Source organism: Streptomyces sp. NPDC020490, assembly GCF_044335305.1.
In the GTDB taxonomy this organism is placed as follows: Bacteria; Actinomycetota; Actinomycetes; order Streptomycetales; family Streptomycetaceae; genus Streptomyces.
Genome location: NZ_JBIRUY010000008.1, coordinates 114,126 through 171,796, shown reverse-complemented (window position 1 = coordinate 171,796; position 57,671 = coordinate 114,126). Strand labels below are relative to the sequence as shown.

Genomic DNA, 57,671 nt, shown 5'->3' with positions numbered 1-57,671 from the left:
CGATGGGGACCGCGAAGTCCTGCCCGGTGTGCCGGTTCGCCCAGCGCGTGCCCCCGCTGCCGAAGCCCGCGGACAGGACGTAGTCCGCCACGGGCGCGACCCACGCGCTCGCCGGCCGCGCCGGTGGCTGGTCGAGGCGGACCGCGCCCCGGCAGGCGCCCGCGGCGGCCGCCGCGTCCGCCCGGCCCTGCAACTGCCACCGCGCCTCCTCGAGCAGGCGCTGGAGGGCGCCCTTCATGGCGGCGAGTTCGGTGCTGCGCTTCCTCAGCGACCGCCACGCCGACGCCGCCCTGGCCTCGTCCGCGGTGAGCCGGGCCTCGGCCCGGCGGCTCCTGTCCAGCGCATTGTCGAGCACCAGGCTCTCCTGGGAGAAGAGGTGCTGACCGCGCATCAGCTCGTCCGGGCTCCTCGCGAGAACGATCTGCGCCGTCAGCGGCAGCCCGCCGCCGCTGCGGTACTGGGCGCGGGCGATGCGCCCGAGGCCGTCGCGCAGGACGCCGAGTTCCCGCCGTTCGCGCTCCAGCAGCGCCTCCAGCCGCCGGGTCCGCGCGCGCTGCGCCTCGGCCTCCTGCCGGCCCTTCTCGTAGCGCTGTGTCGCCACCGCCGCGTCCTGGTACAGGCGGGCCACTCGCGCGCTGATCGCCGTGTCGCCGGCCCCGTCGTCCTCCGCCGCGCCGGCCGGCCGCGCCGAGGGCGCCGTCAGCGCGCACAGCAGCGCCACAACGAGCAGAGGCCGGCGATGAGGTGAGCACATGTCAGCGATCGTGCCCGCGACGGTCCCACGGCGCCTGTTCACGTCGTGCACCCGGGGGACCGCCGGACCGAACGGCCCAGTCCCGCCCGGTCCGGCCCCGCCGCTACCGCACTGCCGCCGGCAGCTCCGACTGCTCCTCGCGTTCCAGCATGTCGCTCAACGGCCCGCCCGCGGAGGCCAGTTCCGCGTACGCTCCGCGCTGCACGACCCGCCCCGCGTCCAGCACCACGACCTCGTCGACGGCCCGCAGGCCGGCCAGCCGGTGGGTGATCAGCAGCGTCGTGCGGCCCTCGGTGGCCGCCAGCAGGTCGGCGGTGAGCGCGTCGGCGGTCGGCAGGTCGAGGTGTTCTGCGGGCTCGTCGAGGACCAGGACCGGGAAGTCGGCGAGCAGCGCACGGGCCAGCGCCAGCCGCTGCCGCTGCCCGCCCGACAGCCGGGCCCCGTGCTCCCCGACGAGCGTGTCGAGCCCCTCGGGCAGACTGTCGGCCCACTCCAGCAGCCGGGCGCGCCTCAGGGCGGCGCGCAGCTCGTCCTCGGTGGCGTCCTTCTTGGCGAGCAGCAGGTTCTCGCGCACGGAGCTGTCGAAGAGGTGCGCGTCCTGGGCGCACAGTCCGACGAACCGCCGTACGTCGTCGCCGTCGAGCGCATACGCGTCCACACCGGCCAGCGTGTACGAACCGGCGCCCGCGTCCAGGAAGCGCAGCAGTACCTGGGCCAGCGTCGTCTTGCCGGAGCCGGAGGGGCCGACGACGGCGATCCGGCGCCCCTGCTCCAGCGTCAGGTCGAGGCCGGCGAGCGCGTCCCGGTCCTGTCCGGCGTGCCGGGCGGCCAGGCCGCGGACGACGAGCGGGAACGGCGAGGCGGGCGCCTGCCGCGGCTGCTCGGGTTCCCGTACGGGCTCGGGGGCGTCGAGCACCTCGTACACGCGCTCCGCGCTCTTGCGCACCCGCTGCCGGTACTGCACGGCCAGCGGCAGCCCGAGCACGGCCTCGAAGGCGGCCAGCGGGGTGAGGACGACGACGGCCATGGCCACGCCGTTCAGCCGCCCGTCGGCGACCGCCTGGGCGCCCACGAGGGCGGCGACGGTGACCGTCAGGCCGGACAGCAGGGCGGTGAGCCCGTCGCCGAGCGCGGTCGCGGTGGCGGCGCGCGAGGCGATCCGGGTGAGCGTTCCGTCGGCCCGCCGCGCCTCGGCGGTGCGCGCGGGCAGCGCGCCGGCGACGGTCAGCTCCGCGGTGCCGGTGAGCAGGTCGGTCACCCGCGTCGCCAGCACCCCGCGGGCGGGGGCGAGCCTGCGCTCCGCGCGCCGGGCCACGGCGCCGGTCACCAGCGGGACGCCGGCCCCGGCCGCGAGCAGGCCCACGGCGAGCGCGGCGCCGGCCTCGGGCAGCAGCCAGGCGGTGAAGGCGACGGCCACGGCGGACACGACGGCCGCGGCGCCCGCGGGCAGCAGCCAGCGCAGCCAGTAGTCCTGCAGGGCGTCCACGTCGGCGACCAGCCGCGAGAGCAGATCGCCCCGGCGGGTCCGCCGCAGTCCGGCGGGCGCCAGCCGCTCCAGCCTGCGGTAGACGGCGACCCGGGTGTCGGCCAGCATCCGCAGCACGGTGTCGTGCGACACGAGCCGCTCGCCGTAGCGGAACACGGCGCGCCCGATGCCGAAGGTACGCGTGGCCGTGACGGCCACCATCAGGTACAGCACCGGCGGCTGCTGCGAGGCCCGGGAGATGAGCCATCCGGAGGTGGCCATGAGCCCGACGGCACTGCCGAGTGCGAGGCTGCCGAGCAGCAGGGCGAGGGAGAGGCGTCCGCGGCGCGCCGCGGACATGGCCCGCACACGGGCGAGGACGTTCCGGCTGCCCGCGGGCGTCTGCGCCGTCTCGGGTTCGAGCGGGGCGGTGGGGGCGGAGGACGTCGTCCCTCCGGTGCCGCGCACCTCGGCCGTCGTGTGCTCCGCCTGAGCGGCGGGGGCCGGCTCCTGAAGCCGCACGATCCGGTCGGCCACGCCGAGCAGCGCCGGCCGGTGCACCACCAGCAGCACCGTCCGCCCCACGGCCAGACGCCGCACGGCCTCGACGATCCCGGCCTCGGTGGCTCCGTCCAGGGCCGCCGTCGGCTCGTCGAGCAGCAGCACGGGCCGGTCCGCGAGGAACGCCCGGGCCAGCGCGAGGCGCTGCCGCTGCCCGGCGGACAGTCCGGCGCCGTCCTCGCCGAGCACCGTGGCCGCGCCGTCGGGCAACGCGTCCACGAACTCCAGCGCCCCGGCGTCCTCCAGCGCGCGCCGCACGGCAGCGTCGTCGGCGTCGGGGCGGGCCAGCCGTACGTTCTCCGCGATGGTGCCCGCGAACAGGTGCGGGCGCTGGGGCACCCACGCGATCCGTGACCGCCACTGCTCCAGGTCGAGGCCGGCGAGGTCGGCTCCGCCGACCGAGACCCGCCCCTCGGCCGGCCGTACGAAGCCGAGCAGGACGTTCAGCAGCGTCGACTTGCCCGCGCCGCTCGGCCCCACGAGCGCGACCGTCTCTCCGGGCGCGACGGCGAAGGACACGTCCGAGACGGCGTCGTCGACGCGGCCCGGATAGCGGACGGTCACCCCCTCGAAGGCGAGGGCACCCTCCGGCACCGCACCGTTCCCCGAGGCGGGCTCCGGCGTCTCCAGGACCGCGAAGATCTCCTCGGCAGCGGCCAGTCCCTCGGCGGCCGCGTGGTAGCGCACGCCGACCTGCCGCAGCGGGAGATACGCCTCCGGGGCGAGGACCAGGATGACCAGGCCGATGTAGAGGTCCATCTCACCGTGGACCAGGCGCATGCCGATCGTCACGGCGACCAGCGCCACCGACAGCGTCGACAGCAGTTCCAGAGCGAAGGAGGAGAGGAAGGCGATCCGCAGGGTGCGCATGGTGGCCTGCCGGTACTCGCCGGTGATGCGCCGGATCGACTCGGCCTGCGCCTTGGCCCGCCCGAACACCTTCAGCGTGGGCAGGCCGGCGACGACGTCCAGGAAGTGCCCGGACAGCCGGGACAGCAGCCGCCACTGACGGTCCATCCGGGACTGGGTGGCCCATCCGATGAGGGCCATGAAGACGGGGATGAGGGGCAGCGTCGCGACGATGGTGGCCGCCGAGACCCAGTCCTCGGTGACGATCCGCGCCAGCACCGCCACCGGCACGACCACCGCCAGCCCCAGTTGCGGCAGGTAGCGCGAGAAGTAGTCGTCGAGGGCGTCGACACCGCGGGTGGCCAGGGCGACGAGCGATCCGGTCCGCTGCCCGCCGAGCCAGCCGGGGCCCAACTCGGCACTGCGCTCCAGCAGCCGCCCGCGCAGTTCCGACTTCACCGCCGCGCTCGCGCGGTGCGCGGCGAGTTCGGTGAGCCAGGACATCAGCGCCCGCCCGCACGCCACGGCCGCCAGCAACAGCAGGGGAGTACGGAGTTCGGCGACGGACATGCCGTGCTGGAAGGCGCCCACCACCGTCTCGGCGATGAGCATCGCCTGCGCGATGACCAGCCCGGCACCGACGGCGCCCAGGCCGACGACCGCCATCAGGAAGAAGCGGGTGGCGCGGGCGTACTGAAGGAGTCGGGGATCGATCGGTTTCACGTGAAACATGCCCTTCGGTTCAGGGAGGGTGTTTCACGTGAAACGTGACGGATCATCGTGAAACACCCTCCCCGGCAGATTCAGTGCACAGCTCCGGCGGCAGTGTCGGCGGCGATGTGCTGCGTACCGATCCGCTTGCGGAACACCCAGTAGGTCCAGCCCTGGTAGAGCAGCACGATCGGCGTGGCGATCCCCGCGCACCAGGTCATGATCTTCAGGGTGTACGGGCTCGACGAGGCGTTGGTGACCGTGAGGCTCCAGTCGCTGTTGAGCGAGGACGGCATGACGTTCGGGAAGAGCGTCAGGAAGAGCATCGCCACCGCCGCCACGATGGTGACTCCGGAGAGGGCGAACGACCATCCTTCACGCCCGGCCTGGTTCGCCACGAGGGCGGCGACCAGCGCGGCGACCGCCACGACCAGCGCGACCAGGCTCTTGCCGTCCCCGCCGTCGATCTGCGTCCACAGCAGGAAGACCAGTGCCGACACGGCGGTGGCGAGACCGACCCGCAGGGCCAGCTTGCGCGCCCGCTCCCGGATGTCCCCGAGCGTCTTGAGCGCCGTGAACACCGCTCCGTGGAAGGTGAACAGCGTGAGCGTCACCACTCCGCCGAGCAGGGCGTACGGGTTGAGCAGATCCCAGAAGGTGCCGACGTATTCGCCGCTCTGGTCGATCTTGACGCCCCGCACGATGTTGCCGAAGGCCACGCCCCACAGCAGCGCGGGTATCAGCGAGGTCCAGAAGATCGCGTTCTCCCAGTTACGCTGCCAGTTCTCCTCGGGCCGCTTCGCCCGGTACTCGAAGGCGACGCCCCGCACGATCAGGCAGACCAGGATGATCAGCAGGGGCAGGTAGAAGCCGGAGAACAGCGTGGCGTACCACTCGGGGAAGGCGGCGAAGGTCGCGCCGCCCGCCGTGAGCAGCCAGACCTCGTTGCCGTCCCAGACGGGGCCGATGGTGTTGATGAGCACCCGCCGCTCGGGCCGGTCGCGGGCGAGCAGCTTGGTGAGGATGCCGACCCCGAAGTCGAAGCCCTCGAGGAAGAAGTAGCCGATCCACAGGACGGCGATGAGGATGAACCAGACGTCGTGAAGGTGCATGACTTCAGCTCCTCGGCCTAGTACGAGAAGGCCATCGGCTTGTCGGCGTCACGGGTGTCGCCGCCGATCTTCGTGGGCGGATTGAGGTCGGCCTCGGTGAGCTCGGGCGGGCCGGCCTTGACGTACTTCGCCAGGAGCTTGACCTCGACGACGGCGAGGACGGCGTAGAGCACGGTGAAGACGATCATCGAGGTGAGGACCTCGCCCTGCGAGACGCCGGGGGAGACGGCGCTGCTGGTCTGCAGGACACCGAAGACGGCCCACGGCTGGCGGCCCATCTCGGTGAAGATCCAGCCCCAGGAGTTGGCGAGCAGCGGGAAGCCCAGGGTCCAGATCGCCGCGAGCCAGTACAGCTTGCCGATCCTGGGGTCGAGCGCCTTGTTCTTGAACAGGACCAGATGCGGCACCTCGTCCTCACCGACGCGCAGGTGCTGCGGCAGCATCAACTTCTTGCGGGTCAGCCACAGGCCGGCCAGGCCGATGGCGAAGGACGCCATGCCGAAACCGATCATCCAGCGGAAGCCCCAGTAGGTGACGGGGATGACCGGACGGTAGTCACCCGGCCCGTACTTCTGCTGCTCGGCCTTGTTGACGTCGTTGATGCCGGGGACGTGCGAGGTGAAATTGCTGTCGGCGAGGTAGGACAGGAGTCCCGGCACCTCGATGGCCACCTTGTTGTGGCCCTTGTCCACGTCACCGACGGCGAAGACCGAGAACGGCGCCGAGTCCTGCCCGTCCCACAGTGCCTCGGCGGCGGCCATCTTCATCGGCTGCTGCTTGAACATGACCTTGCCGAGGAAGTCGCCGCTGACCGCGGTGAGCAGACCCGCGATGACGACGGTGACCAGGCCCAGCCGCAGCGAGGTCTTCATCACGGCCACGTGATTCTTGCGGAACAGGTGCCAGGCGGCGATGCCGACCATGAAGGCGCCACCGGTCAGGAAGGCCGCGGACAGCGTGTGGAAGACCTGGGTGAGTGCGGTGTTCTGGGTCAGGACGTGCCAGAAGTCGGTGAGTTCGGCACGGCCCTTGGCCTGGTTGATCTTGTAGCCGACGGGGTGCTGCATCCACGAGTTGGCCGCGAGGATGAAGTACGCCGACAGGATCGTGCCGATCGCGGTCATCCAGATGGTGGCCAGGTGCAGCTTCTTCGGCAGCTTGTCCCAGCCGAAGATCCACAGACCGATGAAGGTGGACTCGAAGAAGAAGGCGATGAGCGCCTCGAAGGCGAGAGGGGCGCCGAAGATGTCGCCGACGAAGCGTGAGTAGTCGGACCAGTTCATGCCGAACTGGAACTCCTGCACGATGCCGGTGACCACGCCCATCGCGATGTTGATCAAAAAGAGCTTGCCCCAGAACTTCGTCGCCCTGAGGTACTTCTCCTTGTCCGTGCGCACCCAGGCGGTCTGCAGGCCGGCGGTGAGGGCGGCGAGCGAGATCGTCAGGGGGACGAAGAGGAAGTGGTAGACGGTGGTGATACCGAACTGCCAGCGCGCCAGTGTCTCCGGCGCCAAAGCCATTTCCACGTCGTGGTCTCCTTACGTGGCCGTGGTCACAAGCGGCAGTTTGCTCCAGGGCAAAGGCGCAGAAACGGAGCAACCGGGACACGTTTGTGAACGCGTTCACATTCACAAGGAATTATGACGCATACCCGTTCGGACGTGGATGGGCGGGGGGTCCCTGGGTCCGACCGACCGGCCCCCCATGGACAGGGCCGCCCAGCCCATGGCGGCGAAAGGGCTGCTCACGGAGGGTCGACGCGGGGTCGGCGGCGAGCCGCGGGCGGGCCGCGCCGCCCGCCTGTGAGGTTCCTCTCGGCCCGTGCGGCCGGCGCAACCAGGGCCTGTCCGGCGGATCTGCCGGACAGGCCCTGGTTGCCGCACGGGCCCGCGTCAAGACGGGGGCTACAGCTCCTTGCGGAACCCTTCCGTCACCTTCAGGAAGATGTCGTTCGCCTCGGTCTCCCCGATCGTCACCCGCACACCCTCGCCCGGGAACGGCCGCACGACGACGCCCGCCCGCTCGCACGCCGCCGCGAAGGCGGCCGTGCGCTCCCCCAGCCGCAGCCACACGAAGTTGGCCTGGGTCTCGGGCACCGTCCAGCCCTGGGCGCGCAGCGCGTCGACCACGCGCGTGCGCTCGCACACCAGCGAGCCGACCCGGCCGATCAGTTCGTCCTCGGCGCGCAGCGAGGCGATGGCCGCCTCCTGCGCGATCTGGCTCACCCCGAAGGGCACCGCGGTCTTGCGCAGCGCCGCCGCCACCGGCTCGTGCGCGATCGCGAAACCGACGCGCAGGCCCGCGAGGCCGTAGGCCTTGGAGAAGGTCCGCAGGACGCAGACGTTCGGCCGGTCCCGGTAGAGCGCCACGCCGTCGGGCACCTCGGGGTCGCGGATGAACTCGCGGTAGGCCTCGTCCAGCACGACCAGCACGTCGGAGGGCACCCGGTCGAGGAACCGCTCCAGCTCGGCCCGCCGCACGACCGTGCCGGTGGGGTTGTTGGGGTTGCAGACGAAGATCAGACGGGTCCGGTCGGTGACCGCGTCCGCCATCGCGTCCAGGTCGTGCACGTCACCGGGCGTCAGCGGCACGCGCACGGACGTCGCGCCGCTGATCTGCGTGATGATCGGGTACGCCTCGAAGGACCGCCAGGCGTAGACGACCTCGTCGCCGGGCCCGGAGGTCGCCTGGACCAGCTGCTGGGCGACGCCGACCGAGCCGGTGCCGGTGGCCAGGTGGGAGGGCGGGACGGCGAAGCGCTCGGCGAGCTCGTCCATCAGGCCCGTGCAGGCCATGTCGGGGTAGCGGTTGAAGGAGGCGGCGGCGGCCGCCACGGTCTCCATCACACCCGGCAGCGGGGGGTAGGGGTTCTCGTTGGAGGACAGCTTGTAGGCCACCGGTCCCCCGGCCGCGGCGGGCTTGCCCGGCTTGTAGGTGGGGATACCCTCCAGCTCGGCGCGCAGCTTGGGGCTCGTCTCGCTCACCGCAGTCCTCCTCATGACCACCGGCATCCAATACTTCTCACTATGAGGATTCGGGGCCGTTGCGTACAGGTGCGCGCTGACCTCGTGCTTTCCGACGACATCACGGGCATTGCCGTACGAATCCCCATGAAAGCAGGGGCGCTGTCACATATATCTACGCGCCGGTGGCTCGCGCCGTGGCGCGCATCGCTCGTGAAGGTGAGTTGAGACCTCTTCGAAACATCGGTGACTTGGCAGGCTCATGCGTGCCGACAAGTCACGTAATGCCATCGAATCGCTCAACTGGCTTCGTTTCACAGGACGTTAGTAGCAAATGACCATGCAGAAACGTGCCTGTCAACGCGTGCATATGCGTCCGCCCTACCCCACCGCATGAGCCCTACTATCGGCTCGCCATGACAGCAGCAGGGAAGCACCAGGTGAGCCGCGCGGAAACCTCACGGCGAGGCAGCCGACCGGGCCGGGCGGGCATCAGAGACGTGGCCGCCGCCGCCGGAGTCTCCATCACGACCGTCTCCGACGCCCTCAACGGCAAGGGCAGGCTCCCGGACGCCACCCGGCGCCATGTGCGCGAGGTCGCCGACCGGCTGGGCTACCGCCCCTCGGCCGCCGCCCGGACCCTCCGTACCGGCAAGTCCGGCCTGATCGGTCTGACCGTGACGACGTACGGGGATGAACCTTTCACCTTCACCGAGTTCGCCTACTTCGCCGAGATGGCCCGCGCCGCCACCTCCGCCGCGCTCGCCCGCGGCTACGCGCTCGTCATCCTGCCCGCGACCTCGCGGCACGACGTGTGGTCGAACGTCGCCCTGGACGGCACGGTCGTCATCGACCCCTCCGACCAGGACCCGGTCGTCAGCGAGCTGGTCCGGCAGGGCTTACCGGTCGTCTCCGACGGCCGCCCGGCCGGCGCGCTCCCGGTCACCGCCTGGGTCGACAACGACCACGAGGCCGCCGTCCTCGGCATCCTCGACCACCTGGCCGACGCCGGCGCCCGCCGCATCGGCCTGCTGACGGGCACTACCACGGACACCTACACCCACCTGTCGACCACGGCGTACCTGCGCTGGTGCGAGCGCGTCGGCCAGGACCCGGTGTACGAGGCCTACCCGGCGCACGACCCGTGCGCGGGCGCGGTCGCCGCCGACCGGCTGCTCGCCCGCCCCGACCGGCCCGACGCCGTCTACGGCCTGTTCGACCCCAACGGCACCGATCTGCTCGCCGCCGCCCGTCGTTACGGGCTGCGGGTACCGGACGACCTGCTTCTCGTCTGCTGCAGCGAGTCCACCGTGTACGCCAACACCGAGCCCCCCATCACCACGCTGTCGCTGAAACCGCGCCGGATCGGCACGGCCGTGGTGCAGCTTCTCATCGACGCGATCGAGGGGGTCGAATCGGACCAACCGGTCGAGCAGGTGATACCGACCGAGTTGATCGTGCGCACCTCCTCGCAGCGACGCCCGCAGCGGACGACGGTCAGCCCGCCGCGGTCGCCCGAGGAGGAGTAGAAGAGGTACGGTCGGCAGACGGTCGAAGCCCTGCCCAACCGGGGCGAAAGCCACAGTGAGCAGGACTCTTGTTCCGATTGAGCACCCCTGGGTCATCACATGGCGCGATCCGCGTTCCTATGATGGGCCCACGACACCGCGGGCCGCTGCGACCAGGCAGTCCGAAGCGGTGCAGATGCGGCGCGATGGTGGAGGGGTCTGATGACTCAGGGGGCCGGTCAGGGACCCGAGGTGGAGCGGACGGCGACGCTGCGCGACTTCCGGGTACCGGCGTACGTCCACGAGACCGGTCCGTACGGCCACAGCGCGCACCCCGGCGATGTCGTCCCGCCCCACGAGGCCGCCCACCCGGAGGGCTACACGCCCACCGAGCGCGACCTGCCCGTCATCAAGCGCGGTGACACGCTCCAGGTGATCATCGCCCCGACTCCCGCGCCCGCCCCGCCGCACACCGACGGGCCGGGACCGCTGTACGTCGTCGGAGACGTGCACGGCTACCTCGACGAACTGGTGGCCGCCCTGCGGGAGAAGGGCCTCATCGACGCGGCGAGCCACTGGAGCGCGGGCACCGCCCGACTGTGGTTCCTCGGCGACTTCACCGACCGCGGCCCCGACGGCATCGGCGTCATCGACCTCGTGATGCGGCTGTCCGCCGAGGCCGCCGCGGCCGGCGGCTACTGCAAGGCCCTCATGGGCAACCACGAGCTGCTGCTGCTGGGCGCCAAGCGGTTCGGCGACACCCCCGTCAACTCCGGCGCGGGCACGGCCACCTTCCAGGCGGCCTGGCTGCTCAACGGCGGCCAGAAGACCGACATGGACCGCCTCCAGGACCACCACCTGCAGTGGATGGCCCGCCTCGACGCCGTCGAGGAGGTCGACGGCTATCTGCTCGTCCACTCCGACACCACCGCCTACCTCGACTACGGCGACTCGATCGAAGCGGTCAACGACACCGTCCGCGAGACGCTCACGCGCAACGACGCCGACGAGTGCTGGGACCTCTTCCGCAAGTTCACCAAGCGCTTCTCCTTCCGCGACGAGGGCGGCGCCGACCATGTCCGCTCCCTGCTGGATACGTACGGCGGCACCCGTATCGTTCACGGCCACAGCCCCATCCCTTATCTGCTCGGCCAGGTCGGCTCCGAGGACGGCGGGGACGACAGCGGTCCGGTGGTCGAGGGACCGCACGTCTACGCCGACGGACTGGCCATCGCCATGGACGGCGGAGTGACCATGGCCGGAAAACTGCTGGTCCAGCAGCTTCCGCTGGAGGCCTGAGCGTTCACCGGGCAGGCGCCCCCGCTCGCCGGGAGCGCTCCCAACAGCGCAGGCCAGGGCCCAATTTCCGGAAACCCCCTGTCACCGCGCGCCCCCACCGCTCTACCATCGGCTTATCCGTAGCAGGCTCCCCTCCGTTTCTGCCCGACGGCTCGTTGGCATGCGAGCCCCAAGCCCTACGGAGCATCGGGGGATGCACATGAACAGCATTCCGCAGCACCTGCTGAGCGAGGACCGCCAGGAATACGAGCGGATCCTCGATGAGGCGCTGCGCCTGGCACCACACCGCCCGGAACTCGCCGCTGTGGGACAGCGGCTCAACTCCGAACAGCTGCGCACCATGGCGCTGAACGCCACCGCGCTCATCACGGCCGCCGCGGCGGCCGAGTACCAGCACTACGTGAAGGTCCGCGAGGAACTGCGCCGGCCGGCGCCGCCCACCCCGTCGTCCGCCCACGCATCCGGCCCGGACGAGCCGGGCACGGGCGGGCTGGGGCTCGCCACCACGCTCGGCGGGACAGCCGAGACCGACGAGGCGGCCGGCGCGGGCGCCGTCGCCGTCGCCGCCGTCCTGACCCCCGTCCTCGCCGGAACAGCAGCGGCGATCTTCCTGCTCGTCGGCTACGTCATCAAGTCGTTCGCCCCCCACAAGGCGTTCGGCAGGACCCTGCTCACCGCCGGGTGGGTGTTCGGTGCCATGACCGCGGTCGCCATCCTCGTCGCCGCCGTCGGGCTCCTGCTCACCGCCCTGCGCAACAGGCCGTCGTTCGACGCCGGGTCCTACGGGGAGTCGGGCGCGGAGGTGTTCCGGGCCAGGGAAGCCTGGCGCGAGGCCCTGCTGGAACGCGGCATCCTCCCGTTCCTGCGGGAGGCGCTCGAGGATCCCTCCACCGCTGCCGTACTCCGGCGGACGGCACAGCCCACGCCGAGCGGCCGCATGCCACAACTCGGCTACGACCGCCCGGGGTTCAGCAGCCCGGGCGACGGCCCGGCCGCCGGCCCGCGCCCGAGCTTCACGAGCCCGGACTACACCAGCCCGGACTTCGGAGGCCCGGAACACCGGCCGGAGTGACCAGGGCTGACGCACGCAGCCTGCGCCCTCCGGACCCCGGGGGCGCGCATGCCGCGCCTACAGACGCCTGATGATCTGCGCCTCGGCCCGTTCCACCGGCGTACGGCCGTAGGCATGCACGAGAGAGAGGTGGAACAGCGCCGGTGCCAAGGGCGCCCACCGGTGGACGCGGTCGTCCCGCATCAGGTACTTGATCACCGTTGCCGGGTTGAAGGGCACGTAGTCGATGGTCTGGTGCTCCCAGCGGTCCGCGACGCCCCTGCTCATGCGGGCCTGGAGGTCCGCGCTCCTGAGCTGCGTCAGCCTGGCGTGGAAGTGAGCGCTCCAGTGGCGTTTGTCGACGTCGAGCACGAACGCCAGGAGGTCGAGCGTGTACTCGTGCGGCTCCAGGGACAGCTCTTCCCGCATCCCCCGCCGGGCCACGGAGTGCAGGTCCGGCGCGTTCCTGCCCGACGAGTCGATGTGGCGGGAGAGGCCCTCGTTGACGGAGGAGTTCCAGACGCCCGGCGCCATGCGCACCCGGTCGCTGCGCCGGCTCACCACCAGCATGTCGTCGGCGGTGACGACGGCGATGTTGACGGCGAAGCTGCACTGGAGGAAGTCAGGCGCCTCGAGCGGCCGGTCCGGGTCCAGGTAGCGGGAGCGGGGTGTCGTGCCGTCCGGCAGCCGGCGGTCGAGTTGCTGGGCGGCCAGGAACGTGTAGTAGTCGGTCGGCCTGAGCCGCAGGTGGACTTCGGGCGTCTCGTCCAGAGCGGTACGCGACAGGTCGAACGATTCGACCGCGTAACGGGGTCCGTTCCACAGAGGTGCGCGTCCCTCCGCTCGCAGGCTCTCGCTCTGCTCCGCGATCTCCGCTCGCCAGGGGACCATGTCCGGCGGCAGCTCCACCTCGCCGTCGAGCACGTGGATGTGGATCGTCTCGGACGGTATCGGAGACGTTCCGTCCCCCTCGACGATCAGGGCTGAGGTGTGCAGGGGCCCGAGTGAGAACGCGCGCCAGGCGGGTCCCGACTCGTTCCCACGCGCCAGGGCGCGGATCGCGCCGGCCGAGCGTCTGCGCAGGCGGTACCAGGCGTCCTGCAACGGCTGCTGGAACAGCACGGCGAACACCATGCCGATGACGGCGCCCGCGACTCCGTTGGCTACATCGATCCCATCCACACGGAAGACAGTAAGGATCTTGACGACGCCGAGCGGCTTCGTGTTCCTACCGTTACCCGGTGCGGGGTCTCTGCCTCACGCAGGGGCGTCGGTGCGGCCCGCGCTCGGTGCGGCCCGCGCTCACACACGCGGGCCGCACGACCACAACGATCACGACGACCACAACGAACGGTCGCGCGGCGGCTGCGGGCGCCCGCGGGTCAGTCGGCGATCGGCAGGTACACCCGGTTCCCGTTCGCCGCGAACTCCTTCGACTTCTGCAGCATCCCCTCGGCGACCTCCTCGGGCGACGCCCCCTCGGCCACGTCACCGCCGAACCGCTCCGCGATGCTCTGACTGATCTTCATCGAGCAGAACTTCGGCCCGCACATCGAGCAGAAGTGGGCGGTCTTGGCGGGCTCCGCCGGCAGGGTCTCGTCGTGGAACTCCCGTGCCGTGTCCGGGTCGAGGGCGAGGTTGAACTGGTCCTCCCACCGGAACTCGAAGCGGGCGTCGGACAGCGCGTCGTCCCACTCCTGCGCACCCGGGTGCCCCTTGGCGAGGTCGGCCGCGTGGGCGGCGATCTTGTAGGTGATGACGCCGGTCTTGACGTCGTCGCGGTTGGGCAGGCCCAGGTGTTCCTTGGGGGTGACGTAGCAGAGCATGGCCGTGCCCCACCAGGCGATCATCGCGGCGCCGATGCCGGAGGTGATGTGGTCGTAGGCCGGCGCGATGTCCGTCGTCAGCGGGCCGAGCGTGTAGAACGGGGCTTCGTCGCAGATCTCCTGCTGGAGGTCGATGTTCTCCTTGATCTTGTGCATCGGGACGTGTCCCGGGCCCTCGATCATGGTCTGGACGTGGAAGCGCTTCGCGATCCGGTTGAGTTCCCCGAGCGTGCGCAACTCCGCGAACTGCGCCTCGTCGTTGGCGTCCGCGATCGAACCCGGCCGGAGGCCGTCACCCAGCGAGTACGTGACGTCGTAGGCGGCGAGGATCTCGCAGAGTTCCTCGAAGTTCTCGTACAGGAAGCTCTCCTTGTGGTGCGCGAGGCACCACGCGGCCATGATCGAGCCGCCGCGCGAGACGATGCCGGTCTTGCGGTTCGCCGTGAGCGGCACGTACGGCAGGCGCACACCCGCGTGGACCGTCATGTAGTCGACGCCCTGCTCGGCCTGCTCGATGACGGTGTCCTTGTAGATCTCCCAGGTCAGTTCCTCGGCCTTGCCGTCGACCTTCTCCAGGGCCTGGTACAGCGGCACGGTGCCGATGGGGACGGGGGAGTTGCGCAGCACCCACTCGCGGGTGGTGTGGATGTTGCGGCCGGTGGAGAGGTCCATGACCGTGTCGGCGCCCCAGCGGGTCGCCCAGGTCATCTTCTCGACCTCCTCCTCGATGGAGGAGGTGACCGCGGAGTTGCCGATGTTGGCGTTGACCTTCACCAGGAACCGCTTGCCGATGATCATCGGCTCGATCTCCGGGTGGTTGACGTTCGCGGGCAGCACCGCGCGCCCCGCGGCGATCTCCTCACGGACCACCTCGGCGGAGACGTTCTCCCGGATCGCCACGTACTCCATCTCCGGCGTGATCTCACCCCGGCGCGCGTACGCGAGCTGGGTGACCGCCCTGCCGTCCCGGCCGCGGCGCGGCTGGCGCGGCCGCCCCGGGAAGACGGCGTCGAGATTGCGCAGTCCGCCGCGCGGCGAGGTGTGCTTGATCCCGTCGTCCTCGGGGCGTACGGGGCGGCCCGTGTACTCCTCCGTGTCGCCGCGGGCGACGATCCAGTTCTCCCGCAGCGGCGGCAGGCCCCTGCGGACATCGGTGTCGACGAGCGGATCGGTGTACGGGCCCGATGTGTCGTACAGCGTGACCGACTGCCCGTTGGTGAGATGCACCTGACGGACCGGCACCCGCAGATCGGGGCGTGAGCCCTCGACGTACGCCTTGTGCCAGCCGATGGATGACCCGGCCTCCCCGTCGATCTGATCGGAGGCAGGCGTGCGTGCGTCCTTGCTGGTCATGAGACCTACTCCCTACGCCGGCATTACCCGGTAACAGGTTCGGCGGTCGACGCAGCGGTTTCCGTCGGTCGACGTTCCGTGTGCAACATCACTCGACTCCGGTGACGTTCCACGTGAAACATCGCTGGGACGGAGGTCAGCGCCCTCTCAGCCCGGTGCTCCGAGCTCCCGCGTGTACAAAAGGTACCTCCACGCTAGCGTCAACTCGGGCGCGGTGAACAGAGGCCCCCTGCCGTCCTTGCGATGATCGGGCGGTGACCACGACACCGCAGTACCCGTTTCCGCCACCCGATCCGCCACCTGGTCCGCCATCGCCGTCACCCGGGCCGTCACCCGGGCCGCCGCACCGACACGACGGCGATCACGGCCGTGGAGACGGCCCCGATCATGGCCACGGGCATGGGCATGGGCACGATCAGGGGCAGGGGCAGGGGCAGGGGCACGGCCACGGGTCAGGGGTCGGAGGCGGACACGGTCACTCGCACAGCCACGGCCCCGCCGCGCCCGTCTCCCGGCACCTGCGCAAGGTCATCGCCGCGGTCCTGATTCCCTTCGCCGCGGCCGTGCTGGTCGGGCTCGCGGTGCTGTGGCCCGGCGGCGCACCGTCGCACGAGCGCACCGGCGTCGGCTTCGACCGGCAGACCCAGCAGGCGACGGTCGTCCAGGTGATGAACGTGAGCTGCAAGTCGGTGAACGCCCCGGGCAGCACGCCGACCGGCGACACGTCGACCGCCGAGGGCTCCTCGGCCCAGCAGCAAGCGGACGGCACCTGCCACAAGGCCACCATCCGCGTCGACACCGGCAAGGACAAGGGCCGGACGTTCACCGAGATCGTGCAGCCGGACCAGTCGCGGCAACTGCACCAGGGGCAGAAGGTCGTGGTCGCCTACGAGCCCTCGGCGCCCAGGGAACTGCAGTACGCGGTCACCGACGTCGACCGCAGGTTCCCCATGGCCCTGCTGGCCGGCGTCTTCGCGCTGGCCGTCGTGGTGGTGGGCCGGATGCGGGGCGTCATGGCGCTGATCGCGCTGGCCGTGAGCTTCCTGGTGCTGACCCTCTTCATCCTTCCGGCGATCCTGGAAGGCTCGAATCCGCTGGTCGTGGCGGTGGTCGGGTCCAGTGCCATCATGCTGATCGCCCTGTACATGTGTCACGGCCTGTCGGCCCGTACGTCCGTGGCGGTCCTGGGCACACTGCTCTCGCTGCTGCTGATCGGCGTCCTGGGCTCGGTGTTCATCGGATGGGCCGCGCTCACCGGCAACACGGACGACAACACCGGTCTGATCCACGGCCTGTATCCGTCGATCGACATGAGCGGTCTGCTGCTGGCCGGCGTCATCATCGGCTCCCTCGGTGTCCTCGACGACGTGACGGTCACGCAGACCTCGGCCGTGTGGGAACTGCACGAGGCCAACCCCTCGATGGGCTGGCGCGGGCTGTACCGCGCGGGCATCCGCATCGGCCGCGATCACATCGCGTCGGTCGTCAACACGCTCGTCCTCGCCTACGCGGGCGCCGCGCTGCCGTTGCTGCTGCTCTTCTCCATCGCGCAGAGCAGCGTGGGCACCGTCGCCAACAGCGAGCTGGTCACGGAGGAGATCGTGCGCACACTGGTGGGCTCGATCGGGCTGGTCGCCTCGGTCCCGGTCACCACGGCTCTCGCCGCCCTGGTCGTCTCCGCGGACCGTCGGGGACCGGAGGGGGCGACGGCCGGCGCGGCTCCGGCCCAGGCACGCTCCGGCACGGGGAGGGGCAGGCGCCGCAAGCGCTGAGAACGGGCTCGGGGCCGGACTCGTGGGGCTCCCGGGCCGGCGGTGGCCGCCGAGAGCTGTGAGGTCCACGAGCCGGCGGGACGGGCGACTGTCGCTTCCCCGACACTCGGTCAGGAGAAGCGTTCCTGCACAGTGTCCTGGCCCATGTCGGAGCGTTCCGCCGACTCGGTGCGCCGTGCCTCCGCCGTAGCGCCTCAGCCCGCGCTCTGTTCTGCCAGGATGCGGTCCAGCGCCTCGTCGAGGTGGGCGTCGAAGTCGGCGAGCGAACCTTCCTGGCCGAGCGGCACCAGTTTGTCGGTGCGGTCGAGGAAGGCGATGAGCGGCGCCGTCGACGAGCGGAACAGCGCCTGGTCCCGGCCGACCTGAAGCCGGATCAGGACATCGCTCAGCGACTCCGGGTCGGCGGGCGAGATGCGCACATCGCCGTCACCGCAGGGCCTCCCCACCCCGTCGATCATCAGTTCCCGGCCGAACGCCCAGGTCACCGGGGCATCACCCGGCAGATGGAAGGTCAGCCGCACGGCGTAGGGATCGTACGTCTCGTAACGCAGCTCCACCGGGATGCGGAAGGAGAGCTCCTCGGACACGAGAAAGCTCATCATGACCTCTGCCTGTACGGACTCGCGCATCGCCTACCCCGTCTTGTGACGCCGACTGGCCGGGAATGATCCCCTGACCCTGCAGGCATCTTGCTCAACGTGTACACCAGATCACAAGGAGTGAGTTTTCAGATACTGATAGACCGGCCCAGAGACCTCAGCAACCGGCCCACTTCGCTCTGCAGTTGCTGCGCGGCCGACTCCAGCCGATCGGCCTGATCGCACGGCATCGAGATGGCCATCGTCGCGACGGTCGTGCCCACGGTGAGCGGAACAGCCGCGCAGACCGTGCCGAGGGCGTACTCCTGCCGTTCCGTCACCGGCTGCCTGCGACCGATGCGTTCCAGTCTGCGGAGCAGGGTCTGGTTGTCGCGCACCGTGTACGGGGTGATGGGCTGCACGGGGTAACGCTCGAGGTGGTCGCGACGGGCGTCCTCGTCCAACTGGGCGAGCAGGCACTGGCCGATCGCGTGCGCGTGCCCGGTCTCGCGGAAGTCGGCCCACTCCTCCACCGCCGGATTTTCCGGGCTGTCCGAGACGCCCAGGATCTCGATCTCACCGTCCTGGTAGACGGCGTAGTACACGGGGACGCCGATGGCGTCGTGACAGCGGGCCAGCGCCTCGGCGACCGTGCTGCGACGTTTCTGCTCGGCTCTGCTGCCGCCCAGCCGCTCGGCCGCCTCCCCGAGGAAGAACAGGCCTCTGTCACGGCGCAGATAGCCCTCGTGCACCAGGGTGCGCAGCAGGTGGTAGGCCGTGGGCAGCGCCAGACCGGTCTCGCGGGCCAGTTGCTTGGCGGGGGCTCCCTGCTCGTGCTCGGCGACGCGTTCCAGCAGGCGCAGCGCGCGCTGGACGGACCCGATGAGGGTGCCCGACTGCGACGGCGCGTCGGACGCCGCGGGGTGCGGCGCGACGGGCACCGGGGAGGAGTTCGGTGAGGGGGTCTGTGGGTGAGCCTGTGAGGGGGGCGAGGGAGTCCGTGGGGGCCGAGACGTGGTCCGTGGGGGCTGCGTCGGTGTCCGTGGGGGCTGTGAGGGGGGCCGTCGAGGCTGCGTCGGCGTCCGTGGCAGCTGCGAGGGCGTTCGCGGCGGCGGATGTGCCGTCGAGCGATCCTGCCCGGCGGGGCCCGGCTGTTCCGGGGGCCGGACGCGGTGCGCGGAGGAAGGCACGGCCGGCCGGTCCGCAGCCGGTGATGCGTGGGGGTCATTGAGTGCGGTGTCTGCCGTGGCCAAGGGTCACTCCCGAAGCGCGAGGGGGAGCCCGTGCGGGGGAACACGGGGAGGGGGTGTGCGCCGTTCGCGGGGTGGCCCCGCGTCGAGTTCCGGACTCTAACCGCCCGCCACCGCTTGCGGACCGCCTGCCGGGGAAACTTCCCTCGCGCGAGGGAACCGGTGATTCCTGTTACCGCTCACCGGCTCCCGATGCCCTCACCAGTCGCCGCGCGACGAGGAACTCGACGTGAACTTGCGCACCACGTAGACCAGTCCGCCCACCAGCGCCACGAAGACCAGCACCTTGAACAACAGCCCGATGACGAAGCCCACGACGCTGGCTATCAGCCCACCGAACACGACCAGGGCGATGACCGGCACCGCTACCCACTTCACCCACCACGGCAGTCCCGCGAAGATCTCTCCCATCGCCCCTGTCCTTGCCTCTCCGCCCACTGCCTCGAGCAGGGGGCGATCCGATGTCCTGCTCTCGATGCTAGGACGGACGGGGGTCCCGGCGGGGGGCTCGCGCCCCTTGTCCTCCCCTGACTGATCCCCTAGGGAACCCCGAGACGACGGGTCGGCCTGCCGGAGGGTCAGCTCTCCGGAGGACCGGCTTTCCGACGGGTCAGGTCTCCGGCGGGCCGGCTTTCCGGCCGGTCAGCTCTCCGGCGGGGAGAACACCACGAGCACCCGCAGGTCCTCGCTGATGTGGTGGAACTTGTGGGCGACTCCGGCCGGCACGTACACCACGCTGCCGCGCGCCACCTCCGTGGTCTCCAGGCCGACGGTGATCGAGGCGCGGCCGCTCACCACGAAGTAGACCTCGTCCTGGCGGTGCGGCTGCTGTGGATCGTGCTCGCCCGCGTTGAGCGCGTACAGGCCGACCGACATGTTCCGCTCACGAAGAAACTGCAGGTAGGCGCCCTCGTTGGCGGCGCGCTCCGCCTCCAGTTCGTCCAGTCGGAATGCCTTCATCGCCCTTGCCGTCCTCATCACGCTGCTCGTATTCGATCCTGTCTGCCACGATCAGACACATGAAGAATTTCGTAGTCAAGACGATCGCCAACGCGGGTGCCCTGGCGGTCGCCGTCTGGCTGCTCGACAAGATCACCCTCACGGGGGACAGCACAGGCAAGAAGGCCGGCACCCTGATAGTGGTAGCGCTGCTCTTCGGCCTGGTGAACTGGCTGGTCAAGCCGGTGGTCAACCTTCTCAGCCTGCCCCTGCTCATCCTGACGCTCGGCCTGTTCACCCTGATCGTCAACGCTCTGATGCTGCTGCTGACCTCGTGGCTGGCCGACGGGCTCGACCTCAGCTTCCACGTCGAGGGCTTCTGGACCGCCGTCCTCGGCGGCCTGATCATCTCGATCGTCTCCTGGGCGCTCCACGTCGTCCTGCCCGACGAGGACTGAGCGTGCGATGACCTACCGCGTCTGCTTCGTCTGCACCGGCAACATCTGCCGCTCCCCGATGGCCGAGGCCGTCTTCCGTGCCCGCCTGGCCGAGGCCGGACTCGACGGCCTGGTCGAGGCCGAGAGCGCCGGGACCGGCGGTTGGCACGTGGGCGAGGGTGCCGACCCGCGCGCCGCCGCCGTCCTCGAGGACAACGGTTACGCGAACGAGCACACCGCCCGGCAGTTCCAGCCGTCCTGGTTCGACCAGCTCGACCTCGTCGTCGCCCTCGACTCCGGCCACCTCACGGCCCTGCGCCGCCTCGCGTCCACTCCGGAGGACGCGGCGAAGGTGCGGCTGCTGCGCGCGTACACCCGCCCCTCGCCCGGCCTCCAGCCCGCGACGAGTGGATCGCCCGCGCCTTCCGACGAGGCCGGCGACGACCTCGACGTGCCCGACCCGTACTACGGGGGCAGGGACGACTTCGAGGAGTGCCTGGAGATGGTGGAGACGGCGTGCGAGGGCCTGCTCGCCGCGGTGCGCGAGCACCTGGAAGGACGGGCGGCATGAACGGCTCCGGCACGGGCGCGGCCGGCGGCGGAGAGGGCACGCGCGCGGTGCGGGCCGGGCTGCCCCAGCCGGTGAAGTACGAGCCGACCCTGCCCGGTCCGGTGTTCGCCGCCCACTTCCATCTGCCGGGCGACCCGACCGGCCCGTACACCTACGGCCGTGACGAGAACCCGACCTGGACGCTGCTGGAGCGTGCTGTCGGCGAGTTGGAGGCGCCCGGCCAGGACGGGGTGGAGACACTCGCGTTCGCCTCCGGGATGGCCGCGATCTCGTCGGTGCTGTTCTCCCAACTGCGCGCCGGGGACACAGTCGTCCTGCCCAGCGACGGCTACCAGGCGCTGCCCCTGGTGCGCGCCCAGCTGGAGGCGTACGGCATCGACGTGCGCACCGCGCCGACCGGGAACGACGCCCAGCTCGACGTCCTCGACGGCGCGCGGCTGGTGTGGCTCGAGACCCCCTCCAACCCCGGGCTCGACGTGTGCGACGTCCGGCGCCTGGCCGAGGCCGCACACGCGCGTGGCGCCCTGGTCGCGGTCGACAACACGCTCGCGACGCCGCTGGGGCAGCGCCCGCTGGAACTCGGCGCCGACTTCTCGGTGGCCAGCGGCACCAAGCAGCTCACCGGGCACGGGGACGTGCTGCTGGGTTACGTCGTCGGGCGCGACACCGAGGCCATGACCGCGGTCCGGCGCTGGCGCAAGATCGTCGGCGCGATCCCGGGGCCCATGGAGACCTGGCTCGCGCACCGTTCGCTCGCCACGCTCCAGCTGCGGGTGGACCGGCAGTGCGCCACGGCTCTGGCGGTCGGCGAGGCCCTGCGGGGGCAGCCGGAGGTGAGCGGGCTGCGCTATCCCGGGCTGCCCGGTGATCCCTCGCACGCCGTCGCCTCCCGTCAGATGCGCCGCTACGGGTGCGTGGTCTCCTTCACGCTGCCCACGCGTGCGCGGGCCGAGCGGTTCCTGCAGGAGCTCCGGCTCGTGGACGAGGCGACGAGCTTCGGCGGGGTACGGTCCACGGCCGAGCGGCGCGGACGCTGGGGCGGGGACGCGGTACCGGAGGGGTTCATCCGCCTGTCGGTCGGGGCCGAGGACCCGGAGGATCTGGTGGCGGACGTGCTTCGCGCGGTGCGGGAATCGGCGACGTGAACGCGGTCCCGGAGCCCCACCGGCATCCCGGCGTGGCGTCCGCTGCGGGCGGCAGGCGGCAGGCGGCAGGCGGCGGACGGTCCGAGCCTCCCCCCTCGTGGCTCGGACCGCCCTCGGTTCCGCGCGCGAAGAACCGCGCGAACAAGGCTAGTTGACTCTGTGTCAGTGTCCAATCACCGTAGCGACAGAGACCTATCGACATATTTATAGTTGGGCCCTGCCTCGGGGCCGGGAGAAGGGCAGGGAAAGAGGAGGACAGGCCATGGATCTGGCCTTGCTGCGCACCTTCGTGACCGTGCACCGGGCCGGCTCCTTCACCCGCGCCGCCGCGCTGCTCGGTCTGTCGCAGCCGGCCGTGACTTCGCAGATCCGCACCCTCGAACGGCAGTTGGGCCGTCCCCTGTTCCTGCGGCAGGCCCGCGGAGTGACGCCGACGACCATCGGCGACGAACTCGCGCACAAGGCGGCTCCGCATCTCGACGCCCTGGTCGAGATCGCCGAGACCGGACTCGACGACGAGTCCTCCTTGCGCAGCCTGCACCTCGCCGGGCCGCCCGAGTTCACCGCCGAGCGCGCGCTGCCCGCCCTCACGGAACTGACCGGGGAGGACGGCCAGGGATTCGCGTTGCGCTCCTCCTTCGGGCCCGCCGAGGAAGTCCTGGAAGGGCTGGCCGCCGGGCATCACGATCTGGCCATCGGCACGGCCCGCCCGCGCGGGGCGCTGCTCACGGCGACTGCGCTGTGCGACGAGGAGCACGTCCTGGTCGCCGCCCCGGGCCGGGCCGAGCAGACAGGCGCCGAGGCAGCCCGCCACGCCGGGGCGCCCGCGCTGAAGGACATTCCCGTGATCGAGGTGCACGAGTCACTGCCCTTCGTCTCCCGCTACTGGGCCTCCGTCTTCGACTCCCGTCCCGCCGCTCCCGGCACGATCATCGTCCCCGATCTGCGCGCGGTCCTCGCCTGCGCCGTCGCGGGCGCGGGGCTGGCAGTGCTGCCCCGCTATCTGTGCGAGGCGGCTCTGGAGCGCGGTGACGTCGTCGCCCTGCACGAGCCGGCCGTGCCTCCGCTGCGGACCTACTTCCTGGTGGTCCGGACGGGCACGCTGGCGATGCCGCACATCGCACGGGCCCACGAATGGCTGCTGCGGGCCGCGGCGGACTGGTGCTGAGCAGAGCCGCTCGGTCGTCACCGGGCGGGCTCGTCCGGTGACGATATGCGATGTTTCACGTGGAACGATACGGGCCACATTCCTCCCATGACCGTCCGACCCGTGGTCAAGCGCACCGCCCGTGCCGTCCTGCTGGACGGCGACGACCTGATCCTGATCAAGCGCACCAAGCCCGGCGTGGACCCCTACTGGGTCACTCCCGGAGGCGGGGTGGAGCCCGGGGACACGACCGTCGTCGACGCCCTGCACCGCGAGGTGTACGAGGAACTCGGCGCCAAGATCACCGACGTGGTGCCCTGCTTCGTCGACACCGTCGAGCACATCGGCGAGGACGGCGGCGCGACCGGCGTGAAGGTGCAGCACTTCTTCGTCTGCCGCCTGGAGTCCATGGACACCTCTCTGCGGCACGGCCCGGAGGTGGACGAGCCCGCCGGCGAGTACGAGATCGTCCGCGTGCCGTTCACCCGTGTCGGGATCGCCTCCGTCCATCTCGTCCCGCTGTCGCTGCGACACTATCTGGACGGCAACATCGAGGGCGTACGCGCCATGCACGCGCCTGACCTCGGCTGACGTACCGCCCGCGACCTCGGCCTGCGCCGCCCCGCTGAGCACTCCCGCCGGATCCACCGGCCCGGTGAACGGCGGGAAAGTGGTGGACGCCGAGGGGGCGCGTCGGACAGCCTGGCCCGCGTGCCGACTCCTTCCCTCTCCGCTCTGCCCATCCGCCGGCTGACGCTCCGCGATCTCACCTCCTGCGCCGACCTGTCGGAGGATCGGGGGTGGCCTCGCGAAGAGCACAAGTGGGGCCTCCTCCTCACCGCCGGGAAGGCGTACGGCATCGACGACCCCGGCGGGGGTCTCGTCACCGCCTGCGTCGTCACCGAGTACGGGCCGCAGGACCGTCCGCAGCTGGGCGCCGTCGGCATGGTGCTGGTGGCCCGACGGCATGCCCGGCAAGGCGTGGGCCGCCGGCTGATGAGGCACGTCGTCACCACCATGGGCACCACCCCGCTGACCCTGCATGCGACCCCGAACGGCCGCCCCCTGTACGAGGAACTCGGCTTCGAGGTCACCGGCCGGGCCGAGATGCTGTGCGGGCGCTTCACGCCCGACGGGCCGGTGCCCGAGGTCACCACCCGCGCCGCCACCGCCGAGGACCTCACCGCGATCCTGCGGCTCGACGCAGAGGTGTTCGGCGTCGACCGCACGCACCTCATCACGCGCCTGCCGGCCTTCGCCGACCAGATCCGGGTGGCCGAGGAGAACGGACGGCTCATCGGGTACGCGGCCGCCTGGCCCAACATGGACACCCATGTCGTCGGACCGCTGATCGCCCGCGACACCGAGACGGCCGCGGCACTCGTCGCCTCCCTCGCCGCGCACACCGACCGCCCCCTGCGCACCGACATCGACGTACGGCACGAGGCCTTGCTGGCATGGGTGAGGGCGCGGGGGCTGGCGTCCGTCGCCTTCAACGCGGTCATGACCCACGGCATCCCGGACCTGCCAGGTGACTGGACCCGGCGCTTCGCTCCACTGACGGTGGCGGCGGGCTGAGCCGTGCCCGGCCGCCGTCAGCGCACCCGCATAGGGTGCTGCATATGGGAGACCTTGCGATACGGCCCGCCACGGCGGACGACGTGCCCGCGATCGTCGCGATGCTGGCCGACGACCCTCTGGGCGCCCGGCGTGAGTCGCCGGACGACCTGAGCCCGTACCTGGCGGCCCTCGACCGCCTCACGTCCGACCCGCACCAGCATCTGGTCGTCGCCGAACGCGAGGGCCGGGTCGTCGGCACCCTCCAGCTCACGATCGTTCCGGGACTGTCCCGGCGCGGCGCCACCCGGTCGATCATCGAAGCGGTGCGCATCCACGCCGACGAACGGGGCAGCGGACTGGGCACCCGGCTCATCGAGTGGGCGATCGACCGATCCCGCCGCCTGGACTGTCAGTTGGTGCAGCTGACGTCGGACAGGACACGCACCGACGCCCACCGCTTCTACGAGCGACTGGGATTCGAGCCCTCCCATCTGGGCTTCAAGCTCCAGCTCTGAACCCGCACCGAAACGGACGGGGCGTCTTGTTTCACGTGAAACAGGACGCCCCCTCATGTGCCACACCGGTTTCCCCGGGGCGGATCACCGTCAGCTGATGCCCCGCCACCCGTCCGGGTCCACTCCGCCGGGCACGGAAGCCTCCTCGTCGTACGGCCGGCGCGTGAACACGAACGACCCGAGGTCCAGATGATCCACGGTCCCGTCCGGGCGCCGCACAGGCCTGAGGAGTTCACCGGCGTAGTAGCCGTCGAGCCCGGTCCACGTCCCGTCACCGTTCGCCCGGAAACGTGAGCGGCGGCCTCTCTCGGACAGCGGTTCCAGCGAGGCACCCCCGTCGGCCGTCAGCCGCAGGGCGAACGACTGCGTCCCCCAGTACCAGGGTCTCGCCAGCTCCAGCACCGCCGGGTCGACCTCCGACAACGGCCGCCACGGCTCCGGAATGCGCGGCTCGGCCTGTGCGACGATGGCCACGAGATCGGCGCCGAGCTCCGACAGATGAGGGCCGGACGTGCAGTTGGCCAGCACGACCGCCGCGACGTCGTCCTCCACGCTGATGGTGAGGTTCGCCAGGAAGCCCGGCAGCGAACCGGAGTGCCCGACGAGCAGCCGGCCGTCCCGGTGCTGGATCTGCAGCCCGAGCCCGTAGGAAACACCGTCCACCACGTCCGCGGGTTCCGGCGGGGCCGCGGGAGTCCGCATCTCCCGTACCGTCTCCTCGCTCAGCACCCGGTCGTCGCCGCGCGCCAGGAAGACGGCGAACCGCGCCAGGTCACCGGTGGTCGACCACAGTTGTCCCGCGGGCGCCATCCGTCCGAGGTTCTGGGAAGGCTCCGGCAGCAGGGCGTCGGCCCAGGGATGGACGGCCCAGCCCCCCGCGTGCGGAGACCTCGGTTGCACGGTCGTACGGTCCAGTCCCAGGGGCTCGAGCACTTCACTCCGTAGCACCTTCTCCCACGGAGCCCCCCGCAGCTTCTCGACGAGCGTGCCCAGCACGGTGTAGCCGGGATTGGAGTAGTGGAAGCGGCGGCCCACCGGGTGCAGCAGGGGCTGTTCGCCGAGGACGTCGGCGAGTTCGGGACGCAGCGACCCCGGGGTGCGCTCCCACCACGGGGCGGGCGACTCCGCGGCCAGTCCGCCGGTGTGGGCGAGGAGATCCGCGATCGTGGCCTCCCCCGCCCCCGTGCCGGGCAGATGCTTCTCCAGCGGATCGCCGAGGCCGAGCAGGCCCTCGTCCCGCAGCCGCAGCACCAGAACGGCTGTGAAGGTCTTCGTGATCGAGCCGATGCGGTACTGCACGTCCTCGTCGGGACCGTGCCCCTCCACCGAGGTCCGCGCGCCGTGCCATACGGCTCTCCCGTCCCGGACCACTGCCGCAACCAGCGAGGGCGCGCGCCCCTCGGCCTGGGCCACGGCGATCCGGTGCACAAGTGCCCGGCGCGTGCCGGGGAGCAGGTCGAACTCAGGTGTCGTCATGCCCCCAGTCCATCCCGCGGGACACTCGGCCGTCGACCTCATTGTCTCCGGGCACTCCCGTGGCGCGGACGGATCAGGTCTGTGCCATGTCCACGAACCGCGAGTAGTGGCCCTGGAAGGCGACCGTGATCGTCGCCGTCGGGCCGTTACGGTGCTTGGCCACGATCAGGTCGGCCTCGCCCGCGCGCGGCGACTCCTTCTCGTAGGCGTCCTCGCGGTGCAGCAGGATCACCATGTCGGCGTCCTGCTCGATGGATCCGGACTCACGCAGGTCGGAGACCATCGGCTTCTTGTCGGTGCGCTGCTCGGGACCACGGTTGAGCTGCGAGAGCGCGATCACCGGGATCTCCAGCTCCTTGGCGAGCAGCTTGAGGTTACGGGACATGTCCGAGACCTCCTGCTGACGGCTCTCGGCGCGCTTGGAGCCGCCGGACTGCATCAGCTGCAGGTAGTCGATGACGACGAGCCTGATGTCGTTGCGCTGCTTCAGGCGGCGGCACTTGGCGCGGATCTCCATCATCGACAGGTTCGGCGAGTCGTCGATGAAGAGCGGGGCCGCGGAGACGTCGGGCATGCGGCGGGCCAGACGGGTCCAGTCCTCGTCGGTCATCGTGCCGGAGCGCATGTGGTGCAGGGCGACGCGGGCCTCTGCGGACAGCAGACGCATCGCGATCTCGTTGCGGCCCATCTCGAGGGAGAAGATGACGCTCGGCAGGTTGTGCTTGATCGACGCGGCCCGCGCGAAGTCCAGCGCGAGGGTGGACTTGCCCATGGCGGGACGGGCGGCGATGACGATCATCTGGCCCGGGTGCAGGCCGTTGGTGAGCGAGTCGAAGTCGGTGAAGCCCGTGGGCACGCCGGTCATCTCGCCGCTGCGGGAGCCGATCGCCTCGATCTCGTCGAGCGCGCCCTCCATGATGTCGCCGAGCGGGAGGTAGTCCTCGCTGGTGCGCTGCTCGGTGACCGCGTAGATCTCGGCCTGGGCGCGGTTGACGATCTCGTCGACGTCGTCGTCGGCCGCGTATCCCATCTGGGTGATGCGGGTGCCCGCCTCGACCAGGCGGCGCAGCACGGCACGCTCGTGGACGATCTCCGCGTAGTACTCGGCGTTCGCCGCGGTCGGCACCGTCTGGACGAGGGTGTGCAGGTACGAGGCGCCGCCGACCTTGTTGATCTCGCCGCGCTTGGTGAGCTCGGCGGCGATCGTGATCGGGTCGGCCGGCTCACCCTTGGCATAGATGTCGAGGATCGCCTGGAAGATCGTCTCGTGGGCGGGCTTGTAGAAGTCGTGGCCCTTGAGGATCTCGACGACGTCCGCGATGGCGTCCTTCGACAGGAGCATGCCGCCGAGGACGGACTGCTCGGCGTCGAGGTCCTGGGGCGGGACCCGCTCGAAGGACGCACCGCCACCGTCCCACACACCGTTGTCCCGGCCGCGGTCGTGCTGCTCGTCGCGGCCTCGTCCCCCGTCACCACGCCGGCGGGAGGCGGGCAGACGATCACTGGGACCGCTGTCGGCCCACGGATCGTCCAAGGGCTCGGAAATGCTCACCGAGCCACCTCCTCCCGTCCGCGGAGCGGACCTCGCCGTGCCCCTCATTTCTACGGCACGGCACTGACAACTGAAGCGCCCAACTCCGGTTCTGAGACGTCGGTTTTGTGTCGGTATCACGGCCGACGAAGGGAGCGGGCGCCGGACCACGGTAGGCCCGCGGGCACCGTCAGCCAATCTGGTTATCCACAGGGCATGTGGACGACGGCCCGGATGCTGTGGACAACTCCGCGAAACCTGTGCACGACCCGGTGGACAGGCCTGTGAACAAGGTTCCCACTCTTTCCCCACCAGAGAGCTGACCTGCACGTTTCCCGTCCACCGGCTGTGCAGAACAAAAACTTCTCCGCTCGGGCCGAGATCGCTGCGAACGGTGTACGAAAGAGCACACGCCGAGATGGCCAGTAAGGGACGCATAGGCTTTACATCTCTTACCTGTGGACGATTAGATTGGTGCTCATGACACAGGCTCCCGCGCCCTCCCGCACCACCCGGCGACTGCACGACCGAGAGATCGTCGCGCTGGCCGTGCCTGCCTTCGGCGCGCTGGTGGCCGAGCCGCTGTTCGTCCTGGCCGACAGCGCGATCGTGGGCCACCTGGGGACCGCCCAGCTCGCCGGTCTCGGTGTCGCCTCGGCCCTGCTCACGACAGCGGTGAGCGTCTTCGTCTTCCTCGCCTACGCCACCACCGCGGCCGTCGCCCGGCGGGTCGGTGCCGGCGACCTCAACGCCGCGATCCGCCAGGGCATGGACGGCATCTGGCTGGCGCTCCTGATCGGCATCACCGTGATCGCCGTAGTACTGCCCACGGCACCGGTCCTGGTGGACGTCTTCGGCGCCTCCGACACGGCGGCCCCCTATGCGACGACCTATCTGCGCATATCCGCCCTCGGCATCCCGGCCATGCTCGTCGTGCTCGCCGCGACCGGCGTCCTGCGCGGCCTGCAGGACACGAAGACACCGTTGTACGTCGCCGTCGCGGGCTTCGTCGCGAACGCCGTGCTCAATGCGGGCCTCGTCTACGGCGCCGGCCTGGGAATCGCGGGCTCCGCATGGGGGACCGTCATCGCCCAGTGCGGGATGGCCGCGGTCTATCTCACGGTGGTCGTCCGCGGGGCCCGCGGCCACGGCGCCTCGCTGCGGCCCGACGCCGCGGGGATCAGGGCCTGCGCACAGGCCGGTGCCCCGCTGCTGGTGCGCACGCTGTCCCTGCGGGCGATCCTGATGATCGCCACCGCTGTGGCCGCCCGGCTCGGTGACGCCGACATCGCGGCCCACCAGATCGTCCTGTCCCTGTGGAGCCTGCTCGCCTTCGCCCTCGACGCCATCGCCATAGCCGGGCAGGCCATCATCGGGCGCTACCTCGGAGCCGACGACACCCGAGGCGCACGCCAGGCATGCCGCCGGATGGTGGAGTGGGGCATCGCGGTCGGTGTCGTCCTGGGCGTGCTGGTCGTGATCGCCCGACCGGTCTTCCTGCCCTTGTTCACCAGCGACTCCGTGGTGAAGGACGCGGCTCTCCCCGCCCTGGTGATCGTCGCTCTCTCGCAGCCGGTCTGCGGTGTCGTCTTCGTGCTGGACGGCGTCCTGATGGGCGCCGGCGACGGCCCGTATCTGGCGTGGGCCATGCTGCTCACCCTGGCGGTCTTCACCCCGGCGGCTCTGCTCGTGCCGACGGCGGGCGGCGGACTGACCGCCCTGTGGGCCGCCATGACCCTGATGATGACGGTGCGAATGCTGACCCTGTGGCTGCGCGCCCGGTCGGGCCGCTGGCTCGTGACCGGGGCGACACGCTGAACGTTTCACGTGAAACCTGCCCATTCGCCCGTATCCCGCGGGACGCGTATTCAGGACACGGGCGGGACACAGGCAGGACACGGGCGGGACGTGGCCAGAACGCGGGCGGCATGCGGAAGGGGCCGCACCCAGCGGATGCGGCCCCTTCCCGGCTGTCCAGCCGAACGCGGCACTCAGGCCGCGACCACCTCGATGCTGACCTTGGCGGCAACCTCGGGGTGCAGACGCACGGACGTCTCGTGGGCGCCCAGGGTCTTGATCGGCGCACCGAGCTCGATGCGGCGCTTGTCGACCTCGGGGCCACCGGCAGCCTTGATCGCCGAGGCGATGTCGGCCGGGGTGACGGAACCGAAGAGGCGACCGGCGTCGCCGGAGCGGACCGCCAGACGGACCTTCACGCCCTCGAGCTGGGCCTTGACCTGGTTGGCCTGCTCGATGGTCTGGATCTCGTGGATCTTGCGAGCACGACGGATCTGCTCGACGTCCTTCTCGCCACCCTTGGTCCAGCGGATCGCGAGCTTCCGCGGGACCAGGTAGTTGCGAGCGTAACCGTCCTTGACGTCGACGACGTCGCCCGCGGCACCGAGGCCGGAGACCTCGTGGGTGAGGATGATCTTCATCAGTAGGTCACCCTTCCTTTAGCGCGCGGTGGACGTGTAGGGCAGCAGCGCCATCTCACGGCTGTTCTTGACGGCCGTGGCGACGTCACGCTGGTGCTGCGTGCAGTTGCCGGTCACGCGGCGGGCACGGATCTTGCCGCGGTCGGAAATGAACTTCCGCAGCATGTTCGTGTCCTTGTAGTCCACGTACGTGACCTTGTCCTTGCAGAAAGCGCAGACCTTCTTCTTCGGCTTGCGCACAGGCGGCTTCGCCATGGTGTTTCTCCTGTGTGATCAAGAAGTGTGGGTACGACCCGCCCCTCGGCCCGAGGCCTAGAAGGGGGGTTCGTCCGAGTAGCCGCCACCGCCGCCGCCGGAGTTTCCGCCCCAGCCGCCGCCCTGGTTGCCACCGGCGGGAGCGCCGGTCGCCCACGGGTCGTCGGCGGGAGCTCCGCCGCCCTGCTGACCGCCGCCGGGGCCGCCGCCCCAGCCGCCGCCACCCTGGCCGCCGCCGCCACCGCCGCCGTAACCACCCTGGCCACCCCGGCCGGTGGTCTTGGTGACCTTGGCCGTGGCGTTGCGCAGGCTGGCGCCGACCTCCTCGACGTCCAACTCGTAGACCGTGCGCTTGACGCCCTCACGGTCCTCGTAGGACCGCTGCTTCAGCCGGCCCTGCACGATGACGCGCATGCCTCGCTGGAGCGACTCGGCGACGTTCTCCGCCGCCTGACGCCAGACGGAGCAGGTCAGGAACAGGCTCTCGCCGTCCTTCCACTCGTTCGTCTGACGGTCGAAGGTGCGGGGAGTGGACGCGACACGGAACTTCGCGACCGCCGCACCGGAGGGGGTGAAGCGCAGCTCGGGGTCGTCGACAAGATTGCCGACGACCGTGATGACGGTCTCGCCTGCCATGGGGGAACCTCTCGGCGGGTTTGCTGCTGGCTGCTTGGTGCTGCTACTCGAATCCCGGGATCAGCTGAGCGGAAGGGCTCAGTGGGTCTCGGGACGGAGGACCTTGGTCCGGAGGACCGACTCGTTCAGGTTCATCTGGCGGTCGAGCTCCTTGACGACCGCAGGCTCGGCCTGCAGGTCGATGACCGAGTAGATGCCCTCGGGCTTCTTCTTGATCTCGTACGCGAGCCGACGACGGCCCCAGGTGTCGACCTTCTCCACCTTTCCGTTGCCCTCACGGACGACGGAGAGGAAGTTCTCGATCAGCGGGGAGACAGCGCGCTCCTCGAGATCGGGGTCGAGGATGACCATCACCTCGTAGTGACGCATGTGGAACCCACCTCCTTTGGACTCAGCGGCCACGGTCGTTCCGTGGCAGGAGGGTTGTGATGCGTACGCAACGGTATAGGCCGCCACTGACAATCGGGGCCCTTCGCGAAAGACCCCGCCGTGACATGGGCAGACACCGTGCAGAAGGTACAGAGTACCTGCAGGGCGGCTTCCGGTTGAAATCCGGCCTCCGGGACCGTCACTCTGTACACATCGGGTGTGTATGGCGCTACGGTGCGCCGTCTTCCGCAGGAGGTGCCCACATGGCACAGGCAATGCGACCCAACACCGTCGGAGGCCTCTTCGCCACGGACGGCAAGCCCCATCCGCTCCAGGACACCCTGCTCGCGGTGACCGGGGTGCTCGGAGTGCTCGCGTTCGTGACGGGCTTCTTCGGCGATCTGCACCTGCTCAGCTCGTGGACCGGCCTGGTCGGCGTCCTCACGGGCGCGTACGGGCAGTGGATCTCGGTGACGACCCGCGAGCGCTTCGGTTTCGTTCTGGGACTCGGCGCCTCCGCGGTCGGGTTCTTCCTCGGCATGGCGCACGGCGGCCTCTTCGGCGGGGTCGTCGGCTGACGCCGCGGACACCGTCCACAGGACATCGCACAGCGCCCTGCGGGCCGCCGAGGCGGCCCGCGGGCCCGGCGCGGCTTCCGTATGCCCAGTCGGGGCGCTCGTAAGGCGCAGTAGGCTTCGCGCGAGAGCCGGAGCCCCTGTACCCATGGGGACACACCAGCCCGAGGAGCGCCCCGAATGAGCCTGACCCTGAGGACGATCAGTCGCGAGCAGCATCTGGCGTACATCCAGAGCCTGCCGTCGGCGAGCCACATGCAGGTTCCGGCCTGGGCTGACGTCAAGGCGGAATGGCGCTCGGAGAATCTCGGCTGGTTCGACGGGAAGACCGGCGAGCTGGTCGGCGTGGGCCTCGTCCTGTACCGGCAGCTGCCGAAGATCAAGCGCTACCTCGCCTATCTGCCCGAGGGCCCGGTCATCAACTGGTTCGCGCCGAATCTCACCGACTGGCTGGAACCGATGCTCGCGCACCTCAAGCAGCAGGGCGCGTTCTCGGTGAAGATGGGCCCGCCGGTGATCATCCGGCGCTGGGAGGCCAACTCCATCAAGGCCGGCATCCAGGACCCGGACGTGAAGCGTCTGCGCGACATCGAGGCCGACTTCATCGAGCCGCGCGCCTTCGAGGTCGCCGACAAGCTGCGCCGGATGGGCTGGCAGCAGGGCGAGGACGGCGGCGCCGGCTTCGGCGACGTCCAGCCCCGCTACGTCTACCAGGTGCCGCTGGCCAACCGCTCCCTGGAAGAGGTCCACAAGAATTTCAACCAGCTGTGGCGCCGCAACATCAAGAAGGCCGAGAAGGCCGGTGTCGAGGTCGTCCAGGGCGGTTACCAGGACCTGGAGGAGTGGCAGCGGCTGTACGAGATCACGGCGGTGCGCGACCACTTCCGGCCCCGTCCGCTGTCGTACTTCCAGCGCATGTGGACGGCCCTCAACACCGAGGACCCCAACCGCATGCGGCTGTACTTCGCCCGGCACAACGGCGTGAACCTGTCGGCCGCGACGATGCTGATCGTCGGCGGGCACGTCTGGTACTCCTACGGCGCCTCCGACAACATCGGCCGTGAGGTCCGGCCCTCGAACGCGATGCAGTGGCGGATGCTGCGCGACGCCTACGCGCTGGGCGCGACCGTCTACGACCTGCGGGGCATCTCCGACTCGCTGGACGAGTCCGACCACCTCTTCGGCCTGATCCAGTTCAAGGTGGGCACGGGCGGGCAGGCCGCCGAGTACCTCGGCGAGTGGGACTTCCCGCTGAACAAGCTGCTCCACAAGGCGCTCGACATCTACATGTCGCGCCGCTGACGTCACGTTCAGTGATTCCATACCTCTGACACACCGCAGCCACGAGAAAGGTTCCAGGTCCGGCCATGGCGCTCACGCTCTACGTCGACACCGCGCGCTGGCGGGCGCACCACAAGCACGTGCAGGAGCAGTTCCCGGGGCTCGTCCCGGTCTGCAAGGGCAACGGCTACGGCTTCGGGCACGAGCGGCTGGCGGAGGAGGCGACGCGGCTGGGCGCGGACATCCTCGCCGTCGGTACGACGTACGAGGCCGCGCGCATCAAGGACTTCTTCAGCGGGGACCTGCTGGTGCTGACGCCCTACCGGCGCGGCGAGGAGCCCGTCCCGCTGCCCGACCGGGTGGTGCGCTCGGTGTCGTCCGTCGACGGCGTGTACGGCCTGGTGGGGGCCCGCGTGGTGATCGAGGTGATGTCCTCGATGAAGCGCCATGGTGTGAGCGAGCAGGACCTGCCGCAGCTGCACTCCGCCATAGAGAACGTCCGCCTCGAGGGCTTCGCCATCCACCTGCCGCTGGACCGGACCGACGGCTCGGACGCCGTCGAGGAGGTCATCGGCTGGATGGACCGTCTGCGGGCGGCCCGGCTGCCGCTGCACACGATGTTCGTCAGCCATCTGAAGGCGGAGGAGCTGACGCGGCTGCAGCAGCAGTTCCCGCAGACCCGGTTCCGCGCCCGGATCGGCACGCGGCTGTGGCTGGGCGACCACGAGGCAACGGAGTACCGCGGAGCGGTCCTGGACGTCACCCGGGTCGCCAAGGGCGACCGCTTCGGCTACCGGCAGCAGAAGGCGGCATCGGACGGCTTCCTGGTGGTCGTGGCGGGCGGTACCTCGCACGGGGTGGGCCTGGAGGCCCCCAAGGCGCTGCACGGCGTCATGCCGCGTGCCAAGGGCGTCGCCCGGGCCGGCCTAGCGACGGTCAACCGGAACCTTTCCCCGTTCGTCTGGGGCGGCAAGCAGCGCTGGTTCGCCGAGCCGCCGCACATGCAGGTCTCCATCCTGTTCGTGCCCGCGGACGCGCCCGAGCCGAAGGTGGGTGACGAGCTGGTGGCCCATCTGCGGCACACCACCACGCAGTACGACCGGCTCGTGGACGTCTGAGCGACACACCGCCCGCACGGCGAAGGCCGGACCCGGAGGACTTCCGGGTCCGGCCTTCGCCGTGTTCCGCCTTGCCTGTTGCCCGTTCGCTCAGGGCCCGTCCGCCGGGGACGCCGTCCCTCGGGAGCCCCACTCCACGTGCGGCCCGTCGAGATTGGGGACGTGCCCGCGGCGGGCGCGGGCCGCGGCGCCGAGGACGAAGACGTCCTCCGCTCCGTCGAGCTCGCCCCCCGAGGGGTCGTCGTCACCGGAGCGGCGCACCGGGTCCCGTTCCGGCATGAGGATGTCGCGGACCACCACGACGCACAGGTACAGGGTGCCCAGCAGGTGGACGGCGATGGCCCAGTGGTAGCCCTCCTGGGGCAGGCCCTTGTGGGCCTCGCCGCTGGTCGTGTAGGCGAGGTACATCCAGATGCCCAGGTAGTACAGGACCTCGCACGCCTGCCAGACCAGGAAGTCCCGCCATTTCGGCCGCGCCAGCACGGCGAGCGGCACCAGCCACAGGACGTACTGCGGGGAGTAGACCTTGTTGGTGAGGATGAACGCCGCGACGATCAGGAACGCGAGCTGGGCGAAGCGCGGCCGGCGGGGAGCCGTCATGGTGAGCACCGCGATGCCCACGCCGCACAGCAGCACCAGCGCCGTGGCCAGGTTGTTGACCGTGTCGGTGGTCAGCGGGTCGGTCGAGTTCTGGGCCATGATCAGCCAGAAGGACCCGAAGTCCACGCCCCGGTCATGGCTGAACCTGTAGAACTGCACCCAGCCGTCCCAGGCGAACAGCATCACCGGCAGGTTCACCACGAGCCAGGAGACGACCGCCCCGCCCAGGCCCCGGCCGAACTCCCGCCACCTGCCCGAACGCCAGCACAGCAGGAACAGCGGCCACAGCAGGAACACGGGGTACAGCTTGGCGGCCGTGGCGAGCCCCAGGAGGACTCCGAAGGCCAGGGAGCGGCCCCGCGACCACATGAGCATCGCCGCGGCCGTCAGGGCGACCGCCAGCAGGTCCCAGTTGATGGTGGCGGTCAGCGCGAAGGCGGGTGCCAGGGCGAGCAGCAGGCCGTCCCACGGCCGCCGGGCGTGCGTACGGGTCACGCTGACGGCGATGACGGCCGCGCAGACCATCAGCATCCCGGCGTTGACCATCCAGTACCACTGCTCCTGGTCCTGGATGCTGCCGCTGCCCGGCGTGAGCCACGCGGCAACCTCCATGAACACGCCGGTCAGCACCGGGTACTCGAGGTACGGCATGTCGCCGGAGAGCTTGTCGAAGTACGGCACGAGCCCTTCGGCGAAGCCCCGCCCCTGGTACAGGTGCGGGATGTCCGAGTAGCAGGCCTTCGTGTACTGGGAGCTGGCGCCGTAGAACCAGGCGCCGTTGTAGCAGGGCGCCTTCTGGATCAGGCCGAGGGCGAACATGCCGATCGCGACCAGCGCGACGACCCGGACGGGCGTCCACCAGGACGTCCCGAGCAGGGCGCGCCGCCCGAGGGGGCCGCCGATCAGCTCGCTGCCGGAGCGGGCGACCTCGTCCTCCCTGGTCGGCAGCACCGGGTCCGGCTCGTGCGCGCTCGCTTGCGTCGATTCTGCACTGGGCATGCCGCACATCCTGCCGTACGTGCCTGGGAATACGCCGAGGGCCGCCGCACCTGTTCGGGTGCGGCGGCCCTGTTTTGCGTTTCACGTGAAACATGTGCTCGTTTCACGTGAAACATCCGTGCTGGGCGTTTTGGTGGCGGCCCGGTACGTCAACCGAAGATGCCGCCGTTGCCGTTGCCTCTGCTGTTGCCCGTCCCGGAGGTGTCCGTGGGCGTCGGCGACGACGTCACGCCTCCGTCCGTGCCACCGGTGGTCGTCCCGCCGGTGTCGTTGCACTGCCAGCCGAACTTGCAGGAGTCGCTCGGCGACGGTGTCGGGCTCGGCAGCGTCTCGCTCGGCGTCGGGCTCGGCGTCGGGCTGGCCTCCGGCGTGTCGCTGACCGTCGGAGTGGGCGTCGGGCTCGGCACGTCGTTGACCACCTCGCCGATGTCCTCGGGCGTCGGGAAGTCCTTCGCCGGCGTGCCCTTCAGCGCCTCCGCCATGTAGTCGTGCCAGATCTCGGCCGGGAACGAGGCACCGTGGATCTTCTCCTGGCCGCCGGTTCCGTACATCTCCTCGAAGGTGCGGTTCTTCTTGGTCTCGTCGTCGTCGTACCGGAACATCGTGATCGACGTCGACAGCTGCGGGGTGTAGCCCACGAACCAGGCCGACTTGTTGCCGTCGGTGGTACCGGTCTTGCCGGCGACCTCGCGGCCGGGCAGCTGGGCGTTGGTGCCCGTGCCCTTTTCGACCACGGTCTTCAGCACGTCCGTGACGTTGTCGGCGACCGCCGCGGTGAACGCCTGCTTGCTCTGCACCTTGTGGTTGAAGACCGTGCCCTCGCTGCTGGTGACCTTCTGCACGGAGTACGGGTCACGCTGCTCGCCGCTGGCCGCGAAGGTGGCGTACGCGCCCGCCATCCGGATCGCGCTCGGGTCGGAGATACCGATCGAGAACGACGGGAAGCTGGTGCCGGTCAGGCTGTCCGCCTTGATGCCGGCGTCGACGGCCGCCTCCTTCACCTTGTCCAGCCCGACGTCCATGCCGAGCTGCACGAAGGCGGAGTTCACCGACTCCCGCATCGCCTCACGAAGGTCGATCCGGTAGTCGGGCGGGCTGCCGAGCGACTGGTTGCCGTCGTTGGTCTGCAGCCACTCCTCGCCCTTCTCGTTCTTCCAGACCGTCCCGTCGTAGTCCTTGATCTTCAGCTTGTTCTTGCCGCTGTACAGACTCTTGGGGGAGACCTGGGTGCGCTCGTCCTGCGCCTGCTCGGTCCCGAGGTCGGGGTCCCGCACACCCCACTTCATGGCTGCGGCGAGCACGAACGGCTTGAAGGTCGAACCGACCTGGGCGCCAGTGACGTCGGCGTTGTTGGTGAAGTGCTTGGTGGCGTCCTCACCGCCGTAGATGGCCTTGATCGCCCCGGTGTCCGGATCCACGGACGCCCCGCCGAACTGGACGTGGGTGTCCGTGTCCGGGCGCAACTTGGGCTTGATGTTGGCCTTCCGGACGTTCTTGACCGCCGTCTCGAGCGCCTTGACCTTCTTCTTGTCGAAGGTCGTGTAGACCGAGTAGCCGCCCTGCTGCAGATCGTCGGCGGTGATGTCCGTGTTGTTGATGATGTACGCCTTGGCGAGGTCGACGAGGTAGCCGACCTGGCCGCTGAGCGCGGTGTTCGACCGCGGGTTCTGCACCTTGGGGAGCTTGGTGTACTTCGCCCGCGTCGAGGGGTCCAGGTGGCCGTACTCGACCATCTTGTCGAGCGTGTCCTGCATCTGGACCGTGGCACGCCTGCTGTTGGCCTGGGGCGTGGCGGCCGGGTCGATGGACGTCGCGCCCGCCGGGTCGTAGTACGTGGCGCCCTTCAGCATCGCCGCCAGGAAGGCGCATTCGCCCTCGTTGAGGTCGACGGCGTCCTTGTTGAAGTACGCCCGCGCGGCGGCCTGGATCCCGTAGGCGTTGCGCCCGTAGTACGCGGAGTTCAGGTAGCCGGCCATGATGTCGTCCTTCTTCATCTCGGCGCCCACCTTGATCGAGACGAAGATCTCCTTGAACTTCCGGGAGAGAGTCTGCGACTGGTCGTTCAGCATCGCGTTCTTCACGTACTGCTGAGTGATGGTGGAGCCGCCCTGCGTCTCACCGCCCCTGGCCATGTTGAACACGGCGCGGGCGATGCCCTTGGGGTCGATGCCGCTGTCGGTGTAGAAGGTCTTGTTCTCCTGGGAGATGACGGCGAACCGCATCGCCTCGGGGATCTGCGAGAGGTTGACGATCTGGCGGTTGGTCTCGCCACCGGTGGCGACCATCTCGGAGCCGTCGGACCAGTAGTAGACGTTGTTCTGCGCCGTGGCCGTCTTGGCGACGTCGGGGATGCCCACGAGGGCGTACCCCACACCGGCGACCGCCACCATGCCGCCGAAGAAGGCGATGAAGAGGCCGGTCACCAGCTTCCAGGACGGCATCCAGCGCGCCGCGCCGTACTTGCCCGCGCGCGGGTAGTCGATCAGACGCTTCTTGTCGGGGACGCCGGCGCGCCCGCGGCCTCGTCCCGGCGGCCCGCTCGGGCCACCGGGTGCCCCGCGCCGGCCCGCGCGGCCGGGTTCGGGCGCTCTGCGGCGGCCGCCCCCGTTTCTCTGTGCCGCACGCCGGGTCTCGGCGCGGCCTCCGTACGACCGCTCCTCGTCTCCCGGCCCGTAGGGATCCGACCCGTACGCGTCGGAAGGAGACCCGGTGGCGCCTCGCGGTGCCGCACGGCGGCCGGAGGACGAGCCGGACTGGCCACGTCGGGCCGCGGCACGTCCGCCTCCCTGCGGCTGCGGCGGTTTGCGACGGTGCTCGCTCATCGAACGACTACTCCTCGGGCAGGCGCACCCTTGCGCGCCTGTCAACGGCGGCTGGTTTCCGGTCCCCCCGAAGTACGGATGTGGTCGATCGCTCATTCACCCGTACTGCACCGAGGACGATGACGCCCCCTCGCGTCACTCGGTTCCCGGTGGTGTGCATGGCGCACAGACTACGCACCGCCAAAACCCACCGAGCACAGAAGTTCACCTCAAACCAGGCAACTTGCCCCGGATGAATAAGTGATGTGACCCCGTTCACCGTTTCCCCACTTGTCGCATCCGGGCGGCCGTTCTATCGTCGTGATGTATCGAGTCGATACATCAGCGCGAGATAAGACGAGGGGGCGAGAGGATGAGCCGACGTTCCGGCATCCTCGAGTTCGCCGTACTCGGCCTGCTCCGCGAATCCCCGATGCACGGCTACGAGCTGCGCAAACGGCTCAATACGTCACTGGGAGTGTTCCGGGCGTTCAGCTACGGGACGCTGTACCCCTGCCTCAAGACGCTGGTCGCGAACGGCTGGTTGATCGAGGAGCCGGGGACCACCACCGAGGACGCCCTCGCCGCTCCGCTCGCGGGACGTCGCGCCAAGATCGTCTACCGGTTGACGGCGGAAGGTAAGGAGCACTTCGAGGAACTGCTCTCGCAGACCGGCCCCGACGCCTACGAGGACGAGCACTTCGCCGCCCGTTTCGCCTTCTTCGGGCAGACGTCGCGCGACGTACGCATGCGCGTGCTCGAGGGCCGCCGCAGCCGGCTGGAGGAGCGGCTGGAGAGGATGCGCGCCTCCCTGGCGCGCACCCGGGAGCGCCTCGACGACTACACACTCGAGCTCCAGCGCCACGGGATGGAGTCCGTGGAGCGCGAAGTGCGCTGGCTGAACGAGCTCATCGAGAGCGAGCGGGCCGGGCGGGACCTCAGTGGTTCCGCGTCCGGGGGGTCCGCTCAGCAGGACACCACATCTGGAGCGCCGGGCGGCCTGCCCCGGCCCGGGGACACCCCCGGGCCGGATACGCCCGGCGACACCGCCACGTGACGGTCCACTCAGGACCTCACTCGTACACACAGGGAGCAACCGGAATGGGTTCGGTTCGCGTAGCCATCGTCGGCGTGGGCAACTGCGCCGCGTCGCTGGTGCAGGGAGTCGAGTACTACAAGGACGCCGACCCGGCGTCCAAGGTCCCCGGCCTGATGCACGTGCAGTTCGGTGACTACCACGTCCGTGACGTCGAGTTCGTCGCCGCGTTCGACGTCGACGCGAAGAAGGTCGGCCTCGACCTCGCGGACGCGATCGGCGCGTCGGAGAACAACACCATCAAGATCTGCGACGTGCCGCACACCGGCGTCACGGTCCAGCGCGGCCACACCCTCGACGGCCTCGGCAAGTACTATCGCCTCACCATCGAGGAGTCCGACGCCGAGCCGGTCGACGTCGTCCAGATCCTCAAGGACAAGCAGGTCGACGTTCTGGTCTGCTACCTGCCCGTGGGCTCCGAGGACGCGGCGAAGTTCTACGCCCAGTGCGCCATCGACGCCAAGGTCGCCTTCGTCAACGCCCTCCCGGTCTTCATCGCCGGCACCAAGGAATGGGCGGACAAGTTCACCGAGGCGGGCGTGCCGATCGTCGGCGACGACATCAAGTCCCAGGTCGGCGCCACCATCACGCACCGCGTCATGGCGAAGCTGTTCGAGGACCGCGGTGTGATCCTGGACCGCACGATGCAGCTGAACGTCGGCGGCAACATGGACTTCAAGAACATGCTCGAGCGCGAGCGCCTGGAGTCCAAGAAGATCTCCAAGACGCAGGCCGTCACCTCCCAGATCCCCGACCGGGACCTCGGTGAGAAGAACGTCCACATCGGCCCGTCCGACTACGTCGCCTGGCTCGACGACCGCAAGTGGGCGTACGTCCGCCTCGAGGGCCGCGCCTTCGGTGACGTCCCGCTGAACCTCGAGTACAAGCTCGAGGTCTGGGACTCCCCGAACTCCGCCGGCGTCATCATCGACGCCCTGCGCGCCGCGAAGATCGCCAAGGACCGCGGCATCGGCGGCCCGATCCTGTCCGCGTCCTCGTACTTCATGAAGTCCCCGCCGGTCCAGTACTTCGACGACGAGGCCCGCGAGAACGTCGAGAAGTTCATCCGCGGCGAGGTCGACCGCTAAGCACGCACCGAGACCGCTCCTGCCAGGGCCTGAGGGTCCCCGGGTCGTAAGACCCGGGGACCCTCCGTGTGTGAGGCTGTGCTCCATGGCCGTCGTCCGTGACCTGCGCACCCTTCTGCGCTTCAGGAACTTCCGGCGCCTGCTCGCCGTGCGACTGCTGTCGCAGGGCGCCGACGGCGTCTACCAGGTCGCGCTCGCCACCTACGTGGTCTTCTCGCCGGAGAGACAGACCTCGGCCGCCGCGATCGCCTCCGCGATGGCGGTCCTGCTGCTTCCCTACTCCCTGGTGGGCCCCTTCGCCGGCGTCCTGCTGGACCGCTGGCGCCGACGGCAGGTCTTCCTCCACGGCAACCTGATCCGCGCGGTGATGGCGTCGGCGACCGCCCTGCTGATGGTCGGCCACGCCCCGGACTGGCTGTTCTACGTCTCCGCCCTGTGCGTCACCGGCGTCAACCGCTTCATCCTGGCTGGCCTGTCCGCCGCACTGCCGCGCGTCGTCGACGAGGAACGCCTGGTGGTGGCCAACTCCCTCTCCCCGACCGCCGGTGCGCTCGCCGCGACCGCGGGCGGCGGACTCGCCTTCCTGGTACGGCTGGCATTCGCGGACAGCGACGCCGCCGTGGTGCTGCTGGGGGCGTCGCTGTACCTGTGCGCGGCCCTCGCGTCGTTGCGTATCGCACCGGACGAGCTGGGACCGGAACCGGAGCTGGTGCGGCCCCGGCTGCTGACGGCACTCAGCGGCAGCGCCCGTGACCTGGTGGCCGGTGTGCGTCATCTCGCGGCCCCGCCGCGCCGGGAGGCCGCCTGGGCACTGATGACCATGACCCTCATGCGCTTCTGCTACGGCGCGCTGCTGGTCATGCTGCTGATGCTGTGCCGGTACGCCTTCACCTCCACCACCGAAAGCGGACTCGCCCTGCTGGGGCTGGCGCTGGGGGTGTCCGGTGCCGGCTTCTTCGCGGCGGCCGTCGTGACACCGTGGGCCGCGGGACGCCTCGGGCCGGGCTGGTGGATCGTCACCTGCGCCGCGGCCGCCGCGGTTCTGGAGCCCGCCCTCGGCCTCCCGTTCGCCAGAACTCCCATGCTGGCCGCGGCGTTCGTCCTGGGACTGACGACTCAGAGCGCGAAGATCGCCACGGACACGATCGTGCAGTCCTCGGTCGACGACGCCTTCCGGGGCCGCGTCTTCTCCGTCTACGACGTACTGTTCAACGTGGCCTTCGTCGGCGCGGCGGGAACAGCCGCCCTGGTGCTGCCTCCTGACGGCCGCTCGGCTTTCCTGGTCGTCATGGTCGCCGTGACGTACGGATCGGTTGCTGCCGCTATGGCCCGCTATGAGCGCCGGTAAGTGTCACATCAAAGCCACAGAGTTCTTATCGGCTACAGCGTTGTCAGTGGGGGCCGGTAGCTTACGTGGGTCTTACTCGCGTCTTACGCGTCACGTACCCATGCTTTTAGGGGGACCCCCAAGTGACTACTCCGCCTCAGGGCCAGAACCCGTTCGCCCAGGGCCAGCAGCCCTACGGCCAGCCTCAGGGCCAGGCCCCGTACCCGCCCCAGGGCGGCTACCCGCAGCAGCCGGGTCAGCCCGGGTTCCCCCAGCCCGGCGCCGCACCCTACGCCCCCGTGCCGCCGCAGCCCAGCCGCAAGATCGGCTTCAAGACGATCAAGAACATCGTCATCGTCGTCGCCGTCCTCGGCGTGGCCATCGGCGGTTACATAGCCAGCCGCGACGACGCCAACACGGCCGCCGTCGGCGACTGCATGCACCGCGGCAGCACCGACGACAACAACCCGGACCTCGAGGTCGTCGAGTGCAGCTCGGCGAAGGCCCAGTACGTCGTGCTCGCCAAGATCGAGGGCACGTACTCCGCGCTCACGGCCGAGAGCAAGTGCACGGAGAAGGCCAAGGACTTCCAGTACTCGTACACCGAGTCCGGCGACGGTACTGACTTCCTGCTCTGCCTGAAGGACTACAAGAAGTAACCCGGATGCGCGGAGGGGCGGTGTTTCACGTGAAACACCGCCCCTTTGGCGTTCCGGCGTCATGTTTCACGTGAAACATGCCCCGTCGCTCACCTCAGCCCTGCTCGGCCCACCACTCCTTGAGGGCCGCCACCGCCGCGTCGTGCCCCATCGGACCGTTCTCCAGGCGGAGCTCCAGCAGGTGTTTGTAGGCGCGGCCGACAGCGGGGCCGGGGCCGACGCCCAGGACCTCCATGATCTGGTTACCGTCGAGGTCCGGGCGGATCGCGTCGAGCTCTTCCTGCTCCTGAAGGTGGGCGATGCGTTCCTCCAGTCCGTCGTAGGCACGGGAGAGCGTCGCGGCCTTCCGCTTGTTGCGCGTCGTACAGTCCGAGCGGGTCAGCTTGTGGAGCCGGTCGAGGAGCGGGCCGGCGTCACGGACGTAACGGCGGACCGCGGAGTCCGTCCACTCGCCCGTGCCGTATCCGTGGAAACGCAGGTGGAGTTCGACCAGGCGCGAGACGTCCTTGACCAGCTCGTTGGAGTACTTGAGGGCCGTCATCCGCTTCTTGGTCATCTTGGCGCCGACCACCTCGTGGTGGTGGAAGGAGACCCGGCCGTCCTTCTCGAACCGGCGCGTGCGCGGCTTGCCGATGTCATGCAGGAGGGCGGCCAGCCGGAGTGCCAGATCGGGTCCGTTCCGCTCCAGCGCGATCGCCTGCTCCAGGACGATCAGGGTGTGCTCGTAGACGTCCTTGTGGCGATGATGTTCGTCGCTCTCCAGACGCAGCGCCGGCAGCTCGGGCAGCACGTGGTCGGCGAGGCCGGTGTCCACCAGCAGCGTCAGCCCCTTGCGCGGGTGCGCCGACAGGATCAGCTTGTTCAGCTCCTCCCGCACCCGCTCGGCCGAGACGATCTCGATGCGGCCGGCCATCTCCTTCATGGCCGCCACCACCTCGGGAGCCACCTCGAAGTCGAGCTGTGCGGCGAAGCGCGCGGCCCGCATCATGCGCAGCGGGTCGTCCGAGAAGGACGCCTCGGGCGTGCCCGGGGTGCGCAGCATCCGCGCGGCAAGGTCGTCGCGCCCGCCGTACGGGTCGATGAAGCGCCGCTCCGGCAGAGCGAGGGCCATCGCGTTCACGGTGAAGTCGCGCCGGACGAGGTCCTCGTCGATGGAGTCGCCGTACGACACCTCGGGCTTGCGCGAGGTGCGGTCGTAGGCCTCCGACCGGTAGGTCGTCACCTCGATCTGGTAGCCGTCCTTCTGGGCCCCCACCGTCCCGAAGGCGATGCCGACCTCCCACACGGCGTCCGCCCACGGCCGGACGATCTTCAGGACGTCCTCGGGGCGGGCGTCGGTCGTGAAATCCAGGTCGTTGCCGAGCCGGCCGAGCAGCGCGTCCCTGACCGAACCGCCGACCAGGGCGAGCGAGAACCCGGCCTCCTGGAAACGGCGGGCGAGGTCGTCGGCTACAGGGGCGACCCGCAGTGGTTCGCTCATCGCGGGCAGCTCCTGGTTCACGGCGCTGGCAGAGTCTTCGTTGGCGTTCGGCACAACAGAAGAGGGTACGTGGCCCGGGCGTCCGCGAGCGCCCCTATTCGACGCGCACGGACATTCCATCCGATACCAGCCCAAGAAGTGCGCTCAAGGTTCAACAATGCTCTAACCTCCCTTGTCCGTATATACATGGCGGCTGGCTCCCTGCTCCCCGATCTTGTGGAGTGGTCCGTGGCACTTCCCCTCAGCGGGCATCGTTACCATGCGTGGACGCACATTCCGACGACCACTGACGACGACGAGGGACGGGCGAGCGCGTGGCCGAGGCGGCAGACTTCCAGGGGATGAGTTCCTCACCTGCCCGCCGGTGGCTGCGGCGCACCGGATCCCTGCTCGCGGGGGCGCCTCTTCTCGCCGGTCTCCTGCAGCTGCCTTCGCCCGCCGCCGCACACGCCGCCGGACCGACCTCGGCGGTGCGGGCCTCCGGCTCCGGCGCGGTGGCCGTCGCCCTCGACTCGCTCAGCCCCAGCCTTCCCCAGGACGGGGACACGCTGACCGTGACGGGCACCGTCACCAACAACGGCAAGCAGGCCGTCACCGGCGCCCATGTGGGCCTGCGCGTAGGCCCACAGCTCCGCACCCGCTCGGCCATCGAGAACACCGCCCAGAACAGCGGCGAAGTTCCGGTACCGGCCGGCCAGGAGGTGGGCGGCAAGTACGTGGAGAAGTTCGCCGAGCTCGCCCCCGGAGTCGCCGAGCACTTCAGCATCTCCGTGCCGGTCGACAAACTGGACCTCGGCTCCGACGGCGTCTACGAGTTCACGGTCTCGCTGTCCGGACGGACCTCCGCACAGCCCTGGGAGCAGGTCCTCGGCGTCCGGCGGACCTTCCTGCCCTGGAAGCCGGACGAGGCCGCCGCCAAGACCAGGACGACGTTCCTGTGGCCGCTCGTGTCCACCGTCCACATGACGGCGGAGACGGGGTCGAACGAACAGCAGACGCCGGTCTTCCTCAACGACGATCTCGCCGCGGAGATCTCGCCCGGAGGCCGCCTCGACGAGATGCTGTCGCTGGGCGCCGGCCTCGACGTCACCTGGGTGGTCGACCCGGACCTGCTGGCCTCCGTCGACGCGATGACCCGCAGCTACAAGGTCCAGACCGGCAGCGGTACACCCAGGGCCGGCACGCACCAGGCGGTCGCCAAGCAGTGGCTCGCCGAACTGCAGAAGGCGGTGGCCGGCAAGGAGGTCGTCGCACTGCCCTTCGGGGATCCCGACCTGGCCTCCCTCGCGCACAACGGCACGAGCGTCACCGGCTCGCTCAGCCACCTCAAGGAGGCGACCGACGTCGTCGCCAACACCGTGGAGCCGATCCTCCATGTGAAGCCGAACACGGACTTCGCCTGGCCCGTGGACGGCGCGGTCGACCCGTCGATCGTCAAGGTGGCCACCTCCGCCGGCGCCGACAAGATCATCGCCCGCAGCGACAGCCTCCAGGAAACCGGCGACCTGCCGTACACGCCGTCCGCGGCCCGCCCCATCGGGGGCGGCACCACCGCGGTGGTCGCCGACGCCCGGCTGTCGACGGCGTTCCAGGGCGACCTGACGAAGGCCTCCGGCACCACGCTGGCCACGCAGCGGTTCCTGGCCCTGGGCCTGGCCCTCAACGCCCAGTCGAACAAGACCCGCAGCGTCGTCGTCGCCCCGCAGCGCATGCCGACCGTGCGTCAGGCCCACGCGATGGCCGAAGCGCTGAGCGCACTCCAGAGCGGCACCTGGTCGGAGTCCCAGGAACTCGCCGCGGCCGCCGCCGCCAAGCCCGACCCGGGCGCCACGACGAGGATCCCCTCCAGGTCCGACTACCCCTCGGCGCTGCGCAGGCAGGAGCTGCCGCGGTCCGCGTTCGAGCAGACCGCGACCACACAGGACAAGCTCGACAACTTCAAGGTGATCCTCACCGACCAGTCCCGGGTGGTCACCCCCTTCGGGCGGGCGATGAACCGGGAGATGTCCACGTCGTGGCGCGGACGCGCCCGCGCCACGGAGAGCTTCCGCGACAGCGTGGAGTCCCATCTCGACGACCTGACCGGCCAGGTCAAGCTGATCGACAAGTCCGACACCAAACTCTCCGGACGCAGCGCCACGATCCCCGTGACCGTGCAGAACAACCTGGTGCAGGGCGTCGGGCACCTGGAGCTGCGCCTCAGCTCGACGAGCCCCACCCGCCTGCAGATCGGCGGCGACGCCTTCGACGAGCAGCCCGTCGCGGTGTCCGGCGGGCACAGCCAGACGGTGAAGTTCACCACCTCGGCCAGGGCCAACGGCCAGGCCACGGTGATCGCCCAGCTGTACACGGAGGACGGCCAGGCGTACGGCGCACCCGTCAGGTTCGAGGTCAAGGTCACCGAGTTCACGGCCACTGTGATGCTCGTCATCGGCGGCGGCTTCCTCCTGCTCGTCCTCGCCGGCTTCCGCATGTACACCCAGCGCAAGCGCGCCGCCGCCCGCGAGGCCGAGGACGACGGTCCGGACGACGGTCCAGACGAGACGGCACCGACGGCCGACGGCCCGGAGAACCCCGGAGACCCGGAGGACCGTCTTGACAAGGAGTCCGGCACCGACGCCCGGGCGGAGGACCCGGACCAGCCGAGTGACCGGACACCGGACACCGCGGCGGAAAGCACAGACCCGTCCGGCACGGGTGAGAGAGTGGACCGTTGAGGATGTCGTGGCCGGTCGGCCCGGGACGATGAGGTGGGGTAACCATGAACGCGCCGTACGACGGTGACCGCGGCCAGGCTGCGGGCAGCCCGGGTCACCCCGAGGGCCCGCCGCCCGAGCACGGCCAGGTACCGTCGCAGTCCGCCGGCGACATGTACCTCCAGGACGCCTACGACCAGGACCCCTACCGCGAGCAGCGCCTCTCCGCGCAGGACCCCGTCGCCGAGGCGCTCTACGACCGCGCCGCGCACCCCCCGCCGCCCGCGGGCACGTACGAGCCGCAGCAGCCGCTGCACTCGCAGCCGCCCAGGGCGGCGCACGCCCCCGACCCGCGGGTGTGGGCGCAGACCCCGGCCCCCGAGCCGGACGGCCCCAGCCGGCACCTGCCCTACGGCGACGATCCGCGGACGACGCAGTACGTGGGCGTCGACGACCTGGTCACCGAGGCCGGCGAGGAGCGCCACCAGCCGGATGCCTTCGCCCATCTCTTCCGCGACCAGCAGCAGGACGGCGGGCCCCGGCTTCCGGTGGACGCCCGGGCGGTGCCGGGCCCGGCCGCGCCCCCGCGCGGGCCGGAGCCGGCCGTGGCGGTCCCGGTGCCGGCGGACGACCGGACGATGAACCTCGGCACCGCCACCGAGCCCCCCGCACCGGCTCCCGCGCCCGCCGCCAAGAAGGGCGGCCGCGCGTCGGGCCTGCTGAAGTCGAGCGCCGTGATGGCGGCGGGCACGATGGTCTCCCGCCTGACGGGCTTCGTCCGCTCCGCGCTGATCGTCTCCGCCCTCGGCGTCGGCCTGCTCGGCGACACCTTCCAGGTCGCCTACCAGCTGCCCACGATGATCTACATCCTGACCGTCGGCGGCGGCCTCAACTCCGTGTTCGTGCCGCAGCTGGTGCGTGCCATGAAGGAGGACGAGGACGGCGGCGAGGCATACGCCAACCGCCTGCTGACACTCGTGATGGTGGCGCTGGGCCTGCTCACCGCCGCGGCGATCTTCGCCGCCCCGCTGCTGATCCGTCTGCTGTCCGACTCGGTCGCCAGCGACCCGGCGGCCAACGCCGTCGGCGTCACCTTCGTCCAGTACTTCCTGCCCTCGATCTTCTTCATGGGCATCCATGTGGTCATGGGGCAGATCCTCAACGCGCGCGGCAAGTTCGGCGCGATGATGTGGACCCCGGTCCTGAACAACATCGTCATCATCGTGACGCTCGGCGCGTTCATCTGGGTGTACGGCACCTCGGCGGACTCCGGCATGGAGGTCACGAACATCCCGCCGGAGGGCCAGCGCCTCCTCGGCATCGGCGTGCTGCTCGGTCTCGTGGTCCAGGCCCTGGCCATGATCCCGTACCTGCGCGAGACCGGCTTCCGGATGCGGCTGCGCTTCGACTGGAAAGGCCACGGCCTCGGCAAGGCGGCCACACTCGCCAAGTGGACGGTCCTCTTCGTCCTCGCCAACCAGGCGGGTGCCCTCGTCGTCTCCCAGCTGTCCACGGCGGCCGGCAAGGCGTCGCCGGTCGACGGCACCGGCTTCTCCGCCTACGCCAACGCCCAGCTGATCTGGGGCCTGCCGCAGGCCATCATCACCGTCTCGCTGATGGCCGCCCTGCTGCCGCGCATCTCCCGCTCGGCGGCCGAGGGCGACGGCGGCGCCGTCCGCGACGACATCTCCCAGGGCCTGCGGACGACGGCGGTCGCCATCGTGCCGGTCGCCTTCGGCTTCCTCGCGCTCGGCATCCCGATGTGCACGCTGATCTTCGGCTCCTCGGGCACCAGGGAGGCCACCAACATGGGATTCATGCTGATGGCCTTCGCCCTCGGCCTGATTCCGTATTCCGTGCAGTACGTCGTCCTGCGCGCCTTCTACGCCTACGAAGACACCCGGACGCCCTTCTACAACACGGTCATCGTCGCCGCGGTCAACGCGGGCGCCTCGGTGGTCTGCTACTTCGTGCTCCCGGCGCGCTGGGCCGTGGTCGGGATGTCGGCCTCGTACGGCCTGGCCTACGCCATCGGCGTCGGCGTCGCCTGGAACCGGCTGCGCAAGCGCCTCGGCGGCGACCTGGACGGCGCCCGCGTGCTGCGGACGTACGCGCGGCTGTGCATCGCCTCGGTGCCCGCGGCGCTGCTCAGCGGCGCGGCCTGCTACGCCATCGGCCACACGCTCGGCCAGGGCGTGGCCGGATCGTTCGCGGCGCTGCTGGTCGGCGGGGCGGTGCTGCTCGGCATCTTCTTCCTCGCGGCGCGGCGGATGCGCATCGAGGAACTGAACTCACTGGTCGGCATGGTGCGCGGGCGTCTGGGCCGCTGAGGCGGGGGTACGCGCACAACCATCGTCCGCTGTCGTGTGTCGTGCATACAGGCGGACTGTGGGCACAATTGGTTTCGGCGTCGGACGGCGCGCACGGACGTCGGTCGGCGCGCATGGGATGGGGAGGCAGGAACGACGGTGGCGGAACGGAGCACGGCTGCCGTCGACGTGGCAGACAACAGTGGCGATGAGCCGCTGACCGCACAGGCGGACCAGTCCACGGCCGACGGGGTGGCCCAGAACCGGGAGTGGGACACGGACATCGACGAGGCACAGGGGAGCGGGGGGACCGACGGTCCCGGCAAGGTCTCACCGCCGGAGTTGCACAGCGGTCACAAGCTGGCCAGACGGTACCGGCTGGAGGAGTGTGTCACCCGTCTGGACGGATTCAGCAGTTGGCGTGCGGTGGACGAGAAACTGCGCCGTGCCGTGGGCGTCCACATCCTGCCCGCGGACCACTCGCGGGCCCGCGCCGTCCTCGCCGCCGCCCGCTCCTCCGCGCTGCTCGGCGATCCCCGCTTCGTCCAAGTGCTGGACGCCGTCGAGGAGAACGACCTCGTCTACGTCGTCCACGAGTGGCTGCCCGACGCCGTCGAACTGACCACGCTGCTCGCGTCCGGCCCGCTGGAGCCGCACGACGCCTACCAGATGGTCAGCCAGATCGCCTCCGCGATGGCCGCCGCCCACCGCGAGGGCCTCGCCCATCTGCGCCTGAATCCCAACGCGGTCCTGCGCACCTCCAGCGGCCAGTGGCGCATCCGCGGCCTCGCCGTGAACGCCGCGTTGCGGGGCATCAGCTCGGAGAGCCCGCAGCGCGCCGACACCGAGGCCGTCGGCGCGCTTCTGTATGCGGCGCTCACCCAGCGCTGGCCGTACGAGAGCGACGCCTACGGCCTGTCGGGGCTGCCCAAGGACGTCGGACTGATCGCGCCCGACCAGGTGCGGGCCGGTGTCCACCGCGGCCTGTCCGAACTGGCCATGCGCGCACTCGTCAACGACGGCGCGACCGCCTCCCGTCACGAGTCGCCGTGCACCACGCCGGAGGAACTGGTGAAGGCGATCGGCGAGATGCCGCGCATCCGCCCGCCGGAGCCGGCGTTCACCGCGCCGCCGGAGTACCAGCGCACGACGTACCAACAAGGCTCGTACGGCCGCCCGGCGCCGCACCCCGGCGTCACCCAGCCGGTGCCGGCCCCGCCCGCCCCGCTGCAGAGCCGCACCGGCAAGGCGCTGAAGTGGGCCGTCTCGGCCCTCCTCATCGCCGCCCTGGGCCTGGGCAGCTGGCAGCTCGCGGACGCCCTCATGGACCACGGCGACAAGTCCGACGACACGAACAAGACCCAGACGACGGACGGCAACGACAAGAACAGCAAGACGAAGCCGCTCAAGCCGATCGCCATCGAAGGAGCACGCGACTTCGACCCGTTCGGCGACCAGTCCGAGAAGCCGTCCGACATAAGCAAGACCTACGACAGCAGCCTCGCCACCTACTGGCAGACAGACTTCTACAAGGGCGCCAACTTCGGCAATCTCAAGCCGGGCCTCGGCATCATTCTCGACCTGGGCAAGGTCCAGCAGGTGGGCAGGGTGACCGTGACGTTCGTCGGGAACACGTCCGTCGAACTGCGTGCCGCATCCAGTGACGCGATTTCGGAGCCCACGTCTTTCGACGCCTTCACGAAGGTCGCCGACGGCTCCGGTACGACTGTCACGCTCAAGCCGGGCCAGTCGCTCAAGTCTCGCTATCTTTTGGTCTGGCTCACTGAGCTGCCACTCACCAGCGAAGGCACCTACCGAGGCAGGGTCGCCGACATCAAGGTGACCGGCTGAGGGCAAGGGGGAGGGGGCCGATGGCGGATGGAAACGCATACGGCGACGCAAGCGATCAGGACCTCCTCGCCCGTCACGTGGCAGGTGATCCCGACGCCTTCGGTGAGCTCGTGCGGCGTCATCGGGACCGTTTGTGGGCTGTGGCGCTGCGGACGCTCGGCGACCGTGAGGAAGCCGCCGACGCCGTCCAGGACGCCCTCGTCTCCGCCTACCGGGCCGCGCACACGTTCCGCGGGCAGTCGGCCGTCACGACCTGGCTGCACCGGATCACGGTGAACGCCTGCCTCGACCGTGCCCGCAAGACCGCCTCACGGAAGACATCGCCCGTCGACGACCCCGAGCGGCTGGAGCAGCTGCTGGAGCCCCACGAGGAGGCGTCCGCCCCGGCGGAACGCAACGATCTCCACCGCCAGCTGCTGGAAGCGCTCGGCACTCTGTCGCCCGACCAGCGTGCCGCCCTCGTCCTCGTCGACATGCAGGGCTACCCGGTCGCCGAGGCGGCCCGCATGCTCGACGTCCCCACCGGCACGGTGAAGAGCCGCTGCGCCCGAGGCAGAGCGAGACTCCTGCCCCTGCTCACCCATCTGCGGGCGGATAACGCCGACGACGGCGACGAACGCGGGCAGAGGCGGAACCGGACGCCCGGGGCATCCGTCCCACCCGCAGCGGGACCGCCGGCCGGTGTCCGCGACCCGGGGCCGGACGCCGAGCCGAATGATTCAGCTGCTGTGAAGGGCGGAGGTGGGCGAGCGTGACATCCACGCAGGACAGTGCCGGGCACCCGGACATCGCCGAGATCTCCGACCTCGCCGAAGGACTCCTCCCGCCGGCCAGGACCACGGACGTACGACGGCATCTGGACGACTGCGAGCTGTGTGCCGACGTCTACGCGTCGCTGGAGGAGATCCGGGGCCTGCTCGGCTCCCTCCCCGGCCCGCCGCGCATGCCCGCCGACATCGCCGGGCGTATCGACGCGGCCCTCGCGGCCGAGGCTCTGCTGAGCGCGACGACGCCCGGCACCTCCGGCTCCCAGCAGCCGGCGACCGGCTCCGGCTCACCGTCCGACATGAACGACGGCACGCGTGTTTCACGTGAAACATCGCCCACGACCGACCGCCCCACGCGTCGCGCCCGCGTCTCGACCACCGGCCCGGGCCGCAAGGACCGCAGGCGGAGCGGCCGTCGCAGGGCCGCCGTCCTCGGCACGGTCTTCGCGGTCGCCGCTCTGGGACTCGGCTCGGTCCTCGTCACGACGCTGGACGACGACGCGTCGACCGGTACGCAGGCCGACGGCCGGCAGACCACCGCGGCGGACACCTTCTCACAGAGCAAGCTGGAACAGCACGTCTCCGACCTCCTGGCGAAGGAGCGGGGCTCGGACACCGGCTCCAGCGCCCCGCACAGCCATGGGGTGCAGAATGGTTCCGGTATCGCGTCGCCCAAGCTCCTCCGGACGCCCGCCGTCCCGGACTGCGTCCAGAAGGGCATCGGTCGCACCGACCCGGCGCTCGCCACCGAGGAAGGCACCTACAAGGGCGGCGACGCCTTGCTCGTGGTGCTGCCCGACTCGTCCGACAGCACGAAGGTGACCGCGTACATCGTGGACTCGACGTGTGTGACCCACCCGTCGTCCGCCAAGGCCGACGTTCTGCTGGAGCAGTCCTACACACGGTCGTCCGGCTGACGCTTCGTCTCCCGCCCGCATGGCATCCCGTACGGTGCATGGTTCCGTGTGCCCGGACACAGCGGGAATGCGCGCCCCTTAGGATCCGTTGGGTGGGGTGAGAGCGGGCAAGAGGCTCTCCCACCGGTCCGACGACGCAGTCCAGAGACGAGGAAACAAGCCGTGAGCGACGTCCGTAACGTGATCATCATCGGCTCCGGGCCCGCCGGCTACACGGCGGCGCTCTACACCGCGCGCGCGTCGCTGAAGCCGCTGGTGTTCGAGGGCGCCGTCACCGCCGGTGGCGCCCTGATGAACACCACCGAGGTGGAGAATTTCCCCGGTTTCCGGGACGGCATCATGGGGCCCGAGCTCATGGACAACATGCGCGCCCAGGCCGAGCGCTTCGGTGCCGAGCTCATCCCCGACGACGTCGTTTCCGTCGACCTCACCGGTGAGATCAAGACCGTCACGGACACCTCCGGAACCGTGCACCGGGCGAAGGCCGTCATCGTCACCACCGGCTCGCAGCACCGCAAGCTCGGCCTGCCGAACGAGGACGCCCTGTCCGGACGCGGCGTCTCCTGGTGTGCCACCTGTGACGGGTTCTTCTTCAAGGACCAGGACATCGCCGTGATCGGCGGTGGCGACACCGCGATGGAGGAGGCCACCTTCCTCTCCCGCTTCGCCAAGTCGGTGACGATCGTCCACCGCCGGGACACCCTGCGCGCCTCCAAGGCGATGCAGGAGCGCGCCTTCGCCGACCCGAAGATCAAGTTCGTGTGGGACAGCGAGGTCGCCGAGATCCACGGCGACCCGAAGCTCTCGGGCCTGAAGCTGCGCAACGTCAAGACGGGCGAACTGTCCGACCTGGCGGTCACCGGCCTGTTCATCGCGATCGGCCACGACCCGCGCACCGAACTCTTCAAGGGCCAGCTCGACCTCGACGAGGAGGGCTACCTCAAGGTCGTCTCCCCCTCGACCCGCACCAACCTGTCCGGTGTCTTCGGGGCCGGCGACGTGGTCGACCACACCTACCGGCAGGCGATCACCGCCGCCGGCACGGGCTGCTCCGCCGCCCTCGACGCCGAGCGTTACCTCGCCGCCCTCGCGGACGAGGAGAAGGCCGAGCCCGAGAAGACCTCTGTCTGACTCCTGTCCGCCCCACGCACCAACCAGTTAAGGAGCCCGCCGTGGCCGGCACCCTGAAGAACGTGACCGACGACTCCTTCGACGAGGACGTCCTCAAGAGCGACAAGCCCGTCCTGGTGGACTTCTGGGCCGCCTGGTGCGGTCCGTGCCGCCAGATCGCCCCGTCCCTCGAGGCGATCGCCGCGGAATACGGCGACAAGATCGAGATCGTCAAGCTCAACATCGACGAGAACCCGGAAACGGCGGCCAAGTACGGCGTCATGTCCATCCCGACGCTGAACGTCTACGAGAACGGCGAGGTCGCCAAGACCATCGTCGGCGCCAAGCCGAAGGCCGCGATCGTCCGCGACCTCGAGGACTTCATCGCCGACTAGTCGGGCGCGCCGCCGAGCGGTCGGCGGCGCATGTTTCACGTGAAACACGAATGGGCCAGCCCGGACGGGCTGGCCCATTCGCATGACAGCGGCCGCGTGTCACAAGGGACGCAGCGCCGGTTCCTTCTGCACGGCTCCCAGGAGCCGGTCCAAGGCCATCTCCACGTCTTCCTTCCAGGAGAGCGTCGTGCGCAGCTCCAGCCGCATCCGTGGATAGGTGGGATGCTGCCTGACCGTCTTGAAGCCCACGGCCAGGAGATGGTCGGCCGGCAGCACGCAGGCCGGTTCCCTCCAGCGGGCGTCGCCGAACGCCTCGATCGCCTTGAAGCCCCGGCGCAGAAGGTCCTTGGCGACCGTCTGCACCATCACGCGTCCCAGGCCCTGCCCCTGATAGCCCGGCATGATGAAGCCCGTCATCAACTGCACCGCATCCGGCGAGACGGGGCTCGTGGGAAACGCCGTGGAGCGGGGGACGTACGCAGGAGGGGCGTAGAGCACGAAGCCCACCGGCACGTCATCGACGTACACCACCCGGCCGCATGATCCCCAGTCCAGGAGCACGGCTGAGATCCAGGACTCCTTCTCCAGTGCGGCCGTGCCTGCTCTTACCGCTGCTTCGCCGCTGACTGGGTCCAACTCCCAGAAGACGCACGCGCGGCAGCGCTGGGGAAGGTCCTGAAGGTTGTCCAGCGTGAGCGGTACGAGCCGACGCCCCATGAAGGCTGTTCCTCGCTTCCTTCGCCCGCCCCGTCACGGGCGGCTGTCAAAGCACTCCGTTCCCTGAGCGGACTGCCGGCGAAACCGCCGACCGCGCCCAGGCCCAGCCCCGCGCTGACCGGTCCCGGTGCGGCTCATCATTCGCATGGCCCAGGCTTGTCCCAGAGGGACTGCCACGTGGATGCGCCGTACCCGAACGCATCGTATCCACGATGCGATTGCGTCAATACCGACCGAAAGCAAAGAGCGGGCCGTGTTCCGGTACACACCGGACACGGCCCGCCCCCTTGGCTGACCGGTCGAGCCCATCGGGCCGACCACCGGCTCAGCCCTCGTTCTCCTCACCGTCGTCCTCGGCGAGGCTGGCCTGGAGGGCCAGCTTCTCTCCCGGAGCGAGCGTGCCGAGGATCCGCTCGAGGTCCTCCGGGGAGGCGAACTCGACAGTGATCTTGCCCTTCTTCTGGCCCAGTTCGACCTTCACGCGCGTCTCGAAGCGGTCCGAGAGCCGCGTCGCCAGGTCGGTCAGTGCCGGAGAGACGCGGGCGCCTGCCCGCGGGCCCTTGGGTCGCCGGGCCGCCTGCGGGCGCGACCCCATCAGGGTCACGATCTCCTCGACGGCCCGCACCGACAGCCCCTCGGCCACGACCCGGTAGGCCAGCCGCTCCTGCTCCTCCGGGTCCTCCACGGACAGCAGCGCCCGGGCGTGTCCGGCGGACAGCACTCCGGCCGCCACCCGGTTCTGGACCTTGGGCGACAGCTTCAGCAGGCGGAGCGTGTTGGAGACCTGCGGACGGGACCGGCCGATACGGTCCGCCAACTGGTCGTGCGTGCAGTTGAAGTCCTTCAGCAACTGGTCGTAGGCGGCGGCCTCTTCCAGCGGGTTCAGCTGCGCGCGGTGCAGGTTCTCCAAGAGCGCGTCCAGCAGCAGCTTCTCGTCGTCCGTGGCCCGCACGATCGCCGGGATCGCCTCCAGGCCCGCCTCACGGCAGGCCCGCCAGCGCCGCTCGCCCATGATGAGCTCGTAGCGGCCGGGACCCAACTGCCGTACGACGACCGGCTGGAGGAGGCCGACCTCCTTGATGGAGGTGACGAGTTCGTGCAGCGCGTCCTCGTCGAAGACCTCACGCGGCTGACGCGGGTTCGGGCTGATGGAGTCGAGGGGGATCTCCGCGAAGTGAGCGCCCACGGGCGGTGCGGGCCGCTCCGTGGTGCCGCCGACCGACGGCTCCTCGGTTTCACGTGAAACAGGCGGCAGCGTGGCCACCTTCGCCGCGGCGACACCGCGGTCGGTCGTCAGCACCGGAACAGTCGCCTGAGAGGGGGAACCGGCACCCCCCACCGCCGTCGGAACCGGCGTCTTCTCCGTCGGGGCAGCAGGGATCAGTGCGCCGAGACCACGACCCAAACCCCTCCGTCGCTCGCTCACTGAATCCCCTCCACCATGTTCGGATCACTCTGGGCACCGATATGGGCGTGCGTCGCGTCGTAGCTGACACCGACACCCTTCAGCGCGATTTCTCGTGCCGCCTCAAGATAGGACAGGGCGCCGCTGGACCCCGGATCGTAGGTCAGCACGGTCTGTCCATAGCTCGGCGCCTCGGAGATGCGGACCGAGCGCGGAATGCTCGTCCGCAACACCTCGTCGCCGAAGTGGCTGCGCACCTCCTCCGCGACCTGGGACGCGAGCCGCGTCCGGCCGTCGTACATGGTGAGCAGGATCGTCGATACGTGCAGTGCGGGGTTGAGGTGCCCCCGGACCAGGTCGACGTTGCGCAGCAGCTGCCCCAGACCCTCCAGCGCGTAGTACTCGCACT

The 57,671-nt window shown here is 70.1% G+C and carries 49 protein-coding genes and 1 riboswitch (2 of these 50 cut by a window edge); of the genes, 26 read left to right on the top strand and 23 right to left on the bottom strand.

Features of this window, described 5'->3' with window-relative positions:
- The 5 genes from ACH4ZX_RS11585 to hisC form a co-directional block, all read right to left on the bottom strand.
- Positions 1–754: the 5' portion of a peptidoglycan DD-metalloendopeptidase family protein gene (locus ACH4ZX_RS11585; RefSeq protein WP_398271094.1), read on the bottom strand. Its footprint begins 302 nt before the window's first position; the window shows 754 of its 1,056 coding nt (coding positions 1–754); its start codon is at positions 752–754; the stop codon falls past the left edge of the window.
- A gap of 103 nt (positions 755–857) precedes the next feature.
- Entirely contained in the window at positions 858–4,361 is a 3,504-nt protein-coding gene (cydD, locus tag ACH4ZX_RS11580) for a thiol reductant ABC exporter subunit CydD (protein ID WP_398271091.1), read from the bottom strand.
- A gap of 71 nt (positions 4,362–4,432) precedes the next feature.
- Positions 4,433–5,452, bottom strand: coding sequence for a cytochrome d ubiquinol oxidase subunit II (gene cydB / locus ACH4ZX_RS11575; protein ID WP_398271087.1), 1,020 nt, complete (start codon positions 5,450–5,452; stop codon positions 4,433–4,435).
- A 17-nt stretch (positions 5,453–5,469) separates the two neighbouring features.
- Positions 5,470–6,978, bottom strand: a complete 1,509-nt coding sequence (locus tag ACH4ZX_RS11570) for a cytochrome ubiquinol oxidase subunit I (protein WP_398271084.1) — start codon at positions 6,976–6,978, stop codon at positions 5,470–5,472.
- A gap of 378 nt (positions 6,979–7,356) precedes the next feature.
- Entirely contained in the window at positions 7,357–8,436 is a 1,080-nt protein-coding gene (gene hisC, locus ACH4ZX_RS11565; RefSeq protein WP_398271081.1) for a histidinol-phosphate transaminase, read from the bottom strand.
- A 395-nt stretch (positions 8,437–8,831) separates the two neighbouring features.
- Here hisC and ACH4ZX_RS11560 point away from each other — a divergent pair, with 395 nt between their 5' ends.
- The 3 genes from ACH4ZX_RS11560 (at position 8,832) to ACH4ZX_RS11550 (ending at position 12,294) form a co-directional block, all read left to right on the top strand.
- On the top strand, positions 8,832–9,944 hold the full coding sequence (locus ACH4ZX_RS11560) for a LacI family DNA-binding transcriptional regulator (protein ID WP_324790139.1): 1,113 nt from the start codon (positions 8,832–8,834) through the stop codon (positions 9,942–9,944).
- 201 nt (positions 9,945–10,145) lie between these two features.
- On the top strand, positions 10,146–11,222 hold the full coding sequence (locus tag ACH4ZX_RS11555) for a metallophosphoesterase (RefSeq protein WP_398271077.1): 1,077 nt from the start codon (positions 10,146–10,148) through the stop codon (positions 11,220–11,222).
- Between the two features lie 193 nt (positions 11,223–11,415).
- Positions 11,416–12,294, top strand: a complete 879-nt coding sequence (locus ACH4ZX_RS11550; protein ID WP_398271074.1) for a hypothetical protein — start codon at positions 11,416–11,418, stop codon at positions 12,292–12,294.
- Positions 12,295–12,351: 57 nt separating this feature from the next.
- On the opposite strand, the gene ACH4ZX_RS11545 is transcribed toward ACH4ZX_RS11550, so the two are convergent.
- The gene (locus ACH4ZX_RS11545; RefSeq protein WP_398271071.1) at positions 12,352–13,455 is read right to left on the bottom strand and encodes a hypothetical protein; all 1,104 of its coding nucleotides are present in this window, start codon (positions 13,453–13,455) and stop codon (positions 12,352–12,354) included.
- 200 nt (positions 13,456–13,655) lie between these two features.
- Positions 13,656–15,452 carry a phosphomethylpyrimidine synthase ThiC gene (gene thiC, locus ACH4ZX_RS11540; RefSeq protein WP_398271068.1) on the bottom strand — a complete coding sequence of 599 codons (1,797 nt, stop codon included), beginning with the start codon at positions 15,450–15,452 and terminating at the stop codon, positions 13,656–13,658.
- Positions 15,445–15,634: riboswitch (TPP riboswitch) on the bottom strand. It overlaps the preceding gene by 8 nt.
- A gap of 72 nt (positions 15,635–15,706) precedes the next feature.
- Between thiC and ACH4ZX_RS11535 the strand changes: the two genes are divergently transcribed.
- A complete protein-coding gene (locus ACH4ZX_RS11535; RefSeq protein ID WP_398271065.1) occupies positions 15,707–17,224 on the top strand; it encodes a YibE/F family protein in 1,518 nt (505 codons plus the stop codon).
- Positions 17,225–17,418: 194 nt separating this feature from the next.
- On the opposite strand, the gene ACH4ZX_RS11530 is transcribed toward ACH4ZX_RS11535, so the two are convergent.
- From ACH4ZX_RS11530 to ACH4ZX_RS11515, 4 genes are all read right to left on the bottom strand, one after another.
- Positions 17,419–17,853 carry an SsgA family sporulation/cell division regulator gene (locus ACH4ZX_RS11530; RefSeq protein WP_324790134.1) on the bottom strand — a complete coding sequence of 145 codons (435 nt, stop codon included), beginning with the start codon at positions 17,851–17,853 and terminating at the stop codon, positions 17,419–17,421.
- A 98-nt stretch (positions 17,854–17,951) separates the two neighbouring features.
- Complete coding sequence (locus ACH4ZX_RS11525) at positions 17,952–18,743, bottom strand: IclR family transcriptional regulator (RefSeq protein WP_398271061.1); 792 nt, start codon at positions 18,741–18,743, stop codon at positions 17,952–17,954.
- Positions 18,744–19,250: 507 nt separating this feature from the next.
- Positions 19,251–19,463 (bottom strand): DUF5326 family protein, encoded by a 213-nt coding sequence (locus ACH4ZX_RS11520; protein ID WP_324790132.1) that lies wholly within the window; start codon positions 19,461–19,463, stop codon positions 19,251–19,253.
- 231 nt (positions 19,464–19,694) lie between these two features.
- Entirely contained in the window at positions 19,695–20,012 is a 318-nt protein-coding gene (locus ACH4ZX_RS11515) for a cupin domain-containing protein (RefSeq protein ID WP_360753957.1), read from the bottom strand.
- A gap of 59 nt (positions 20,013–20,071) precedes the next feature.
- On the opposite strand from ACH4ZX_RS11515, the gene ACH4ZX_RS11510 reads away from it, so the two are divergent.
- From ACH4ZX_RS11510 to ACH4ZX_RS11480, 7 genes are all read left to right on the top strand, one after another.
- Positions 20,072–20,449 (top strand): phage holin family protein, encoded by a 378-nt coding sequence (locus ACH4ZX_RS11510; RefSeq protein WP_360753826.1) that lies wholly within the window; start codon positions 20,072–20,074, stop codon positions 20,447–20,449.
- A gap of 7 nt (positions 20,450–20,456) precedes the next feature.
- On the top strand, positions 20,457–20,999 hold the full coding sequence (locus tag ACH4ZX_RS11505) for a low molecular weight protein-tyrosine-phosphatase (protein WP_398271056.1): 543 nt from the start codon (positions 20,457–20,459) through the stop codon (positions 20,997–20,999).
- Positions 20,996–22,144 carry a cystathionine gamma-lyase gene (locus ACH4ZX_RS11500; protein WP_398271053.1) on the top strand — a complete coding sequence of 383 codons (1,149 nt, stop codon included), beginning with the start codon at positions 20,996–20,998 and terminating at the stop codon, positions 22,142–22,144. Before ACH4ZX_RS11505 ends, ACH4ZX_RS11500 begins: the two co-directional genes overlap by 4 nt.
- A gap of 262 nt (positions 22,145–22,406) precedes the next feature.
- Positions 22,407–23,312: a LysR family transcriptional regulator gene (locus ACH4ZX_RS11495; RefSeq protein ID WP_398271050.1), complete on the top strand. Its 906-nt coding sequence runs from the start codon at positions 22,407–22,409 to the stop codon at positions 23,310–23,312.
- Positions 23,313–23,399: 87 nt separating this feature from the next.
- A complete protein-coding gene (locus tag ACH4ZX_RS11490) occupies positions 23,400–23,882 on the top strand; it encodes an NUDIX hydrolase (protein ID WP_324790126.1) in 483 nt (160 codons plus the stop codon).
- A gap of 120 nt (positions 23,883–24,002) precedes the next feature.
- Positions 24,003–24,869 carry a GNAT family N-acetyltransferase gene (locus tag ACH4ZX_RS11485; protein WP_398271046.1) on the top strand — a complete coding sequence of 289 codons (867 nt, stop codon included), beginning with the start codon at positions 24,003–24,005 and terminating at the stop codon, positions 24,867–24,869.
- 44 nt (positions 24,870–24,913) lie between these two features.
- Entirely contained in the window at positions 24,914–25,366 is a 453-nt protein-coding gene (locus tag ACH4ZX_RS11480; RefSeq protein WP_398271043.1) for a GNAT family N-acetyltransferase, read from the top strand.
- A gap of 90 nt (positions 25,367–25,456) precedes the next feature.
- Here the strand turns inward: ACH4ZX_RS11480 and ACH4ZX_RS11475 are convergent, their stop codons facing one another.
- Complete coding sequence (locus tag ACH4ZX_RS11475) at positions 25,457–26,842, bottom strand: serine hydrolase domain-containing protein (protein ID WP_398271040.1); 1,386 nt, start codon at positions 26,840–26,842, stop codon at positions 25,457–25,459.
- 73 nt (positions 26,843–26,915) lie between these two features.
- Positions 26,916–28,394, bottom strand: coding sequence for a replicative DNA helicase (gene dnaB / locus ACH4ZX_RS11470; RefSeq protein WP_324790121.1), 1,479 nt, complete (start codon positions 28,392–28,394; stop codon positions 26,916–26,918).
- Positions 28,395–28,853: 459 nt separating this feature from the next.
- Here dnaB and ACH4ZX_RS11465 point away from each other — a divergent pair, with 459 nt between their 5' ends.
- Positions 28,854–30,191 (top strand): MATE family efflux transporter, encoded by a 1,338-nt coding sequence (locus tag ACH4ZX_RS11465; protein WP_398271036.1) that lies wholly within the window; start codon positions 28,854–28,856, stop codon positions 30,189–30,191.
- A gap of 173 nt (positions 30,192–30,364) precedes the next feature.
- On the opposite strand, the gene rplI is transcribed toward ACH4ZX_RS11465, so the two are convergent.
- The 4 genes from rplI to rpsF form a co-directional block, all read right to left on the bottom strand.
- Positions 30,365–30,811 (bottom strand): 50S ribosomal protein L9, encoded by a 447-nt coding sequence (gene rplI / locus ACH4ZX_RS11460; protein WP_159534618.1) that lies wholly within the window; start codon positions 30,809–30,811, stop codon positions 30,365–30,367.
- An 18-nt stretch (positions 30,812–30,829) separates the two neighbouring features.
- A complete protein-coding gene (rpsR, locus tag ACH4ZX_RS11455; RefSeq protein ID WP_003949403.1) occupies positions 30,830–31,066 on the bottom strand; it encodes a 30S ribosomal protein S18 in 237 nt (78 codons plus the stop codon).
- Between the two features lie 57 nt (positions 31,067–31,123).
- Positions 31,124–31,702, bottom strand: coding sequence for a single-stranded DNA-binding protein (locus ACH4ZX_RS11450; RefSeq protein ID WP_324790119.1), 579 nt, complete (start codon positions 31,700–31,702; stop codon positions 31,124–31,126).
- A 78-nt stretch (positions 31,703–31,780) separates the two neighbouring features.
- On the bottom strand, positions 31,781–32,071 hold the full coding sequence (gene rpsF / locus ACH4ZX_RS11445; RefSeq protein ID WP_004950685.1) for a 30S ribosomal protein S6: 291 nt from the start codon (positions 32,069–32,071) through the stop codon (positions 31,781–31,783).
- Between the two features lie 263 nt (positions 32,072–32,334).
- On the opposite strand from rpsF, the gene ACH4ZX_RS11440 reads away from it, so the two are divergent.
- The 3 genes from ACH4ZX_RS11440 to ACH4ZX_RS11430 all read left to right on the top strand — a co-directional run bounded on the left by ACH4ZX_RS11440 (position 32,335) and on the right by ACH4ZX_RS11430 (position 35,045).
- Complete coding sequence (locus ACH4ZX_RS11440; protein WP_398271032.1) at positions 32,335–32,649, top strand: hypothetical protein; 315 nt, start codon at positions 32,335–32,337, stop codon at positions 32,647–32,649.
- Positions 32,650–32,826: 177 nt separating this feature from the next.
- The gene (gene femX, locus ACH4ZX_RS11435) at positions 32,827–33,948 is read left to right on the top strand and encodes a peptidoglycan bridge formation glycyltransferase FemX (protein ID WP_351887449.1); all 1,122 of its coding nucleotides are present in this window, start codon (positions 32,827–32,829) and stop codon (positions 33,946–33,948) included.
- 65 nt (positions 33,949–34,013) lie between these two features.
- Positions 34,014–35,045, top strand: coding sequence for an alanine racemase (locus ACH4ZX_RS11430; protein WP_324790116.1), 1,032 nt, complete (start codon positions 34,014–34,016; stop codon positions 35,043–35,045).
- A 90-nt stretch (positions 35,046–35,135) separates the two neighbouring features.
- Here the strand turns inward: ACH4ZX_RS11430 and ACH4ZX_RS11425 are convergent, their stop codons facing one another.
- Both ACH4ZX_RS11425 and ACH4ZX_RS11420 read right to left on the bottom strand, forming a co-directional pair.
- A complete protein-coding gene (locus ACH4ZX_RS11425) occupies positions 35,136–36,644 on the bottom strand; it encodes a glycosyltransferase family 87 protein (protein ID WP_398271028.1) in 1,509 nt (502 codons plus the stop codon).
- 149 nt (positions 36,645–36,793) lie between these two features.
- Positions 36,794–39,466 carry a transglycosylase domain-containing protein gene (locus ACH4ZX_RS11420; RefSeq protein ID WP_398271025.1) on the bottom strand — a complete coding sequence of 891 codons (2,673 nt, stop codon included), beginning with the start codon at positions 39,464–39,466 and terminating at the stop codon, positions 36,794–36,796.
- Positions 39,467–39,818: 352 nt separating this feature from the next.
- On the opposite strand from ACH4ZX_RS11420, the gene ACH4ZX_RS11415 reads away from it, so the two are divergent.
- From ACH4ZX_RS11415 to ACH4ZX_RS11400, 4 genes are all read left to right on the top strand, one after another.
- Entirely contained in the window at positions 39,819–40,502 is a 684-nt protein-coding gene (locus tag ACH4ZX_RS11415) for a helix-turn-helix transcriptional regulator (protein ID WP_360753860.1), read from the top strand.
- Between the two features lie 44 nt (positions 40,503–40,546).
- Complete coding sequence (locus ACH4ZX_RS11410; protein WP_324790112.1) at positions 40,547–41,629, top strand: inositol-3-phosphate synthase; 1,083 nt, start codon at positions 40,547–40,549, stop codon at positions 41,627–41,629.
- An 85-nt stretch (positions 41,630–41,714) separates the two neighbouring features.
- Entirely contained in the window at positions 41,715–42,977 is a 1,263-nt protein-coding gene (locus ACH4ZX_RS11405) for an MFS transporter (RefSeq protein WP_398271020.1), read from the top strand.
- Positions 42,978–43,099: 122 nt separating this feature from the next.
- A complete protein-coding gene (locus ACH4ZX_RS11400; RefSeq protein WP_398271017.1) occupies positions 43,100–43,615 on the top strand; it encodes a hypothetical protein in 516 nt (171 codons plus the stop codon).
- 94 nt (positions 43,616–43,709) lie between these two features.
- On the opposite strand, the gene ACH4ZX_RS11395 is transcribed toward ACH4ZX_RS11400, so the two are convergent.
- Positions 43,710–45,149, bottom strand: coding sequence for a CCA tRNA nucleotidyltransferase (locus ACH4ZX_RS11395; protein WP_398271014.1), 1,440 nt, complete (start codon positions 45,147–45,149; stop codon positions 43,710–43,712).
- A 260-nt stretch (positions 45,150–45,409) separates the two neighbouring features.
- On the opposite strand from ACH4ZX_RS11395, the gene ACH4ZX_RS11390 reads away from it, so the two are divergent.
- The 7 genes from ACH4ZX_RS11390 (at position 45,410) to trxA (ending at position 55,140) form a co-directional block, all read left to right on the top strand.
- Positions 45,410–47,812, top strand: coding sequence for a DUF6049 family protein (locus tag ACH4ZX_RS11390; RefSeq protein ID WP_398271011.1), 2,403 nt, complete (start codon positions 45,410–45,412; stop codon positions 47,810–47,812).
- A gap of 44 nt (positions 47,813–47,856) precedes the next feature.
- A complete protein-coding gene (gene murJ, locus ACH4ZX_RS11385; protein ID WP_398271008.1) occupies positions 47,857–50,121 on the top strand; it encodes a murein biosynthesis integral membrane protein MurJ in 2,265 nt (754 codons plus the stop codon).
- Positions 50,122–50,259: 138 nt separating this feature from the next.
- On the top strand, positions 50,260–51,951 hold the full coding sequence (locus ACH4ZX_RS11380; RefSeq protein WP_398271005.1) for a serine/threonine protein kinase: 1,692 nt from the start codon (positions 50,260–50,262) through the stop codon (positions 51,949–51,951).
- Positions 51,952–51,971: 20 nt separating this feature from the next.
- The gene (gene sigM, locus ACH4ZX_RS11375; protein WP_398271002.1) at positions 51,972–52,706 is read left to right on the top strand and encodes an RNA polymerase sigma factor SigM; all 735 of its coding nucleotides are present in this window, start codon (positions 51,972–51,974) and stop codon (positions 52,704–52,706) included.
- Positions 52,703–53,635 (top strand): anti-sigma factor family protein, encoded by a 933-nt coding sequence (locus ACH4ZX_RS11370; protein ID WP_398270999.1) that lies wholly within the window; start codon positions 52,703–52,705, stop codon positions 53,633–53,635. Before sigM ends, ACH4ZX_RS11370 begins: the two co-directional genes overlap by 4 nt.
- A 162-nt stretch (positions 53,636–53,797) precedes the next feature.
- A complete protein-coding gene (trxB, locus tag ACH4ZX_RS11365) occupies positions 53,798–54,766 on the top strand; it encodes a thioredoxin-disulfide reductase (RefSeq protein ID WP_398270996.1) in 969 nt (322 codons plus the stop codon).
- A gap of 41 nt (positions 54,767–54,807) precedes the next feature.
- Positions 54,808–55,140 carry a thioredoxin gene (trxA, locus tag ACH4ZX_RS11360; protein WP_360753887.1) on the top strand — a complete coding sequence of 111 codons (333 nt, stop codon included), beginning with the start codon at positions 54,808–54,810 and terminating at the stop codon, positions 55,138–55,140.
- 99 nt (positions 55,141–55,239) lie between these two features.
- Here trxA and ACH4ZX_RS11355 read toward each other — a convergent pair whose 3' ends face one another.
- From ACH4ZX_RS11355 to ACH4ZX_RS11345, 3 genes are all read right to left on the bottom strand, one after another.
- On the bottom strand, positions 55,240–55,857 hold the full coding sequence (locus tag ACH4ZX_RS11355; RefSeq protein WP_398270991.1) for a GNAT family N-acetyltransferase: 618 nt from the start codon (positions 55,855–55,857) through the stop codon (positions 55,240–55,242).
- 325 nt (positions 55,858–56,182) lie between these two features.
- The gene (locus ACH4ZX_RS11350; protein WP_398270988.1) at positions 56,183–57,283 is read right to left on the bottom strand and encodes a ParB/RepB/Spo0J family partition protein; all 1,101 of its coding nucleotides are present in this window, start codon (positions 57,281–57,283) and stop codon (positions 56,183–56,185) included.
- Positions 57,280–57,671: the end of a ParA family protein gene (locus ACH4ZX_RS11345; RefSeq protein WP_351886359.1), read on the bottom strand. It continues 682 nt past the right edge of the window; 392 of the gene's 1,074 nt are visible here — the last part of the coding sequence; its start codon lies beyond the right edge, outside the window; the stop codon is at positions 57,280–57,282. The genes ACH4ZX_RS11350 and ACH4ZX_RS11345 overlap by 4 nt, the downstream gene beginning before the upstream one ends.

What these genes read in the sequence shown, in the direction of transcription:
- cydD (WP_398271091.1), bottom strand. Translation starts at nt 4,361, where the DNA reads ATGTTTCACGTGAAACCGATCGATCCCCGACTCCTTCAGTACGCCCGC.
- cydB (WP_398271087.1), bottom strand. Translation starts at nt 5,452, where the DNA reads ATGCACCTTCACGACGTCTGGTTCATCCTCATCGCCGTCCTGTGGATC.
- ACH4ZX_RS11560 (WP_324790139.1), top strand. Translation starts at nt 8,832, where the DNA reads ATGACAGCAGCAGGGAAGCACCAGGTGAGCCGCGCGGAAACCTCACGG.
- ACH4ZX_RS11555 (WP_398271077.1), top strand. Translation starts at nt 10,146, where the DNA reads ATGACTCAGGGGGCCGGTCAGGGACCCGAGGTGGAGCGGACGGCGACG.
- ACH4ZX_RS11550 (WP_398271074.1), top strand. Translation starts at nt 11,416, where the DNA reads ATGCACATGAACAGCATTCCGCAGCACCTGCTGAGCGAGGACCGCCAG.
- thiC (WP_398271068.1), bottom strand. Translation starts at nt 15,452, where the DNA reads ATGACCAGCAAGGACGCACGCACGCCTGCCTCCGATCAGATCGACGGG.
- ACH4ZX_RS11530 (WP_324790134.1), bottom strand. Translation starts at nt 17,853, where the DNA reads ATGCGCGAGTCCGTACAGGCAGAGGTCATGATGAGCTTTCTCGTGTCC.
- ACH4ZX_RS11520 (WP_324790132.1), bottom strand. Translation starts at nt 19,463, where the DNA reads ATGGGAGAGATCTTCGCGGGACTGCCGTGGTGGGTGAAGTGGGTAGCG.
- ACH4ZX_RS11515 (WP_360753957.1), bottom strand. Translation starts at nt 20,012, where the DNA reads ATGAAGGCATTCCGACTGGACGAACTGGAGGCGGAGCGCGCCGCCAAC.
- ACH4ZX_RS11510 (WP_360753826.1), top strand. Translation starts at nt 20,072, where the DNA reads ATGAAGAATTTCGTAGTCAAGACGATCGCCAACGCGGGTGCCCTGGCG.
- ACH4ZX_RS11505 (WP_398271056.1), top strand. Translation starts at nt 20,457, where the DNA reads ATGACCTACCGCGTCTGCTTCGTCTGCACCGGCAACATCTGCCGCTCC.
- ACH4ZX_RS11500 (WP_398271053.1), top strand. Translation starts at nt 20,996, where the DNA reads ATGAACGGCTCCGGCACGGGCGCGGCCGGCGGCGGAGAGGGCACGCGC.
- ACH4ZX_RS11495 (WP_398271050.1), top strand. Translation starts at nt 22,407, where the DNA reads ATGGATCTGGCCTTGCTGCGCACCTTCGTGACCGTGCACCGGGCCGGC.
- ACH4ZX_RS11490 (WP_324790126.1), top strand. Translation starts at nt 23,400, where the DNA reads ATGACCGTCCGACCCGTGGTCAAGCGCACCGCCCGTGCCGTCCTGCTG.
- ACH4ZX_RS11480 (WP_398271043.1), top strand. Translation starts at nt 24,914, where the DNA reads ATGGGAGACCTTGCGATACGGCCCGCCACGGCGGACGACGTGCCCGCG.
- ACH4ZX_RS11475 (WP_398271040.1), bottom strand. Translation starts at nt 26,842, where the DNA reads ATGACGACACCTGAGTTCGACCTGCTCCCCGGCACGCGCCGGGCACTT.
- ACH4ZX_RS11465 (WP_398271036.1), top strand. Translation starts at nt 28,854, where the DNA reads ATGACACAGGCTCCCGCGCCCTCCCGCACCACCCGGCGACTGCACGAC.
- rplI (WP_159534618.1), bottom strand. Translation starts at nt 30,811, where the DNA reads ATGAAGATCATCCTCACCCACGAGGTCTCCGGCCTCGGTGCCGCGGGC.
- rpsR (WP_003949403.1), bottom strand. Translation starts at nt 31,066, where the DNA reads ATGGCGAAGCCGCCTGTGCGCAAGCCGAAGAAGAAGGTCTGCGCTTTC.
- ACH4ZX_RS11450 (WP_324790119.1), bottom strand. Translation starts at nt 31,702, where the DNA reads ATGGCAGGCGAGACCGTCATCACGGTCGTCGGCAATCTTGTCGACGAC.
- rpsF (WP_004950685.1), bottom strand. Translation starts at nt 32,071, where the DNA reads ATGCGTCACTACGAGGTGATGGTCATCCTCGACCCCGATCTCGAGGAG.
- ACH4ZX_RS11440 (WP_398271032.1), top strand. Translation starts at nt 32,335, where the DNA reads ATGGCACAGGCAATGCGACCCAACACCGTCGGAGGCCTCTTCGCCACG.
- femX (WP_351887449.1), top strand. Translation starts at nt 32,827, where the DNA reads ATGAGCCTGACCCTGAGGACGATCAGTCGCGAGCAGCATCTGGCGTAC.
- ACH4ZX_RS11430 (WP_324790116.1), top strand. Translation starts at nt 34,014, where the DNA reads ATGGCGCTCACGCTCTACGTCGACACCGCGCGCTGGCGGGCGCACCAC.
- ACH4ZX_RS11425 (WP_398271028.1), bottom strand. Translation starts at nt 36,644, where the DNA reads ATGCCCAGTGCAGAATCGACGCAAGCGAGCGCGCACGAGCCGGACCCG.
- ACH4ZX_RS11420 (WP_398271025.1), bottom strand. Translation starts at nt 39,466, where the DNA reads ATGAGCGAGCACCGTCGCAAACCGCCGCAGCCGCAGGGAGGCGGACGT.
- ACH4ZX_RS11415 (WP_360753860.1), top strand. Translation starts at nt 39,819, where the DNA reads ATGAGCCGACGTTCCGGCATCCTCGAGTTCGCCGTACTCGGCCTGCTC.
- ACH4ZX_RS11410 (WP_324790112.1), top strand. Translation starts at nt 40,547, where the DNA reads ATGGGTTCGGTTCGCGTAGCCATCGTCGGCGTGGGCAACTGCGCCGCG.
- ACH4ZX_RS11405 (WP_398271020.1), top strand. Translation starts at nt 41,715, where the DNA reads ATGGCCGTCGTCCGTGACCTGCGCACCCTTCTGCGCTTCAGGAACTTC.
- murJ (WP_398271008.1), top strand. Translation starts at nt 47,857, where the DNA reads ATGAACGCGCCGTACGACGGTGACCGCGGCCAGGCTGCGGGCAGCCCG.
- sigM (WP_398271002.1), top strand. Translation starts at nt 51,972, where the DNA reads ATGGCGGATGGAAACGCATACGGCGACGCAAGCGATCAGGACCTCCTC.
- ACH4ZX_RS11355 (WP_398270991.1), bottom strand. Translation starts at nt 55,857, where the DNA reads ATGGGGCGTCGGCTCGTACCGCTCACGCTGGACAACCTTCAGGACCTT.